The sequence below is a fragment of the Streptomyces sp. WMMB 322 genome (genome assembly GCF_900090145.1).
Taxonomy (GTDB): domain Bacteria; phylum Actinomycetota; class Actinomycetes; order Streptomycetales; family Streptomycetaceae; genus Streptomyces.
Genome location: NZ_FMHI01000021.1, coordinates 1,213 through 58,883, shown reverse-complemented (window position 1 = coordinate 58,883; position 57,671 = coordinate 1,213). Strand labels below are relative to the sequence as shown.

33 protein-coding genes and 1 pseudogene (1 of these 34 running past the window's edge) are annotated in these 57,671 nt (G+C 71.5%); 20 read left to right on the top strand and 14 right to left on the bottom strand.

Annotated elements, in window-relative coordinates; all coding sequences use genetic code 11:
• On the bottom strand, window positions 1–2,860 hold the 5' portion of the coding sequence (locus H180DRAFT_RS25665; protein ID WP_055488532.1) for a non-ribosomal peptide synthetase. 3,407 nt of this gene lie to the left of the window's left edge; 2,860 of the gene's 6,267 nt are visible here — the first part of the coding sequence; it begins with the start codon at window positions 2,858–2,860; the stop codon falls past the left edge of the window.
• A gap of 613 nt (window positions 2,861–3,473) precedes the next feature.
• Here H180DRAFT_RS25665 and H180DRAFT_RS25660 point away from each other — a divergent pair.
• Window positions 3,474–4,100 carry a class I SAM-dependent methyltransferase gene (locus tag H180DRAFT_RS25660; protein ID WP_175437828.1) on the top strand — a complete coding sequence of 209 codons (627 nt, stop codon included), beginning with the start codon at window positions 3,474–3,476 and terminating at the stop codon, window positions 4,098–4,100.
• Window positions 4,101–4,298: 198 nt separating this feature from the next.
• Here the strand turns inward: H180DRAFT_RS25660 and H180DRAFT_RS25655 are convergent, their stop codons facing one another.
• Complete coding sequence (locus tag H180DRAFT_RS25655; RefSeq protein WP_055488530.1) at window positions 4,299–5,099, bottom strand: tryptophan 2,3-dioxygenase; 801 nt, start codon at window positions 5,097–5,099, stop codon at window positions 4,299–4,301.
• Window positions 5,100–5,516: 417 nt separating this feature from the next.
• Between H180DRAFT_RS25655 and panD the strand changes: the two genes are divergently transcribed.
• The 8 genes from panD to H180DRAFT_RS25615 all read left to right on the top strand — a co-directional run bounded on the left by panD (window position 5,517) and on the right by H180DRAFT_RS25615 (window position 29,442).
• Window positions 5,517–5,933, top strand: coding sequence for an aspartate 1-decarboxylase (gene panD / locus H180DRAFT_RS25650; RefSeq protein ID WP_055488529.1), 417 nt, complete (start codon window positions 5,517–5,519; stop codon window positions 5,931–5,933).
• Window positions 5,934–6,060: 127 nt separating this feature from the next.
• Complete coding sequence (locus tag H180DRAFT_RS25645; protein ID WP_055488528.1) at window positions 6,061–13,911, top strand: hybrid non-ribosomal peptide synthetase/type I polyketide synthase; 7,851 nt, start codon at window positions 6,061–6,063, stop codon at window positions 13,909–13,911.
• On the top strand, window positions 13,908–17,243 hold the full coding sequence (locus H180DRAFT_RS25640; protein WP_055488527.1) for a non-ribosomal peptide synthetase: 3,336 nt from the start codon (window positions 13,908–13,910) through the stop codon (window positions 17,241–17,243). Before H180DRAFT_RS25645 ends, H180DRAFT_RS25640 begins: the two co-directional genes overlap by 4 nt.
• A gap of 1 nt (window position 17,244) precedes the next feature.
• Window positions 17,245–25,170 (top strand): non-ribosomal peptide synthetase, encoded by a 7,926-nt coding sequence (locus H180DRAFT_RS25635; protein ID WP_055488526.1) that lies wholly within the window; start codon window positions 17,245–17,247, stop codon window positions 25,168–25,170.
• 81 nt (window positions 25,171–25,251) lie between these two features.
• Entirely contained in the window at window positions 25,252–26,469 is a 1,218-nt protein-coding gene (locus tag H180DRAFT_RS25630) for an FAD-dependent oxidoreductase (RefSeq protein WP_055488525.1), read from the top strand.
• A 67-nt stretch (window positions 26,470–26,536) separates the two neighbouring features.
• Window positions 26,537–27,790, top strand: coding sequence for an acyl-CoA dehydrogenase family protein (locus H180DRAFT_RS25625; RefSeq protein WP_074466997.1), 1,254 nt, complete (start codon window positions 26,537–26,539; stop codon window positions 27,788–27,790).
• Between the two features lie 6 nt (window positions 27,791–27,796).
• Entirely contained in the window at window positions 27,797–28,573 is a 777-nt protein-coding gene (locus H180DRAFT_RS25620; RefSeq protein WP_055488524.1) for a thioesterase II family protein, read from the top strand.
• Between the two features lie 266 nt (window positions 28,574–28,839).
• Window positions 28,840–29,442 carry a hypothetical protein gene (locus H180DRAFT_RS25615; RefSeq protein WP_055488523.1) on the top strand — a complete coding sequence of 201 codons (603 nt, stop codon included), beginning with the start codon at window positions 28,840–28,842 and terminating at the stop codon, window positions 29,440–29,442.
• Window positions 29,443–29,592: 150 nt separating this feature from the next.
• Here H180DRAFT_RS25615 and H180DRAFT_RS25610 read toward each other — a convergent pair whose 3' ends face one another.
• Both H180DRAFT_RS25610 and H180DRAFT_RS25605 read right to left on the bottom strand, forming a co-directional pair.
• Window positions 29,593–31,794 carry a phosphoinositide-specific phospholipase C-related protein gene (locus H180DRAFT_RS25610; protein ID WP_055488522.1) on the bottom strand — a complete coding sequence of 734 codons (2,202 nt, stop codon included), beginning with the start codon at window positions 31,792–31,794 and terminating at the stop codon, window positions 29,593–29,595.
• 342 nt (window positions 31,795–32,136) lie between these two features.
• Window positions 32,137–32,988, bottom strand: coding sequence for an isocitrate lyase/PEP mutase family protein (locus H180DRAFT_RS25605; RefSeq protein WP_055488521.1), 852 nt, complete (start codon window positions 32,986–32,988; stop codon window positions 32,137–32,139).
• A 456-nt stretch (window positions 32,989–33,444) separates the two neighbouring features.
• Between H180DRAFT_RS25605 and H180DRAFT_RS25600 the strand changes: the two genes are divergently transcribed.
• Window positions 33,445–34,617, top strand: a complete 1,173-nt coding sequence (locus H180DRAFT_RS25600) for a right-handed parallel beta-helix repeat-containing protein (RefSeq protein WP_055488520.1) — start codon at window positions 33,445–33,447, stop codon at window positions 34,615–34,617.
• 173 nt (window positions 34,618–34,790) lie between these two features.
• Window positions 34,791–35,867 carry a chitinase gene (locus tag H180DRAFT_RS25595; protein WP_055488519.1) on the top strand — a complete coding sequence of 359 codons (1,077 nt, stop codon included), beginning with the start codon at window positions 34,791–34,793 and terminating at the stop codon, window positions 35,865–35,867.
• Window positions 35,868–35,999: 132 nt separating this feature from the next.
• Here H180DRAFT_RS25595 and dacB read toward each other — a convergent pair whose 3' ends face one another.
• Window positions 36,000–37,697, bottom strand: a complete 1,698-nt coding sequence (dacB, locus tag H180DRAFT_RS25590; protein ID WP_079100406.1) for a D-alanyl-D-alanine carboxypeptidase/D-alanyl-D-alanine endopeptidase — start codon at window positions 37,695–37,697, stop codon at window positions 36,000–36,002.
• Window positions 37,698–37,795: 98 nt separating this feature from the next.
• On the opposite strand from dacB, the gene H180DRAFT_RS25585 reads away from it, so the two are divergent.
• The gene (locus H180DRAFT_RS25585) at window positions 37,796–38,164 is read left to right on the top strand and encodes a VOC family protein (protein ID WP_055488517.1); all 369 of its coding nucleotides are present in this window, start codon (window positions 37,796–37,798) and stop codon (window positions 38,162–38,164) included.
• A 75-nt stretch (window positions 38,165–38,239) separates the two neighbouring features.
• Here the strand turns inward: H180DRAFT_RS25585 and H180DRAFT_RS25580 are convergent, their stop codons facing one another.
• The gene (locus tag H180DRAFT_RS25580; RefSeq protein ID WP_055488591.1) at window positions 38,240–38,650 is read right to left on the bottom strand and encodes an ATP-binding protein; all 411 of its coding nucleotides are present in this window, start codon (window positions 38,648–38,650) and stop codon (window positions 38,240–38,242) included.
• Between the two features lie 258 nt (window positions 38,651–38,908).
• Here H180DRAFT_RS25580 and H180DRAFT_RS25575 point away from each other — a divergent pair, with 258 nt between their 5' ends.
• From H180DRAFT_RS25575 to add, 4 genes are all read left to right on the top strand, one after another.
• Entirely contained in the window at window positions 38,909–39,823 is a 915-nt protein-coding gene (locus tag H180DRAFT_RS25575) for a helix-turn-helix domain-containing protein (protein WP_055488590.1), read from the top strand.
• On the top strand, window positions 39,780–39,914 hold the full coding sequence (locus tag H180DRAFT_RS29985) for a DUF397 domain-containing protein (RefSeq protein ID WP_074466995.1): 135 nt from the start codon (window positions 39,780–39,782) through the stop codon (window positions 39,912–39,914). Before H180DRAFT_RS25575 ends, H180DRAFT_RS29985 begins: the two co-directional genes overlap by 44 nt.
• A gap of 37 nt (window positions 39,915–39,951) precedes the next feature.
• Window positions 39,952–40,167, top strand: a complete 216-nt coding sequence (locus H180DRAFT_RS25565; protein WP_055488516.1) for a DUF397 domain-containing protein — start codon at window positions 39,952–39,954, stop codon at window positions 40,165–40,167.
• A 154-nt stretch (window positions 40,168–40,321) separates the two neighbouring features.
• Window positions 40,322–41,317, top strand: coding sequence for an adenosine deaminase (gene add / locus H180DRAFT_RS25560; protein ID WP_055488515.1), 996 nt, complete (start codon window positions 40,322–40,324; stop codon window positions 41,315–41,317).
• Between the two features lie 188 nt (window positions 41,318–41,505).
• On the opposite strand, the gene H180DRAFT_RS25555 is transcribed toward add, so the two are convergent.
• From H180DRAFT_RS25555 to H180DRAFT_RS25545, 3 genes and pseudogenes are all read right to left on the bottom strand, one after another.
• Window positions 41,506–42,393, bottom strand: a complete 888-nt coding sequence (locus H180DRAFT_RS25555; RefSeq protein ID WP_055488514.1) for a hypothetical protein — start codon at window positions 42,391–42,393, stop codon at window positions 41,506–41,508.
• A 319-nt stretch (window positions 42,394–42,712) separates the two neighbouring features.
• Window positions 42,713–43,918, bottom strand: coding sequence for a cysteine desulfurase-like protein (locus H180DRAFT_RS25550; RefSeq protein ID WP_055488513.1), 1,206 nt, complete (start codon window positions 43,916–43,918; stop codon window positions 42,713–42,715).
• Between the two features lie 218 nt (window positions 43,919–44,136).
• A pseudogene (locus H180DRAFT_RS25545) lies at window positions 44,137–44,310 on the bottom strand (type II toxin-antitoxin system Phd/YefM family antitoxin); the annotation flags it as partial.
• 207 nt (window positions 44,311–44,517) lie between these two features.
• Here H180DRAFT_RS25545 and H180DRAFT_RS25540 point away from each other — a divergent pair.
• Together H180DRAFT_RS25540 and H180DRAFT_RS25535 are read left to right on the top strand one after the other, a co-directional pair.
• Entirely contained in the window at window positions 44,518–46,737 is a 2,220-nt protein-coding gene (locus tag H180DRAFT_RS25540; protein ID WP_055488512.1) for an NADP-dependent isocitrate dehydrogenase, read from the top strand.
• A gap of 286 nt (window positions 46,738–47,023) precedes the next feature.
• Window positions 47,024–47,770 (top strand): class I SAM-dependent methyltransferase, encoded by a 747-nt coding sequence (locus H180DRAFT_RS25535; protein WP_079100404.1) that lies wholly within the window; start codon window positions 47,024–47,026, stop codon window positions 47,768–47,770.
• 39 nt (window positions 47,771–47,809) lie between these two features.
• Here H180DRAFT_RS25535 and H180DRAFT_RS25530 read toward each other — a convergent pair whose 3' ends face one another.
• Window positions 47,810–49,003 (bottom strand): acyl-CoA dehydrogenase family protein, encoded by a 1,194-nt coding sequence (locus H180DRAFT_RS25530; protein WP_199822518.1) that lies wholly within the window; start codon window positions 49,001–49,003, stop codon window positions 47,810–47,812.
• 82 nt (window positions 49,004–49,085) lie between these two features.
• Between H180DRAFT_RS25530 and H180DRAFT_RS25525 the strand changes: the two genes are divergently transcribed.
• Window positions 49,086–49,730 (top strand): TetR/AcrR family transcriptional regulator, encoded by a 645-nt coding sequence (locus tag H180DRAFT_RS25525; protein ID WP_055488510.1) that lies wholly within the window; start codon window positions 49,086–49,088, stop codon window positions 49,728–49,730.
• 70 nt (window positions 49,731–49,800) lie between these two features.
• Here H180DRAFT_RS25525 and H180DRAFT_RS25520 read toward each other — a convergent pair whose 3' ends face one another.
• The 4 genes from H180DRAFT_RS25520 to H180DRAFT_RS25505 all read right to left on the bottom strand — a co-directional run bounded on the left by H180DRAFT_RS25520 (window position 49,801) and on the right by H180DRAFT_RS25505 (window position 55,548).
• Window positions 49,801–51,633 (bottom strand): choline/carnitine O-acyltransferase, encoded by a 1,833-nt coding sequence (locus tag H180DRAFT_RS25520; RefSeq protein WP_055488509.1) that lies wholly within the window; start codon window positions 51,631–51,633, stop codon window positions 49,801–49,803.
• Window positions 51,634–51,641: 8 nt separating this feature from the next.
• Window positions 51,642–52,598, bottom strand: a complete 957-nt coding sequence (locus tag H180DRAFT_RS25515) for a hypothetical protein (RefSeq protein WP_055488508.1) — start codon at window positions 52,596–52,598, stop codon at window positions 51,642–51,644.
• 108 nt (window positions 52,599–52,706) lie between these two features.
• A complete protein-coding gene (locus H180DRAFT_RS25510; protein ID WP_055488507.1) occupies window positions 52,707–53,576 on the bottom strand; it encodes a HalD/BesD family halogenase in 870 nt (289 codons plus the stop codon).
• A 610-nt stretch (window positions 53,577–54,186) separates the two neighbouring features.
• Complete coding sequence (locus H180DRAFT_RS25505) at window positions 54,187–55,548, bottom strand: ABC transporter substrate-binding protein (RefSeq protein ID WP_055488506.1); 1,362 nt, start codon at window positions 55,546–55,548, stop codon at window positions 54,187–54,189.
• A 1,040-nt stretch (window positions 55,549–56,588) separates the two neighbouring features.
• On the opposite strand from H180DRAFT_RS25505, the gene H180DRAFT_RS29980 reads away from it, so the two are divergent.
• On the top strand, window positions 56,589–57,671 hold a 1,083-nt coding region (locus H180DRAFT_RS29980), incomplete at its 3' end, for an Ig-like domain repeat protein (protein WP_055488505.1).

Sequence of the window (57,671 nt, the reverse complement as noted above, 5' to 3'; positions counted from 1 at the left end):
GCTCCTTCACCCGGCTCCAGCGCGGGGCGTCGAGTCTGCTGAGGCGCCGTTTGCGTTCGGGCCGTGCGCCCTCGGGCAGGCCCCCGGATACGAGGGGGAGTTGCGGGTTGGGCGGCAGCGTCTCGATGCGGTCGAGCCAGTACGACTTGGAACGGGCGTAGGCGTCGGTGTCCCGCAGCGTCTGCGCGGCGACGACGTAGTCGCGGAACGACACCTTCAGGGGCGGCAGCTGCGCCTCGGGGTCGGCGTAGAGGTCGCCGAGCTCCAGGAAGAACAGCCGGACGCTCGCCACGTCGGCGACCAGCAGGTCGAGGCTCACATGCACACGGGCCCGTGTGCTGCCGGGGCCGCCGGTCCGGGTGACCCGGATGTCGAACATCGGCCACTGGTCCAACGGCAGTACCTGATGGCCCAGTTCCTCCCGCACCTGCGTCAAGTGCGCGTCGAGCGCGGCCTCGTCGGAGCCCCGGTGGTCGTAGACCGTGACGGGTACCTCGCCCACGTCGGGCAGGATGCGCTGACGGCCGTCCGCCGAGATCACCGCGCGGAGCATCTCCTGCCGCTGCACCAGGGCGTCGAGTGCCCGGCGCAGCCGCTCCAGGTCCAGATCGGCGCAGTCGTACTCCGTGTAGAGGTGGATGGACGAGCCGCCCAGGTCGTATGCGCTGCTTCGGCCCACGAGATAGCCGTGCTGGATCTCCGTGAGGGGGAACGGCTCGTGCCGGTTCTCCGGGTCGGGGGTCACCTCGGGCCAGGCGATGCCCTGGGGGCTGTCGCCCTGGAGTCCCCGCAGCAGGCGCGTCACCGCGTCCGCGACGCCGCCCCGCACGAAGTCGGCCATGGGCAGCGACACATCGAAGTCCCTGCCGAGTGCGTAGCGCAACTCCACGATGCGCAGCGACTCCAGCCCGAGCTCGATGAGCGGGGTGTCCACGGGCAGTTGGTCCTGCGGCGTGTCCAGGGCCGCGGCGATGCGGCGGCGCACCTCCGCGGTCACCACCTGGCCGCGCAGCTCGTCGGGCAGGGCGAGCGCCATGTCCCGCAGCGGAGTGGCCGCGGTGTCCTCCGCGGCGGGCCCGGGCGCCGCGGTGCGTGCGCGGCTGATGTCGGTGTGCAGCGCGTCGATCTCACCGTCGAGGTACGACTGGCGGCAGGTGGTGCGGCGGATCTTGCCGCTGCCCGTCATCGGGATCCCGTCGGGCTTGACGAACACCACGGCGTACGGCTCGACTTCCTCGTCTGCGGCGACGGCCGTCCGGATGCGGGCGCCGAGGGCCGGCAGGTCCAGATCGCCGCCCGGGTCCTCAACGGCCTGTACGAGTACGAGGCGTTCGCCTTCCTCGGCGTCCACGGAGAACGCGGCCGCCGGGGCCGTCGCCAGCGACGGGTGCGCCCGGCGGGCGGCGGCCTCCACGTCCTGCGGGTGGATGTTGCGTCCCCGCACGATGATGAGTTCCTTCAGCCGCCCGCAGACCACGATCTCGTCGTCGTGCCGGAAGGCGAGGTCGCCGGTGCGCAGGAACGGCCCCGAACCGTTCTCGAGCCGGCCGGCGAAGGTCTCCTCCGTCTGTTCGGGGCGCTGCCAGTAGCCCTGGTTGACGACGTCGCCGCTGACCCACACCTCCCCGACCTCGCCCGGGGGGCACTCGCTGCGGGTCGCGGGGTCGACGATGAGCATGCTCACCCGGGGGTGGGCGGGGCCGCAGCCGACGAGTTCGGCGGTACGGGCCCCGGAGCCGTCCTCCGCGGGGCGTACCCGGCCCTTCTCCAGCTCGGCGGCGTCGAGGGAGAGGGCCAGCGGGTCGGCGCTGCGCCTGCCGCTGATGCCGAGGGTCACCTCGGTGAGCCCGTAGCCGGGGAACCACGCCTCGCGGCGGAAACCGTGCGGGGCGAAGGTACGGGTGAACGCCTCGACGGTACGGGCCTGGATGCGTTCGGCGGCGTTGAAGGCGGAGTGCCAGCGGCTCAGGTCGAGTTGCTCGCGCTGCTCGGGCGTCACATGCTCCACGCAGCGGTCGTAGGCGAAGTTGGGGCCGCAGCTGAAGACGGGGGCCTCCGCGTCGGAGATCGCCCTGAGCCAGCGGAACGGCTCGGCGACGAAGTCCTCCGGCGTGAGAAGCGTGCACCGTCCGCCGATGAACTGCGACATCGTCACGGTCCCTGCGATGCCCAGCGCATGGTAGACGGGCATCCAGGTCACGACCTCGGCGCCGTCGGGCAGTTCCGCCAAGTCGCGGAACACCCGCAGCTGTTCGAGGAGGTTGTCGTGGGAGACCATGACGCCCTTGGGTGAGCCGGTGGACCCCGAGGTGTACTGCATCAGCGCCAGATCTCCGCCCGCGACCCTCGGCGCGGTCCACAGATCCGGGTCGGCCAGCTCGCCGTCCACCTCGATCCACGGCACGTCCGCCACGCCCGACTCCCGCCAGGCGGCGTGCAGTTCCCCGCTGCGGCCGGCCTGGCAGACCACGGCGGCGACGTCCGCGTCCAGGCCGATCTGGACGAACCGCTCGCCCTGGACGGTGTCGGGTGCGCCTTTCGGGGGTGCGCAGGCGACGACGCAGGCGCCCGCGTAGTAGCAGCCGAACTGGCCTGCCACGAAGTCCGGTCCGGGCGGGAGCAGCAGCAGGACGCGCCCGCCCCCCGCGCCGCTGTGCTGAAGCGTCGCGGCCACCGCCCGTGCCCTGGCGTCGAGTTGTGCGCGGGTGAGACCGCCCGCGGGCAGCGGACGCCCCGACCGCTCGTCGAATGCGGGGAAACTGAACGCCGGTGCCCCGGGCGCCTGTTCGGTCCGCACGCGGAGGATGTCGAGGAGACTCCCGGCGGGAAGCTCGGTGCCGGACGGGATGCTGACAGTCATGAGCTGTTCCCCAATCTCGACGACGCTGTGGCGGGTGCGCGCCGTGATGCGGCACGTACGCGTCCCGGCAGGATCATGCGGGCAGCGCGTGCACCGCCCAAGCCCCGGGAGAGGTGACCGAACGGGCACGGAAGCCTCACCCCGAATGCCATGCACTTCCAGACGGGCCGGCGGCTCGGGCCCGGGCGGACGGCGCGGGCAGGTGCGTGTTCGTCCCGCACAAGTGCCGTGCGGGCGGGTGCGTGTTCGTCCCGCACAAGTGCCGTGCGGGCGTGGGGAGCCGGCGCGTCGGCGGACGGCAACCGGCACGGGGAGCCGGACGTACGGCCGGACGGGTGGCGGCTGCCCGGGCCGTCCGCACGGCCGTGGGGCGGGTCCGGCGTGCCGCTGCACTGCGGTGCGGACGCGGGCGGCGAGCCGGCGGGACCGGGCCGCCGCGATGCCCGGGATTCACATACCCGTGTGGGCACTGCCCGGCCGAGGGGGGTGAACGGCCACCTGTGACCTTGGTCTTTCTTGCGCGCTCATGGCGGTTGTCCGGTTCGTCGCGCCCTGGCGACCATGCGCCTGCGAACAGCGCTGTGCGCCCGAACGTCACCAGAGGGAGAACTCCGTGACTGTCAAACGCTGGATGTACGACGTGCTGTACCGGGTCGGGGCACCCTGGGAAGGAGGCGTACGGGAGAACCTGGTGGAGCTGGTGAAGGAGAACCGGATCTCGCCCACCGAGCAGAAGCGCGTACTGGATCTGGGCTGCGGCGGCGGCACTTGCTCCGTGTACCTCGCCGAGCAGGGCTTCGAGGACGTGACGGGCGTGGACTTCACCCCCGTCGCCCTGCGCAAGGCTCGCAGGGCCGCCGCCGCAGCGGGAGTCACCGACCGCGTCCGCTTCGTCAAGGGGAACCTCACCCGGCCGTCCATACCGGGCGTCGAGGGCACCTACGATCTGCTGCTCGACTTCGGCACCCTCGACGATCTGACCGGGCAGGACCGGCTGGACATGGCCGCCAACTTCAAGCGGTTCTCACATCCCGGGTCGTTGGTCGTGCTGTGGTGCTTCTACACCGAGAGCGACGACAAGGAAGTGCCCAGGTTCGCCTTCCAGGGCGTCTCCCGGTTCCTCAGCGGGATACGTCCCGGTGAGGAACACGAGCTGTTCGGCGACGACTTCACCATCGAGCGTCTCCCGGAGCCGCCGCTCGACTCGAAGATGGCGTGCTTCCTCATGGTCCGCAAGTGACGTGACCTCGACGGCCCGAAACCGACCGGAGGCGTGACGCGCCTGCTGCGCAGACGGGCCGGCAATCCGGAACGGGAGGAACGCCGGGCCCCCGGCGCGCTCCGGAAACGGGAGGAGCGCCCGGGCCCCCGGCCGGGGCGCCGCCGGAGGGCACACGCGGCCGGTGGTCCGGTGCCGCCGGAGGCGCGGTAGGCAGGGTCAGAGGCGGGTGCGCAGCTCCCAGAGCTCGGGGAAGAAGCGCTCCTCCAGGGTCGAACGCAGATAGTGCACGCCGCTCGATCCGCCCGTGCCGGGCTTCGCACCGATGATCCGTTCCACCATGTGCACGTGCCGGGAACGCCACACGCTGAACTGCTCGTCGTGGTCCGTCAACGCCTCGGCGACGGAGAGCAGTTCGGAGCCGGGGATCTCCTCGCGCAGCAGCTCCAGCAGATCCGGGTCGCCCCGCCTTCGGCGCAGCGCACGGAAGGCGTCGCCCAGAGCAGGTTCCGCCAGGCGCCGCCTCAGCGACTCCCGGTCCGCCGGGCGCAGATCGCCGCGCCCCAGATGACGCTCGTCCTTGAGCCCGGAGAGGAACTCGATCTCCCGGAACTGCACGGACTGTATGCCGCTCGCCTCGTACAGGAACGGCCTGAGCTTGGCGAAGCTCCCCGGGCTGATGGTCTCCAGCACCTCTACCTGCTGGACCATCACCCGCTCGATGGTCGCCACCCGGCGCAGACAGTAGAGGACACGCGGCACGTCGTCGCCGAACATCCCGTCGCGGGCGCACTCCAGCTCGTCGAGGATCACCTTGAACCACAGCTCGTAGACCATGTGCGCGACGTAGAACAAATGCTCGTCGTGGAGCTTGCCGCGTCCGGGAGGGAGAGCGAGCAGCTCGTCAAGGCGGAGAAGGTCGCCGTAGCCGGGTTCTGCGTCGCCGGCACCTGAGGGCTGGTGCGCCACAGGGCAGCCGTTCACGCCCGCGGTCCCGGAACCGGCGCTCAAGCCGTTCATCGGCGCTCCTTAGCTCGCGATTTTCGCCTCGACTACGGGCTCCAGACTGGAAGTCGGCGGAACGCCGTACAAACCGCTTCCTGGGCGGCCGACCTACGTACCCGTATTGCCACCGCACCCGTGTGCGGCAGCCGCCGGGACGCCGGCCGCCCCGGCAGGAGGCCACTTCGGCCGCGGTGGCGCCTGCCGGCGCGGACACCCGGCGTGCCGCACGGAGCCCCGTCGGGGTGCCTGATCGGGCCGGGCGGGCGGGTACGGGCGGAGGGCCGCACCGGCGACTCCGTCAGCCCGCAGTCGGGGCTGTCCGACCGGGCCCCTCCCGGCAGTACGAAGGACCTCTCTGAACGAGGTGCGACGCATCCCGCCCGCCGCTGCATCCTCGCTGTGGCCAGACCTTCTCATCGCTTGGGGCCGACCATGCCGATCAGGACAATGCTCAACTCGAAGATCCACCGCGCCACGGTCACGGACGCGAACCTGCACTACGTGGGGTCGCTGACCGTCGATGCCGACCTGATGCGAGCAGCGGACCTGCTGCCCGGTGAGCTCGTGCACGTCGTGGACATCAACAACGGCGCCCGGCTGGAGACTTACGTCATCGAGGGCGAGCCGGGCTCCGGCGTCATCGGAATCAACGGAGCGGCCGCCAGGCTCGTCCACACCGGCGACCTGGTCATCATCATCAGCTACGCCCAGCTGACGGACAGCGAACTGGAAAAGCACCGGCCACAGGTGGTCTTCGTCGACGACCGCAACCGCCCGCTCGGGACGGGACACGATCCGGGCGACTCCCAGCCGGCGGAGCCCGCCCAGGACACGGTCCGACCCGTCTGAGCACCCGTACGGCGAGGCCGCACCCCGGCGCGGGACCGCGGCCCGAGGGCGGCCTCCGGCACGCCGCGCGAAGGAGCGCGGCGCCCGAAGCGGTGGTCGTTCCGCACACATCAGGAGGAGCCCGGGCATGACCACATCCCACAACAGCACCCCCTCGGAGCCCGCCGCGGACGGGGACGTCGCAGTCATCGGCATGGCCGGGCGGTTCCCCGGCGCGGCCGACGTGGCGAGCTTCTGGCAGAACCTGCGCAGTGGGACGGAGTCGGTCACCTTCTTCGGCGACGCCGAACTGCGGGAGAAAGGGGTCCCCGAGGAACTGGTCGGCGACCCGGCGTTCGTGAAGGCGGGCTCCGTGCTCGACGGTCCCGAACTCTTCGACGCCGCGTTCTTCGGTTACAACGCCCGTGATGCCGCGATGGTGGACCCGCAGCAGCGGCTGCTGCTGGAGACGGCACACGCCGCGCTGGAGGACGCCGGGTGCGTGCCCGCGCTCTTCCCCGGCTCCATCGCCGTGTACGCCGGGAGCAGCCTGTCGACGTACCTCATCTCCAATCTGCTCACCGCCGGGCCGGGGTTCGATGACATCGCCGACGTGACGGAACTCCTCACCACGAACGACAAGGACTATCTCGCCACCAGGATCAGCTACGGCCTCGGCCTCGACGGGCCCGCCGTGTCCGTGCAGACGGCGTGCTCGTCGTCGCTGGTCGCCGTGCACATGGCCGTGCAGGGACTGCTCGGGCACGAGTGCGACGTCGCCCTCGTGGGCGGGGCCTCGCTGCGGCTGCCCCAGGGGCGGGGCTACCTGCACCGCCAGGGGATGATCTTCTCCGCGGACGGCCACACCCGTTCCTTCGACGCCCGGTGCAGCGGCACCATGTTCGGCAGCGGCGTGGGTGCGGTCGTACTCAAGCGGCTGGTGGACGCCGTCGCCGACGGCGACCGGATCGACGCCGTGGTCAAGGGCTCCGCGGTCACCAACGACGGCTCCGCCAAGGTGGGTTACACCGCCCCCGGGGTCGACGGCCAGGCCCGCGCCATCGCCGGCGCCCTCGGCGTCGGCGAGGTCGAACCGGACACCGTCACCGCGCTCGAAGGGCACGGCACGGCGACACCGCTGGGCGACCCGATCGAAGTGACCGCCCTCAGCCGGGTGTTCAGCACCCGCACGGCCGCCTCCGCTTCCTGCGCGCTCAGTTCGGTGAAGTCCAACGTCGGGCACCTGGCGGAGGCCGCCGGCATCACCGGGTTCGTCAAAGCCGTGCTCCAGCTGCGGCACCGGCAGCTCGCCCCCAGCCTCAACTTCGACGAACCCAATCCCGAACTGCGCCTGGACGAGACGCGGTTCAGGGTCGTCACGGAGCTGGAGGACTGGCGGCCCGACGCGATGCCGCGGCGCATCGGTGTCAGCTCCTTCGGCATGGGCGGCACCAACGCCCACGTCGTGCTGGAGGAGGGGCCCGAGCCCGCGACGTCGGTGCCCTTCACCCGGGACCTGTTCCTGCTGCCGCTCTCGGCGCGCACCCCGGCCTCCCTCGAAGCGGCCACCGACGGCCTGGCCGCCGCCCTCGCCGGCACCGAGGACCTCTCGGACACCGCGACCACGCTCCAGCAGGGGCGGGCGGCCCACGGGCACCGCAGGCTCGTCGTGGCCGCGGGCGCCGCGGAGGCCCAGCAGGCCCTGGAGACGAGGGACTCCGCGTCGACCGCCACGTCAGCCGCGTCCCCCGAGCCGCGCATTGCCCTGATGTTCCCGGGCCAGGGAAGCCAGTACCCGGGCATGGCGCGGCTGCTGTACGAGCAGGAGCCCGTTTTCAGCGAGTGCGTGGACACCTGCGCCGACCTGCTCTTCGACGAACTCGGCCACGATCTGCGCGAGGTGATGCACCCGGCCGCCACCACCGATCCGGGGGCCGCGGCCGGGCTGCTGCGCCAGACGTCCCTCGCCCAGCCCGCGCTGTTCGTCGTCGGCTACGCACTCGCCGGGCTGCTGGAGAGCGTCGGCGTCCGCCCGGACGCCATGATCGGGCACAGCGTCGGCGAGATCGTCGCGGCCTGCCGTGCGGGGGTCTTCTCGCTGCCCGACGCGCTGCGGCTGGTGGCCGTACGAGGACGGCTGATGCAGGAGCTGCCGCCCGGCGGCATGCTCTCCGTCGCCCTGCCGGAAGAGGAGGTCCTCGAGCGGCTGCCCGAAGGGCTCTCTCTGGCGGCGGTCAACGCACCCGACGTGTGCGCGGTGTCCGGGCCCGGGGAGCAGCTTCGCTCCTTCGCCCGCCTTCTCGACGAACAGGGCACGCCTGTAAGGGAGTTGCACACCTCGCACGCCTTCCACTCGGCGATGGTCGAGCCGATGATGAGCCGCTTCGCGGACGAGCTGTCGTGCGTCGACTTCCACGAACCGTCCGTCCCCTACGTGGAGAACCGCACGGGCGACTGGATCACCCCTCAGCGGGCCACCGACCCCGACCACTGGGTCCACCACATCCGCGAACCGGTCCGCTTCAGCGACGGCGTACTCAAGCTCACCGAGTCCGGGCCCTGCGTGCTGCTGGAGGCCGGGCCCGGTGCCACGCTCAGCACCCTGGCCCGCTCGACGGTGCGTGCCCGCGGCTCGGTCACCGTTCCTCTGCTGCCGTCGGCCGGCGAGGAGCGGGACGACGTACGGCAGTTCATGCTGGGACTCGGCCGGGTGTGGACCGCGGGCGGCGACATCGACTGGAACCTTGTCCAGGGCGGCAGGGCCAGGCGCACGGGCCTGCCGACGTACCCGTTCGAGCGGCGCCGCTACTGGATCGATGCGGCTCCCGGCGTCCACGGCGCCAAGCCCGGTGGCTATGTGCTCCAGGCCGCCGATGAGGAGCAGGAGAGCGGCGGTGGCGGCGAGCCCGCGCCCCTGGGCGCTTTCGACCCCCGGCCGGCCCTGACCACGGAGTACGCCGAGCCGCGAGACGACCGTGACCGCAGGCTCGTGACGATCTGGCAGGAGCTGCTGGGCGTCGCGCCCGTCGGCGTCCACGACAACTACATGGAACTCGGCGGCCATTCGCTGCTGGCGGCGCGCATGGTCGAACGCGTCAAGGCCGACCTCGGCACCGGCGTGAAGCTCGGCGACCTGCTGGCCGAGCCCACCGTGGCAGGGCTGGCGGCACTCCTCGAAGAGAGCGGAGTGGGCGCGGGGGAGCCCCGCACCTCGGGCGCGACGAGCGGCGGGGCCGTCGGCACCGGGCCGGAGCGCGGCGACGGAGAACTCCCCGTGGCGCAGCCCGATCCGGAGCGCCTCCACGAGCCGTTCCCCCTCTCGGAGATGCAGCAGGCCCAGTGGATCGGGCGCCAGGACAGCTTCGAGGGCGGCAACGTCGCAGCACACGTCTACTGGGAGGTCGAACTCGGCGCCGACGTCGACGTCGCGCGGCTCGAGGAGGCCTGGCAGCGGGTCGTCGAGCGGCACCACATGCTGCGCGCCGTGATCGGTGACGACGGCCGCCAGCGCATACTCGACGACACCGGGCCCTACCGCTTCGGACTGCTCGACCTGCGGGACGCCTCCGCCGAGGAGGGCGAACGGCGGCTCGCCGAGCTGCGCGAGAAGCACTCCCGCGAGGTGCGGCCGGCCGACGAGTGGCCCCTGTTCGACGTGCGCATCACGCTGCTTCCCCAGGGCCGCGCCCGGCTGCACTTCAGCTTCGACCTGCTGATCGCCGACATCGGCAGCATCCGGCTGCTGGTGCGGGACTGGCGCAGGTACTACCAGGGCCGCGACGACGAGATCCGGCCGCTGCGCATCTCCTACCGCGACTACGTGCTCGCTTCCGAGGAGCTGCGCGGCACCGCGCTCTACGAGCGCTCACTGGCGTACTGGCGCGAACGCGTGACCGAGCTGCCGCCCGGCCCGGACCTTCCGCTGGCGCTCAGCCCCGGCTCCCTGAAGGACCCCGAATTCACCGCGCGGAACGCCCAGTTGGGGACCGAGCAGTGGAACGCCTTCAAGGAGCGCGCGGCGGCGGCCGGCGTCACGCCGTCCGCCGCGCTGCTCACCGCCTACGCGGCGGCGCTTGGCACCTGGTCGCGGTCCGCGTCGTTCACGCTGAACGTCACCGTCATCAACCGTCTGCAGGTGCATGAGGACGTGCGCGACCTCGTCGGCGAGTTCGCGTCGTTCGACCTGCTGCCCGTGGACCTGTCGCGGGCGGAGAGCTTCGGCTCACTAGCCTCGGCCGTGCAGCGGCAGAGTTGGGCCGACCTGGAACACCGCTATCTCAACGGGGTGGACATCCTCCGCGAGATGGCCCGCATGCGCGGCGGCACCAGCGGATCGGTGATGCCCGTCGTCTTCACCAGCACCCTCGTGCAGGAGAACGAGGCCGAGGACGCCTCCATGTTCGGCTGGCTCGGCCGCATGGAGCACGAGATCGCCCAGACGCCGCAGGTGTGGCTCGACTTCGCCGTGATGGAGAACGCCGAGGGCGTGCAGCTGAGTTGGCACTGGGTCCGGCAGCTCTTCCCCGAGGGCGTGATCGAGGAGGTCTTCGACGCCTTCCAGCGGCTGGTGACGGACCTGGCGGCCTCGGACGAGACGTGGCACAGCACCGTGCGCTGCCCGCCGCCCCCGGCGCAGCGCCAGATCACCGAGGGCGTCAACGCCACCGAGGGCCCGCTCCACGAGGACTTCCTCTACGCGCCCTTGATGGCCAGGGCGGCGGAGCACCCCGACCGTGTCGCGGTCGTCTCCGCCTCCGGCGCGGAGTTGACGTACGGACGGCTGCGGGCGCACGCCTGCGTGCTGGCGCACCGGCTGCGCGGCCTGGGCGCCGGTCCCGGGCGGCTGATCGCCGTGGCCGTGGAGAAGGGCTGCGAGCAGATCGTCGCGGCGCTCGCCGTGCAGCTCGCGGGCGCGGCCTATCTGCCGGTCGACCCCGCGCTGCCCGCCGAACGCCAGGACCATCTGTGCGAACGCGGCGAGGTGCGGCTCGTCCTCGTGCCCGAGGGCGGCTCCGGGCACACCTGGGCCGAGGGCATCCGCGAGGTCGAGGTCGGCCTGGGCGCGGACCCGGACGGGCCGGGCGCCGACGGCACGCCGCCCGAGCCGGTGCAGTCGCCGGGCGACCTGGCCTACACCATCTTCACCTCGGGCTCCACCGGCGAGCCCAAGGGCGTCATGCTCTCCCACCGGGCTGCGCTGAACACGCTGACGGACATCAACGAGCGCTTCTGCGTCGGGCCCGGCGACGCCGTGCTGGGCCTCTCCTCGCTCAGCTTCGACCTGTCCGTGTACGACGTCTTCGGCGTCCTGGGCGCGGGCGGCAGGCTCGTCCTTCCCCTGCCGGGCACGAGCCGCGACCCGGGCCACTGGGACGAGCTGGTGCGGCGGCACGGGGTCACGTTGTGGAACAGCGTTCCCGCGCTGCTGCGCATGTACGTCGAACACCTCGCCGGGCAGAACGGCGCCGGCGGCGACGGTGACGGCGGCGGTGCCCGGGCCGGCCTGGACGCCGGGCCCGGCAACCCGCTCCGGCTCGCGCTGATGTCGGGCGACTGGATTCCCGTGGAACTCCCCGCGCAGCTACGGGAGTTGATTCCGCAGGTGGAGCCGGTCAGCCTGGGCGGCGCCACCGAGGCCGCCGTGTGGTCCATCTGGCACCCGATCGACCCGGAGGCCGACGGCGCCCGCGACTCCGTCCCGTACGGCACGCCGCTGCGCAACCAGACCTTCCACGTACTCAACGACCGCATGGAGACCTGCCCGGTCTGGGTCACCGGCGAGCTGTACATCGGCGGCGCCGGACTGGCGGAGGGCTACTGGCGGGACGAGGAGCGCACGCGGGCGTCGCTCGTCACCTGGCCGGAGACGGGAGAACGGCTCTACCGCACCGGTGACCTGGGGCGCCGGCTGCCGGACGGGACGCTGGAGTTCCTGGGGCGCGAGGACTTCCAGGTCAAGATCGGCGGCTTCCGCATCGAACTCGGCGAGATCGAGGCCGCGTTGGCGCGCCACGACGGTGTTCGCGCCGCCGTGGCGGCCGCCCCCGGGGACCGGCACAACCGGCGGCTCGTGGCGTACGTGGTGCCGGACGCCGCGGAGCCGGCGCGCACGCCCGAGTGGGACGAGGCGTTCCTCGGCGAGGTGCGGGCCCTGGCGGAAGAGGTGCTGCCCAGCTACATGGTGCCGACCGTCTTCCTCGTGCTGGACCGGCTGCCGCTGAGCGCGAACGGCAAGGTGGACCGCGGGGCCCTGCCCGACCCCGCACGCGCCGGGGGAGGCTCGGTGGCCGCCCAGGGCCCTGTCGCGGCGCGGCTGGTGGAGATCGTCGCGGAGGTCGTCGGGGTGTCCGGGATCGGGCCCCGCGACAACTTCTTCTCGGTGGGCGGAAATTCGATCATGGGCATCCAGATCGTCTCCCGCGCCAACGCGGAGGGCCTGGAGTTCACCGCGGCCGACCTCTTCCGGCACGAGACGCTCGAAGAACTCGCCGCAGAACTGGAGTCGCGCGGCGCCACCGTCGCCGGTGCGGCCTCCACGGAGCCCCTGACGCGGCGCCAGCGGCAGCTCGTCGAGTGGGCGGCCCCCGGGCTGCCCGCAGGAGTGCACCGCGCGGAGCTGCGGGTCGGCCCCGAAGTGGAGTCCGCCTGGCTGGAATCGGCCCTCGCCGCCGTGACGCAACGCCACACGGCACTGCACACACGGCTGGCCGAAGCGGACGGCGGCTGGCGGGCCGTGCGCACGGCTGCGGAGGCCGACGAGCCGGCGGTGCCCGACATCGATCTGACCGCGCTGCCCGAGGGCCGCCGCGAGCGTGCCTTCACCAGCATGGTCGAGGAGATGGGCGGCGAACTGTGCCCGCAGTACGGGCCCGTGGCGAAGGCGGCACTCTTCCGGCTCGGCGAGTCCGAGCAGCGCATGGTGTGGCTCGTCCACGAACTCTGCGTCGACGGCGGCTCCTGGCGGGCGCTCCTCGGTGACCTCCACGTCGCCGTCGAGGCGGCCGCGAACGGGAAGGAGCCGGCGCTGCCGGTCCAGGACCCGCTGCGGGTACGGGCGTTGACGGCGCTGGCGGGCGCGGAGGAGAACGCGGCAGGCGCACCCGGCGCAGACACGACGGAGGATGCAGGCGGGACGCAGGACGCAGGGGGGCCGGACGGATCCCCGCTGCCCGCCCCGCCTCCCGTGGTGGAACTCGACGAGGGCGACACCCGGCACTCCCTCCAGGCACAGCTCACCGAGGAGGAGACGGCGGAGCTGCTGAGGAGCACCTCGGCCACGTACCGGCTCACGCCCTCCGAGACGGTCGCGGCGGCCTTCGCACTGGCCGTCTCCGCGGCCGGCGGCCCGCCCCTGCTGCGCTACGACCTGGAGTACGAACTGCGCGGCAGCGAAGAGGCCGGTGCGGGCGCGGAGTTCACGGCGGGAAGCTTCAACTCCCATGTGACGCTGATGTTCCGTGCGGGCGGCGACGGTACCGCCGCCGGGACCGGCACCGCCGGCAGCGACGACGTCGGTACCCTGCTCCGTTCCGTCAAGGAGCAGTGCCGCACCGGGACGTTGGGCGACGGCGAACCCTCGCCCCCCTCGCCGCAACCCGCGCAGGTGCTGGTCCGCCACCTGGGCGAGCTGGACCTCCCGGCCGGCGCCCATCTGCTGCCCGCGGGACCACCCGCGCTGGACGGAGCGGGCCACCCCGTCACCCTCAGCACCCACGTGGCGCAGGACAGGCTGCTGGCGACGCTCACCTGCCGCGCCGGCGAACCGTCCGGCGCACGGCTGGCCGCCGTCCTCGACGCGCTGCCCGCCGCTTTCCGGCGGATCACCGAGCACTGCCGCGACACCGGGCGAGCAGTGATCAGCCCCGGGGACTTCCCCCTCGCCGGACTGGACCAGAACACCCTCGACACGTTCCTCGGCGCGCTCGCCGGGAACGGCGAACCCTCCGGGACCTCCCCGTCCCAGCCCGGCCCGACCGCACCTGCCGAGGAGGCCCTGTGAAGCCCGAAAACCTCCAGGACGTCTACGAGTTGACGCCCATACAGGAAGGGATGCTCTTCCACAGCCTGTTCGCCCCCGAGTCCGGCGTGTACCTGGAACAGCTCTCCTTCACCCTCAGCGGGCGCATGGAGCGGGCGGCCTTCCGGCAGGCGTGGCAGGACGTCGCCGCGCGCCACCCGATCCTGCGCACCGGCTTCCACTGGGAGGAGGTCGGCAAGTCCCTGCAGGCCGTGCACCGCCGCGTGGACGTACCCGTGGAGGAGCACGACTGGCGGGAGGTGGCCCCCGCCGAACGCGAGGAACACTACGAGGCGTTCCGCGCCCGGCAGCGGGGGGCCGGTTTCGATCTGCGCAGGCCCCCGCTGATGAAGCTCGCCCTGATCCGCTTCGAGGACGACCTGTACCGCTTCTTCTGGAGCTTCCCCCATCTGGTCATGGACGGCTGGTCGTTCGGCCTCGTACTCCAGGAGTTCGCCGCGCTGTACGCGGCCCGCTGCCGCAAGGAGCCCGCCGGTCTGGCGCCCGCCCGCTCCTACCGGGACTACGTGGCGTGGTGGAAGCAGCAGGACATGGCGGGGGCGGAGGAGTTCTGGCGCCGTGAACTGGCCGGGTACGTGCCGCCGCCCGCGCTGGAGATCGGCCCGCCGGACCCCGAGCCCGAGGGCCCCACGCACGGCTTCGTCCCCGACCGCTCCCTGGGCTCACTCGTACGGGACCTCGACGACCTCGCCCGGGACAACCGGCTGACGCTCAACACCCTCGTCCAGGGTGCCTGGCTGATGCTGCTGAGCCGCTACACCGGCCGCGACGACGTCGTCAGCGGCGCCACCTCCACGCACCGGCCGACCGGCCTGCCCGGCGCGGAGACCATCGTCGGCCCGATGATCACGACCACGCCCGTGCGGGCCCGCATCGACCCCGCCGAGCCGCTGCTGCCGTGGCTGCACCGCCTCCAGGACTCGATGACGGCCGCACGCGAACACGCCGACGTGCCGCTGCATCTCTTCCCCCGGTGGGCCGGACTGCCCGGCGGGCAGCCGCTGTTCGAGACCGACCTCGCCTTCGAGAACACCCCGCCGCCCGAAATGGCCCTGCACGGACTGGAGATCACCGGCTTCTCCTACGACGGCCGGCCCCACTACCCGCTGACCATGGTCGTCTTCCCCCAGGAGGAACTGCCGCCCCGGCTGGTGCACGACCGGCGCCGCTTCCCCGGGCCCGTGGCGGAGACGCTGCTGACCCACTTCAACCACCTGCTGGGCGGCATGGCCGCGGCGCCGGGCGGGGCGCTCGGCGAGATCGAGCCCTACACCCCCGAGGAACGCGTCAGGCTGCTGGACGGCGGCCACCGGCCGCAGCCCGTCGAGGAGGACTCCGCGTCCTGCCTCCACGACATCTTCAGCCGCCAGGCCGCCCGCACACCGGACGCCGTGGCCCTCGTCAGCGGCACCGACACCCTCACCTACCGGGAGCTGGAGGAGCGCGCGAACCAACTCGCCCATCACCTGCGCGACTTGGGCGCCAAGCCGGAGGAGCGGGTCGGCCTGTGCCTGGATCGCACCGCCGACATGGTCGTCGGCGTTCTCGGGGTGCTCAAGAGCGGAGCGGCCTACGTACCGCTCGACCTGGGCCAGCCGCAGGAGCGCATGGCCTACGTGCTCGCCGATGCGGGTGCCTCGCTGCTCGTCACGCACGGCGCCGCCGCCGACCGCGCTCCCCGCTTCGAGGGCCGCACCGTGAACCTGGACGAGGACGCGCACGCCATCCGGGCCCGCGAGACGTCGGCGCCGCCCGCGGGCACCGGCCCGTCGGCCCTGGCGTACGTCATCTACACCTCGGGCTCCACGGGCCGCCCGAAGGGCGTGGAGCTGCCGCACTCCAACGTCGTGCGCCTCGTACGCGGCGCGCAGCAGCTCATGGACCTCGACGCCGGGGACGTGTGGAGCCTGTGCCACTCCTACGCCTTCGACGTGTCGGTCTACGAGATGTGGGGCGCCTTCGCGGCAGGCGCACGCCTCGTCGTCGTTCCGCACGAGACGGTGCGCGCCCCCGACGCGCTGCACGCCCTGCTCGCCGAGGAGGGAGTGACGGTCTTCAGCCAGACACCGTCGGCGTTCCGCCCGTACATGCAGCACGCGATCGACAGCGAGGAGAAGCAACCGCCCCTGAAGTACGTGCTGTTCGCGGGCGAGTACCTGGATGTGCCGGCGCTGGCCCCCTGGTTCGGCCACTTCGGCGACGACGAGCCGCAGCTGGTCAACCTGTACGGCATCACCGAGGTCACCGTGCACGCCACGTTCCACCGCGTGACGCGGCAGGAGGCCGGCTCGGGCGTGCGGAGCAACATCGGGCGCCCGCTGCCCGACCTGAGCATCCGCCTCCTCGATCCGCATCTGCGGCCGGTGCCGCAGGGGGTACCGGGAGAGATGTACGTCTCGGGACCGGGCGTCGCCCGCGGCTACCGCAATCTGCCGGAACTGACCGAAGAGCGGTTCCTGCCGGACCCGTTCGCGGGCGGCGGCGAGCGGATGTACCGGTCCGGCGACCTCGCCCGGCTGCTCGGCAACGGCGAGCTGGAGGTGCTGGGCAGGGTCGACGACCAGGTCAAGGTGCGCGGCTTCCGCGTCGAGCCGGGTGAGATCGCCCAGGCGCTGAAGGCGCACGAGGCGGTGACGGACGTCCTCGTCGTGCCGCGCGAGGACCGGCACGGGGACGTACGGCTCGTCGCCTACGCCGTCGTACCGGAGGTGGAGGCCCAGGAGGACGAAGCCCGCGAGGCGCTGGCCGCCGAACTGATCGAGCTGGCCCGCGCGGAAGTGCCCGGGTACATGGTGCCCTCGTCCGCCGTGCTCCTCGACGCGCTGCCGCTGACGGCCAACGGCAAGGTCGACAGGCGGGCCCTCCCCGCGCCCGGCACCGGCCGCACGGCAGCGGCGGGAGAGTACGTGGCACCCCGCGACGAGCTGGAGCAGCGGATCGCCGACGTGTGGGCGGAGCTGCTCGGCGTCGACCGGGTCGGCGCCCACGACGACTTCTTCGAACTCGGCGGCCACTCCCTGCTGGCCACACGCGTGACCGGCAGGCTCAAGGCCGCCCTGCACAGGGACGTACGAGTGCGGACCCTCTTCGAACGGCCGGTGCTGGCCGCCTTCGCGAAAGAGCTGAAGGAGACGGCGGAACCGTCCGGGGGCGCACCGGCCGGCTCCGGGGGACCGGAGCTGGTGGCGGCCGACCGCACGTCACGTCCGCGGCGCAGGAGCGGCGGCAGCACCGGCGGAGACACCGGCAGCACCGGCGGTGCCGCCGACTCCGGGAACAGCAAGGAGAGCTGACGTGACGACCGAACAAGCGGAGCCGGGAACCCTGGCGGCGCAGGAGACGGACCAGCCCTTCGTCCTGCCGATGTCCTCCGGCCAGCAGCGGTTGTGGTTCCTCGCCCAGCTGGACCCCGGAAGCGCCGCCGCCTACCTGGGCTACGGCGCGGCACATCTGCGCGGCACCCTCGACCGCGGGGCCTTGCAGAGCGCCGTGGACGCGCTGGTGGAGCGGCACGAGACGCTGCGTACGAGCTTCGGCGTGCACGACGGCGAACCGGTGCAGTTCGTCCACGACGCCGGACCGCACTGCCGGCTGCTCGTACGCGAACGGGACGTGACGGCCGCCGCCGACCCCGGCGCGTCCCTGAACGAGGCGCTCGCGCAGGAGACCTCCACCCCGTTCGCCGTCGACGAGGCCCCCCTCGCCCGGGTCACGCTCATCAAGCTCGCCGCCGACGACCACGTACTCGTCGTCACCTTCCACCACGGCATCGGCGACATGTGGTCCGGCGCGGTGTTCGTACGTGAACTGGCCGCCTGCTACGAGGCGTTCCTCACCGGAGGACGCCCCGACCTGCCGCAGCTCCCCGTCCAGTACGGCGACTACGCCGAGTGGCAGCGCCGGCGGTTCGACAGCGGCGAGCTGCTGGGCCAGCTCGCATGGTGGCGCATGACGCTGGAGGACCTGCCCGCACTGGACCTGGCCACCGACCGGCAGCGCCCGGCCACACAGTCCTTCCGGGGCGCCACCCGCGTGGCGCACATACCGCCGGACGTCGTCGCCGATCTGCAGCGGCTCGCGGGTGAGCACCGCGCCAGCCTCTTCATGGTGCTGCACGCCGCGTACTGCCTGCTGCTGTCGCGGTACTCCGGGCAGGACGACATCCCCGTCGGCACCTCCGTCGCGGGCCGTGACAGGCCCGAACTGGAGAACCTCATCGGGATGTTCATCAACACGCTCGTCCTCCGCACCGACCTGGGCGGCGACCCGACGTTCGGCGAACTCGTCGACCGCTGCCGCGAGGTGTGCCTGGGTGCCTACGCCCACGCGGACGTGCCGTTCGAGCAGCTCGTGCAGGAACTGCGGCCGGAACGCGACCTGTCGAGGGCACCCCTTGCGCAGGCCATCCTCATGCTGGGCAACACCCCGCCCGACGAGCTGCGCCTGCCGGGACTGACCGTGGAGCCCGTGCCCGTCGATCCCGGCACGGCCAAGGTCGACCTGTTCCTCGCCCTCGTGCCCGACGGCGACGGCCTGCGCGCCGAACTCGAATACGACACGGCCCTGTTCGACTCCGCCACGGCGGACCGCATGCTCGACCACTTCTGCATGCTTCTGCGGGATGCACCGGCCGCCGCCGGTGAACGCCTGTCGAGCCTGCGCCCGCTGCCCGAGGGGGAACTGGAACAGCTGCGGCAGTGGGGCACGGGCGAGACGGACGCCCCGCTGCGCGAACTGCCCGTGCACCGCATGGTGGAGGAGCAGGCCGCCCGCCTCGGCGGAAAGTGCGCCGTCTTCCTCGACGAACAGGCCCTCACCTACGACGAGTTGAACGAGCGCGCCAACCGCCTCGCGCATCTGCTGCGCCGCCGCGGAGTGGCCCCCGGGGTACGCGTCGGAGTGTGCACCGAGCGCACACCCGACCTCGTCGTGGCCCTGCTCGCCGTGCTCAAGTCCGGTGGCGCGTACGTGCCGATCGACCCCGAATACCCGGCCGAACGAGTCCGCTACCTGCTTCAGGACTCCGGCATCTCGCTGCTGCTCAGCCACCGCACGCTCGCCGGACGGCTTCCCCGGCACGACACCGGCACCCTCCACCTCGACGACGACCCGTGGCCCGCGGCCGGCGAGCCGTCCACGAACCCCGAACCTCTCGCCGGACCGGAGGACTTGGCGTACGTCATCTACACCTCCGGCTCCACCGGCAGGCCCAAGGGCGTGATGATCCCCCACGGGCGGCTGCCGAACCTGCTGGACTCCATGCGGAACGAGCCCGGCCTCGACGAGGGCGACACCGTCGCCGCCACGATCACGCACGCCTTCGACATGTCCGTGATCGACCTCTTCCTGCCCCTGACCACCGGCGCGACGGTGGCCCTCTTTCCCCGCGCCGACGTGATCGACGGCGAACGGCTCGCGGCCCGCATGACCGCCACGAAGGCCACGTACTGGCAAGCCACCCCGGCCGCCTGGCAGTTGCTGCTGGAGACCGGCTGGCAGGCGGAACACCCCTTCCGCGGACTGTGCGGCGCCGAGCCCCTCACGCCGGAGATGACCGCCCGCATGGCCGCTGCCGGGGTCGAGGCATGGCAGGTCTACGGGCCCACGGAGACCACCGTGTGGGCGAGTTGCCACCGGGCACGTGAGGGCGAGTCGCCCGTGCCTCTCGGACGGCCCTTGCCGCACACCCGTTTCCGCGTACTGGACGGCGACGGGCGGCCCGTGCCGGTCAGCGTCACCGGTGAGCTGTACATCGGCGGTCCCGGCGTCGCACTCGGCTACCACGGCCGGCCGGAGCTGACCGCACACCACTTCGTGCCGGAGCCGGGAAACCCCGGCGCCCTGATGTACCGGACGGGCGACCTGGTGCGCTACCGCAGCGACGGGCGCCTGGAGTTCGTCGGGCGTGCGGACTCCCAGGTGAAGATCCGCGGGTTCCGCGTCGAACCCGGCGAGGTCGCGGCCGTGCTGCGCGAGCACGAGGCGGTGAGCGAGTCCGTGGTGGTCCTGCGTGAGGACACACCCGGGGACCGCCGGCTCACCGGGTACGTCGTGCCCGGCACGACGACCGGCGACCCGGGCGGGCTCGTGGGGGATCTGCGGGAGTGGGCGCTCGCGCGGCTGCCCGAGTACATGGTGCCCGCCTCCCTCGCCGTACTGGAGGCCATGCCCAGGACCCCCAACGGCAAGGTCGACAAGGCCGCCCTGCCCGTGCCGGACGGTGCCGCGCGTGCCTCGGCGGACGAATTCACCGCGCCCCGCACCGGGACGGAGGAGTACATCGCCGGACTGTGGAAGGAAGTGCTCGGCGTCGAACGGGTGGGCGCCGACGACGACTTCTTCGTCCTCGGGGGGCACTCGCTGCTCGCCGGGCGGGTCGTGGGGAGGCTCAGCAAGCGCTTCGGGCGCCGTATCCCGGTGCGGCTGCTCTTCGACAGGCCCACGGTCGCCTCACTCGCGCAGGAGCTGGACGGCTCCGGGGAGGAGCAGGCGGCGGCTCCCGCCCCGGAGGCGCAGGAGACCGGGCGCGAGACCCCGGACCAGGCTTCCCCGCCCGCCCCGGACGGGGCCGACGCCCCGGCAGGGACCGGGGCGCCCGCCCCGGACGGGGAGGCGAAGCAGCGGGAACAGGCTCCCCGGCCCGGTCCGGACGGCCCCGCACCGCTGCCCCGCCTCGCCGCGCCCGGCGAGGACGCCGTGCTGCTGCCCGCCTCACTCGGGCAGTCGCGGCTGTGGTTCCTCCACGAGCTCGACCCCGGCAGCACACGGGCGTACCTGATGCCCGCCCAGGTCGAACTCGACGGCCCCGTCGACGAGCCGGCGCTGACCGACGCCCTCGGCCGCCTCGCCGAGCGGCACGAGACCCTGCGTACGGCCCTCGTCGAGAGGGACGGGGAGCTGCGGCAGGCGGTGCACCCGCAGGTGACCGTCCCCCTGGAGCGGATCGACCTGCGAGGCGCCGGGGACGGCGAGCGTGATCGGGAGACGGAACGCATCCTGCGGGAGGCCGCCACCCGCCCCTTCGACCTCGCACGGGCGCCCCTGATGCGTGCGACGCTGCTGCGCACCGGGGAGGAGCGCCGTGTCCTCTCGCTGGTCTTCCACCACGCCGTCTGTGACCGGTGGTCCGTGTCCGTTCTCGTGCGCGAACTCGTGACGCTGTACGAGTCCCGGCTCGCCGGAGCCGACCCCGCCCTTCCGGAGCTTCCCGTCCAGTACGGCGACTACGCGGACTGGCAGCGCAAGCACCTCACCGCCCCGGAGACGGAACGCCAACTCGCCTACTGGAAGGAGACGTTGGCAGATCTGATGCCCGTCGAGCTGCCCGCGGACCATCCGCGGCCACCGGTGCAGACCTTCCGCGGCGGCGTCCGCTACCGGCCCGTCCCGGCAGCGGTGATGCGTACGTTGGAGCACCTGGGCGCCCGCTCCGGCGCCACGCTGTTCATGGTGCTGCTCGCCGCGTTCGACGTGCTGATCCAGCACTACAGCGGGCGGCAGGACGTGGCCGTCGGGTCACCGGTCGCGGGCCGCGGACGTCCCGAGTCGGAGAACCTCATCGGCTTCTTCGTCAACAACCTCGTGCTCCGCACCGACCTCTCCGGCGACCCGGCCTTCACCGAGTTGCTGGCCCGGGTACGGGAGACCTGCCTGGGCGCCTACGCACACCCCGACGTCCCCTTCGAACGCCTCGTCGACGAGGTCGGTGCCGCGCGCGATCTGTCACGGACCCCGCTCTTCCAGACGGTCTTCTCCTTCGGCAACGTCGAGGTGCCGCAGGTTCGCATGGGGGACGCGGACGTGCGTCCCTTCGACATCCACTCGGGCACCTCCAAGTTCGACCTCGTACTGGAGATCGTTCCGCGCGGGGACGGCTGGCGGGCCGCGATGGAGTACAACACCGACCTCTTCGAACCGGCCACCGTGGACCGGATGTTCGACCACTACCTCGAACTGCTCCAGGCGGTCGCGCAGACCCCCGAGGCCCCCCTCTCCGGGCTCCCCGGCCTCCCCGCATCGGACCGCGAGCACCTTCGGTCCTGGTCACGGGGCGAGGTGCGGCCGATACCCGGGGTGCCGGCGCATGTGCTCTTCGAGGAGCAGGCCGCGGCCCGTCCCGGCGCGGCGGCGCTCAGCAGCGGCACCACCACCGTCACCTACGGGCAGCTCAACGCCCGCGCCAACCGCCTCGCCCGGCGGCTCCGCGCCCTCGGAGTCGGCCCCGGCACCCTCGTCGCCCTCCTCACGGGCCGCTCGGTCGAGACGTACACGGGGATACTCGCCGTGCTCAAGGCAGGGGGCGCCTACGTCCCCGTCGACCCCGGATACCCGCCCGAGCGGATCCGCTTCATGCTCGCCGACTGCGCGGCGCCGGTCGTACTCACCCGGTCCGGGCTGCTCGACCGCCTCGGGGACCGCCCCGGCGGCGAGCAGCCGGCGACGACCGTGCTCGTCGACGAGGAGCCTGTGGAGGCGGAGGAACGGGAGGAAGGAGCACAGGAGGCAGAAGAACGGGAGGCAGAAGAACGGGACGACGAGCAGAACCCCACACCGCTCGCCGGGCCGGACGACTTGGCGTACGTCATCTACACCTCCGGCTCCACGGGCCGCCCCAAGGGCACGATGATCAGCCATCGTTCGGTCGCCGATCTGCATCTGACCCGCGACCTGATCGGTGTCGGCCCAGGCGACCGGATGCTGGCGTTCGCCTCCACCAGCTTCGACGCCTCCGTGTGGGAGTGGGTCATGGCGCTGCTGGGCGGAGCCTGCCTGGTGGTGCCGGACGACGGCGCGACCCTCGCGGGCGAGGACCTGGCGGCCGAGGTGCGCTCCGGCGCAGCTACGGTGGCGCTCTTCCCGCCGTCGCTGCTGGCCCTGCTCGACCCGGGCGAACTGCCCTCGCTGCGTACGGTCGTCTCCGGCGGGGAGGACTGCCCGGCGGCGGTCGCCGCACGCTGGGCGCCGCACGTCCGGCTTCTCAACGCCTACGGCCCCACCGAGATCACCGTCTACGCCACGCTCGCCGGGCCCCTCGCGGGCGACCGGCACCCGCCCATCGGCCGACCGGTGCCCAACGCCGGGCTCCAGGTCCTCGGCCAGGACGGGCGTCCCGTTCCGGTCGGCGTGCCCGGCGAACTGCATGTGGGAGGCCCCGGCGTCGCCCACGGCTACCTGGGCCGCCCCGAACTGACCGCCGAGCGCTTCCCGCCCGATCCGGACCGGCCCGGTGGCCGTCTCTACCGCACGGGTGACCTCGTGCGCTGGCTGCCCGGCGGCGAGCTGGAGTACCTGGGGCGCGAGGACGACCAGGTCAAGATCCGTGGTTTCCGCATCGAACTCGGCGAGATCGAGGCGGTGCTGCGGACGCACCCGGCGGTGCGGGACGCGGTCGCGGTGGCCCGTGAGGACGTGCCGGGCGACCCCCGTCTCACGGCGTACGTCAGCACGGGTCCGGGCAGCGGCGGCGGCACGGGGACCGGCGGCGCGCAGGGTGAGGAGAACGAGGAGGCCCAGGAGGCCCAGGAGGGCGTGGGCTCCGCTGATCCCGCAGACGCCGAACTCATCGCCGAGCTGTACGAGTTGGCGCGTGGCCGCCTGCCCGAGTACATGGTGCCCGCCCATGTGGCCGTGCTGCGGGAGTTCCCCCGCACCCCGAGCGGCAAGACGGACCGCGCCGCCCTGCCCGCGCCCGGCACGGTACGCACCGCAGCCGCACGCTCCGGCCATGTGACGCCTTCGACGCCCGCCGAGGCGCACATCGCGCAGCTCTTCGCGCAGGTGCTCGGCGTCGAAGAAGCCGGCGCGCACGACGACTTCTTCGAACTCGGCGGCAACTCGCTGTCGGCCACGCGACTGCACGCCGCCGTACGGGACGCCTGGCCGGACGCCGCGCCGCCCCTGCGGCTGCTGTTCGAACGTCCGACCCCGCATGCGCTGGCTCGGGCCGTCGCGGGGGACGAGGCGGGGCACGAGAGCCCGGACCCGGCCGACGACGTGGTCCTGGACCCGGCGATACGGGTGGAGGGGACCTGGGAGTGGAACCCCGACCCGCGGGCGGTGCTGCTGACCGGAGCGACCGGCTTCCTCGGCGCGTTCCTGCTCGACGCGCTGCTGAGGAGCACCCGAGCCGAGATCGTCTGCCTCGTAAGGGCAAAGACTCCGGAAGCGGCCCGGGAGAAGCTCGTCGGCCATCTGCGCGGTCTGAAGCTGTGGGACAGGTGGGACGAGGCGACGCGGGACCGGATGAGGGCGCTCCCCGGCGACCTCGCCGAACCCCACCTGGGGCTCGGGCAGGACGGTTTCCGCGAACTCGCCCACCACGTCGAGGAGATCCACCACAGCGGAGCGGCCGTCAACTTCGCCAAGCCCTATGCGGCCCTGCGGAGCACCAACGTCGGCGGTACGCAGCAGATCCTGCGGCTGGCGTGCACGGGCCCGGTCAAGCCCGTACACCATGTCTCGACCCTCTCGGTGTTCACGCTGCGCCGCGAGGGCGATCCGCCCGCACGCGAGGACGAACTGCCCGAGCATGCTCCCCCTGCCGAGAACGGCTACAACCAGAGCAAGTGGGCGGCCGAGCAGATCGTCGCCCTGGCGCGTGAGCGGGGAGTGCCGGTCTCGGTCTACCGTCCCGGCCGCATCGCCGGAGACAGCACCACGGGGGTGTGGCGCGCCGACGACGTCTTCACCCACATCCTGCGGGCGTGCGCACTGGTCGGCTCCGTCCCGGCGCTGGACTTCAGCACCGACATCGTGCCCGTCGACCACATCGCACACGTCGTCGCACAGGCGGCCCGCGGCCGCGAACACCTCGGCCGGACCTACCAGTTCGGCGGTACGGAGCGGCTGCGCTTCGACGGGGTGCACAGGGCGCTGCGGCTGGCCGGGCACCCGGTGCGCCGGGACGCCTTCGAGGACTGGTACGAGGCGTGCCGCGACTACGCCGACCGGCATCCCGGCAGCGAACTCGGGCCCACGCTCTCGCTGTTCGGCAAGCGGGTCGAGGACGACCGCAGCGGGCTGCGGGAACCGGTCTTCGACACCGCCAACACGCTCCGGGTCACGGGCGGCCGCCGCCCGCCGGCGGTGGACGACGCACTGCTCGGAAGCTACCTGCGCGAACTGACCGCCATCGGCTTCCTGCCGCCGCCACCCCCGGCAGCCCCACCTTCGGCGCGGCCCCCGGGACCGCCCTCGGCCGGACGGGCCGACGGTGCCTGAACCGCCCTGCACACCCGGGCACTTGGGACACCGTCCCGCACCCTTCCCCGGACCCGCCACCCGCCCCGCGAAAGGCATGAGATGACAGCCAAACCCACCGTTCTCGTCGTCGGCGCAGGCATCGGAGGGCTGACGGCGGCACTCGCCCTGGGCCGCCAGGGTTTCCCGGTACGCGTGTACGAGCGGCGCAGCGGCCTCCGCGTCGAGACCAGCGGCACCGGCGTGACGATCTGGAGCAACGCCACCACGGCACTGGCGGCGCTCGGCGTGGAGAAGCAGCTCTTCGAATACGGGATTCCCATCGAGCGCAGCAGGGTGATGACGGAACGCGACGTGTCCGTCATCCGCACGCCCGTGCAGGAGTTCACCGCGCGCGGCAGCACCCCCGGCGTCACCATCGCCCGCGGCGACCTCGCCCGGATCCTGACCGAGGGCTGCGAAAGCCTCGACGTGGAGGTCCACTTCGGCGCGAACATCACGGGCTTCTCGTCCGGGGACAAGCGGGTCGTGGTCGGCTTCGACGACGGATCCCGGGCCGAGGGCGACGTACTGATCGGCGCGGACGGACTGAAGTCCGGGGTGTCCGGCATCGCCGCCGAACTCTTCGGTACCTCCGAGCCCGTCTACACCGGCGTCACCACCTACCGGGGCGTCAGCGACAGCCCCTGCGGCGTCCCGAAGGGCACGGTGCACCTCTTCCAGACGCGTCACGGCGTCAACGGCGGCGCCTGGCACATCGCCGACGGCCGTGTCACATGGACCATCGGGCACCCGGCCCCCGAGGGCGGCGAGGATGCTCCCGGCACCCGCCGGGCCCATGTCATGGAACTCGCCGAACGCTTCGAGGGCCCGCCGCGCTGCCTCGTCGAGAACACCCCCGAGGAGCGGCTGCTGCGCACCGACCTCTTCTACGGCGAGTGGCGCGACCGCTGGAGCAAGGGCCGCGTCACGCTCCTCGGCGACGCCGCGCACGCCGTGACGACCGTCCTCGGACAGGGAGCCTGCCAGGCCATCGAGGACGGCGTGGTCCTCGGCGACGAGATGGCCGCCGCTCCCGGCGACCCCGTGGCGGCACTGCGCGCATACGAACAGGCACGGCTGGAACGCGTCCGCCGGGTCCGGGACACGATCTTCAAGGTCGCCGGCGCCCCGCAGGTCGACAACCGGCTGCTCAGGCCGCTGTTCCTCCGCATGACCACCTTCTTCGCGCACCGCGGCCAGGAGGCCATGTGGCGCGAGCTCCAGCAGCCGCCCCGGCTGCACCACACACCGGCCGTGAACGCCGCGGCCCGCCCGTGACCCCGACCATGACCGCGCCCGCGAAACGCCCCGGCCGCCCGTACCGCCGACCGTGAGAGGACACCGGATGCCGACACCCGAACCGGGGGAATGCCCCCAGGCGCTGACGACGCTGCCGGAACCGGCACGGGCCTGGCGTGAGAAGGTCCGCGACTTCTGCCGGCGGTCCGTCGCCCCGCGCGCCCGTGCGATGGACGTGGCGGGCCGGCTCGACGAGGGCCTCGTCAAGGAGCTGTTCGACGAGGGCCTGATGGGCATCGAGATCCCGGAGGTCTACGGAGGAAGCGGCGGCGACCTCTTCCAAGTGGTGCTCGCCATCGAGGAGATCGCCCGTCACGACCCCGCCGCCGCCGTCTTCGTCGACGTGCAGAACGCCCTGGTCGTCAGCGCTCTGCTGCGGCACGGAAGCGGCGACCAGAAGCGGCGGCACCTGCCGCGGCTCGCCGGCGGCCAAGTGGGCGCGTACGCCATCTCGGAGGAGCACGCGGGCAGCGACGCCTTCGCTCTGGAGACGCGGGCGGAGCAGCGGGACGACGGGTTCGTCATCAACGGCCGCAAGCGCTGGATCACCAGTGCCGCCGAGGCCGGTCTCTTCCTGGTCTTCGCGCGCACCGAGACCGGCCCGCCGGGGGCGGCCCCGGGCCTCGGCGCCTTCCTCGTCGACCGCGACACGAGCGGTCTCAGCATCGGCGAACCGGTGCCGAAGATGGGCATACGTGCGAGTTCCACCTGCGAGGTCACCTTCGACGGCGTCCGCGTCGACCGTGGGAGCCTGATCGGGCGCCCCGGCGACGGCGGCGTACTGATGGTGGAGACCCTGGACATCGGCAAGCTCGGCATCGCCGCCCAACTCGTCGGCCTCGCCGACGGAGCCCTCACCCACGCCCTCCGGCACGCGGAGGAGCGGGAGCAGTTCGGCACCAGGATCATCGACTTCCAGGGGGTGCAGTTCCCTCTCGCCCGCACGGCAGCCGAACTGGAGGCGGCCCGCGTGCTGTTGTACAACACCGCGCGTCTGCTCCAGAACGGGGCGCCGCAGGCCGAGCGGATCAAGGCGACCTCCATGGCGAAGTACATCGCCTCCGCCGTGGCCGAACGTGCCGCGTCGCAGGCGGTGGAGACCCTCGGCGGCGCAGGGTTCGCCGGCGAGCATCCGGTGGAGAAGCTCTACCGCGACGCGAAGATCGGCTCGATCTACGAGGGCACCTCCAACGTCCAGTTCAAGACGATAGCCTCCCTGCTGACGCGGCGGCGGGACGGCACCGGGGCACGTCCGGACCGCGAACACCCCCGCAACGACTCCGAATTCAGGAAGGGCTGAGCGGCGATGGCGCACGACACCGATCCGCGACGGGGTTCGGTGGCCACTTCCCACCCCGCCGCCCCCGCCACACTGCAACTGTTCTGCTTCCCCTACGCGGGAGGCTCCGCACGTCTCTACGCCGACTGGGACAGCGGGCTTCCCCCGCACGTCCGCGTGCGCCCCGTCGAGCCCCCGGGGAGGGGCCGGCGCTTCCGCGAGGCCCCGCACGACAGGATCGAGCCGCTGGTCGCGGATCTGCTGCCCGAACTCGCCTCCGCGGGCAACTCCCCGTACGCGCTGTTCGGTTACAGCCTCGGGGCGCTCGTCGCCTTCGAACTCGCCCGCGCCATGGAGCAGCGCCACGGACGTCCTCCGGTGCACCTGTGCGTGGGCGCCTTCCGCGCACCGCATCTGCGCCGTACGGCCGTTCCCGACTACGACCTGCCCGAGCCGCTCTTCCGCGAACGGCTGCGCTCCTTCAACGGGACGCCGGAGGCGGTGCTCGCCGACGAATCGCTCATGGAGCTGATGATCCCCATCCTGCGCGCCGACCTTGCCGTCGCCGACACCTACCGCTTCAGCGAGGACCGCCCGTTGAGCTGCCCCATCACAGCCTTCGCGGGCAGCGAGGACGGAGAAGTCGACGTCTCGTCGGTGGCCGGATGGCGGCGCCACACCAGTGCGGGATTCAGCCTGAAGGTGATCGAGGGCGACCACTTCTTCCTGCACAACAGGCAGCCGGAGATGCTGCGTCACCTCTCCGAGATCCTCACCGACGACGCGGAGAAGGCACCCGGCTGAAACACGCGCCGGACACGCCGGACGCCGCCGGACACGCCGGGCGCCGCCGAAGACGGCCGGGGGGCTGCCGACGACCGCCGGGTGCCGCGAAGGTGCCGGGTCGGCAGCCTGCTCCTGGCCGGCGTCCAGCACCTGGCCACATCCCACCGCCGGCCGGCCGTTCGCCGACGGCACCCCTCGATCCGCCCGCAGGGATGTGGTTTCGTCGGCACCGTGCAAGGCGCTCCCCCGCACATCGGTCCACGCTTCGATCGGAGACGGCAACCATGTCCTCTGCCACAAGGTCGCCCCGGCGCGCGGGGCTCGCCCTGCGCCGGTGGTCGCCGCGCCGCTGGACCGTGGCCGCCTGTGCGGCCGCCGGCACGGCACTGCTGGTCGGTCTCCCCACCGCCGTCGTGCCGAGCCCGCTGTTCTCACGGGCCGTGCCGGCGCAGTGGTGGAGCTACCCGACGCTGGCGCTGACGGCCGTACTCGGGGGAGTCGTGCTGGCCACGTACGTCCGGGATCCGAAGAACCTCGCGCCCGGTCCAGAGGCGCCCGGTCCACAGGCGCCAGGCTCAGAGTCTCCCGAGCCCGGGGCCCCCGAGCCCGGGGCCCCCGAGCCCGGGGCGGGCCGCCGCCTCGGCTCCGTGGGCGGCGTGCTGTCGTTCGTCGCCGTGGGCTGCCCCGTGTGCAACAAGCTCGTACTGCTCCTGCTCGGCACCTCGGGAGCGCTCAGCTACTGGGCGCCCTTGCAGCCCTTCCTCGCCGTGGCCTCCGTGCTGCTGCTGGCCGAGGCCGCTCTGCGCCGCCTCTCGGCCATGGAGGCGTGCCCGGTCCCGCCGGGGGCCCGGGCGGAGGCCACCGAGGAATCCGTGTCGACGTCCTAGCGGGCGGACCGCTGACGGCGGTATGACGTCCCGCACCAACGCGGTACCGATCGAGGCGAGTCGGGGCGCCGAAGCCGTCCGCCCTGTCGCTGCGGGCCCGGCCCGCGGGCCCCGCGTCCCCGTCCCCCGCGTCCCCCGCGTCCCCGCGGCTCAGCCGGCGCGGGCGGCTGCGCGTGCCGCGTTGAGGGCGGCCACGGCGCCGCCGGCGTCGCCGACGTTGGCGAAGTCGACGGCGACGAAGTTCACGGGACGGCCGCGTTCCGCCCCGCAGCGGCGGGCGCGGTCCATGACGAAGTCCTTCGCGTTGACCTTGCCGGCGTCGAGGCGGCTGCCGCCCGCATCGGTGGTGAAGTGGTTGAGCAGGAACAGCCGTTTGCCGGTGCCTCCGCGGTTGGCTGCGCAGCTCATCTTCGCGGGCTCGGAGAAGTCGTACCGGGTCTCCATTCCGTACTCGTAGAAGCTGCGGTACCAGGGCGCCGGTCCTCCCGACCCCTCCGAGAAGACGACCAGCCGCTTGTTGTCGGCGACCATCTCGCCCAGCGTCGGCCAGGGCGCCTCCGGGTCGCGGTCCGGGGTGAACAGCAGGTCCTGGAGGCCCGCCTTGCGGAAGGCCGAGGCCGTCTGTTCGCCGGAGATGCCGTTCTGGACGATCAGCGTGACCACCTCACCGGGGTGCTGGTCGAGCCAGGTGCGGATCTCGCGCAGCGTGTCGACGAGGGGAAGCGCGCCGGCGCGGCAGACCGCGTGGCACAGCCACGGACCGGGCCGCGAGCGGCCCGTCCGGTCGATGATCTTCGCGACCTTCTCCCGCATGCCGGGCGCGAAGTCGGACAGCTTCAGCCGGTCGGCGACCTGCTCGGAGCGTTCCCACAGGTGGGTGTCGACGAGCAGCGCACGGGCGCCGTCGTCCAGTTGGGTCTTGATGTCGCCGTCCTGGAGCGGACTGATGAACCGGTCGGCCGTCGACGACATCGAGTTGTGCGTGGCCAGATAGGCGGCCTGGTCGTAGCGAAGGTCGCACAGCTCGGCCGACCCGTTGCAGTACGGCTTCTCCGGTCCGCCGGCAGCGGCGGGGGCGAACACGACGCCGAGCACGACCGAGGCGGCGACGGCCGCCGCGGAGATGCCCACCAGACGTGTGCGGGTACGCCGGGTCAGCGCTCTCAGCGTCTTGCGCAGGGCCCGGTGCCGTTCCCGTACGAAGGTGGCGGTCACCAGCAGCGCACCGGCGGCGATGGGAACGGCGGCCGCGGACAGGCCCGCCGCCGTCAGGGTGCTGAGGGCGTTGTGCTGCACGTCCTCGACCAGGCGGGCCAGTGTCGTCGGCCACGTCGCGGGAGGCTGCCAGAGAAGGCCGTCGGCACTCCACCGCACCGCACAGAACGCAGCCGCGGGCACCGCTCCGCCCGCGACGAGGAGCCCGCCGACGGTCCGCAGCCGGCGTGTGTGCCGCGCCGGCGGGCCGGACACCCACAGGAACGCGAGTGCGAGGCTTCCGGCGCCGACGGCGAGCGACTGCGCAGGGCCCTGCGTGAAGCGGGTGACGTCGCGCGCGGACTCCAGTGCGCCCATGTCGAAGTCCGCGTTCCTCAGGTCCCGTACGACGTTCCAGCGGCCGCCGTCGGCCATGCGGAGCAGGTCACGACGGCTCTTCTCCTCGCCGCTGTCGGCCCTGCTGCCGGGAAGATGCGGCCCGGCGGCCGCCAGCGCCGTGCCGGTGTCACCGACCGCGAGCGCCCCCTCGACCTGCGGTCTCAGCGACGCCCGCTCGTCCTCGGGCACCCCGGACAGCAGTGCCGAACTCACCTTCTCCACGGCCCGGTCGCTGAGCTCCACCCTGGGCAGGTCCGCCGGTTTGCGTCCCGCCGCGACGCTGTCGAGGGCCTTGTCGATGCGCGTGAGCGCCGCCGAGACGTCAGCCTCCGGCGCGGCCCGGTTCCCGGAGGTCAGGTCACCCAGGTACACCTGTGCGAGCTTGCCGACGTTCGCCATCACCGGCCGCAGGTTCACCGACACCCCCAGGGTGTCGGAGTCACCGCGGAAGTAGCCGGTCAGCGAGGCGATCTGCTCGTCCGTCAGCTCCCGCACGGTGGCCGGGGGCAGCACCGTCTTCAGGTTGGCCGTCACCACGGGCTCCGGAACGGGCAGCCGGGACAGCAGGCTCCTGGTGACGGGACGCGAGCGCGGGTCGACCAGGACCTCGTCGTACAGCCGCTCGTACGCCCGCTCGTCGTCCAGCACGCCCTGGTAGTAACCGCGCTCCAGCACCGTGGCGCGCAGCGTCGCCGCGCCGACGAGTACCGTCACGCACACGACCGCCATGAGGCACGCCAGCACACGTACGGGCCTCACCCATCGCGCGTGCCGCCACGCCGCGGGGTGAGCACCGTGCAGAAACGTGCTGCGCACAGCGGGACTGCGCACAGCGCCTGGCGCGGCCATCGTCCGCCCTCCAGCTCTCCGGGTCCGGCGAGTGAGAAGCCCCCTGGTGAAAGAGCTCCGGCCGGGCCGTGTGCCCGAAGGCGCCCGGACTCATGCGGCTTGCCCTCCGGCGGCGCAATCGCGCGCGGGGACCGGGCTTCTCCGCGCCCGGCCCCGGCGCCCGGCCCGCGCGCCCCGGCCGGCTTCCGGCGTCCCAGGAGTCACCCGGGACGGGCGGGTGTCACTCTCCGGGGGCCGCGAAGGGCCGGCCCCTCAGCGCCCGGACCGGTCGAACAGCGAATCGACCTCGGCGAACTCCAGCGCGCCCGCGCAGTCTTCGAAGGTTCCCGCGAGGATTCCGGCGGCGGCCCGCCGCAGCGCGCCGTGCGCGACCTGCGCGAGGGTCGCGCCGACGCTGATCCGCCGTACGCCCGCGGCGGCGAGTTCGGCGATGTCCGGGCCACCGGGCACGGCCATCGCGTTGACCGGCATGGGCAGTTCGTGCGCCAGGGCCTTCAGCGAGGCCGCATCGAGCAGGCCCGGCACGAACAGGCAGTCGGCGCCGGCCCCGGCGTATGCCAGACCTCGTCGGAGCACCTCGTCCAGCCGCCCTTCCGGGGCGCCGATCTCGGCGAGGAAGACGTCCGTCCGGGCGTTGACCACGAGGTCGGGCACCGCACCGGCGGCCGCCGCCCGACGGGCGGCAGTGATCCGCCGCGCCTGGGCTCCGGGGTCGAACAGGGGGCCGCCCGGCGCCCGCGAGTCCTCCAGGTTGATGCCGGCGGCGCCGGCTTCGATCACGGCCTCCACCGTTGTCCTTACGTCCCCGGGCGCGGGTCCGTACCCGCCCTCCACGTCGGCCGTCACGGGGACGTCGACCGCGGCGACGATCCGGCGAAGTGCCTCGGCCATCTCCTGGCGCGTCAGGTGCTGGCCGTCCGGGCGGCCCAGCGACCAGGCGATACCGCCACTCGTGGTCGCGACGGCCCGTGCTCCCGCGCCGGCGATCAACGCCGCACCGGCGGCGTCCCAGGCGTTGGGGAGCACGAGCGCCTCGCCGTCCTGCACGTCGTGCAGCGAGCGCAGCAGCCGGGCCTTGTCGTTCAGTGTCCGCCGATCGGGCATCGCGGTTCCTCGTCTTCTCCGGGGGTCTTCAACTGCGGATATCTCAACTGCGAGGCGGGGCAGCGGTGTTGGCGGTGTTGGCGGTAGGTGTTGCCGGTCTCGGTGGACGTCGTCAGACAGCGACGGCACGCCGGTGCACTGCCGGACTGCCGGTGCTGCCGGGCACGGCCTCGCGCTGAGGCACCAGTCTTGAGCCTGAGCCGCCCTCGAACCGGCGGAAAACGGACGCGATGGCCCAGGCTCCACGGGGTACGAGGACGGACCGGCACCGGGGCAGCCCATCACCAGGACGGGGCGGGGCGGGACGGGACGGGACGGCACCGGCCCCGCCTTCAGCAATCCGGAATCCGCAGGGCGGCGCGCCCTCGGGCATTCGGCGCACTCCGCCGTGCTCCGCCCGCCAGGTCTGCTTAGCGTTTCGACGTCAGCACCCGGAGCAGCCGAGCAGGAGGCCCCATGCCGTCCGTCCCCGTGCGCACCCTGGGGGCCTTCGCCCTGGTGTCGGCGCTGACCGTACTGCCCGCCGGTACGGCGCAGGCCGGCGGTGACAGGACCAGGGCCGTGCCCTGCCACGACAACGCCGCCCTGATCGCAGCGGTGCAGGAGGCCAACGCGGCGGGTTCGGGAACCATCAGCCTCGCCAAGGGGTGCACGTACCGGCTGAGCCGGGTCTTCCCGGGAAACTACGGCGACAACGCGCTGCCCGGCATCACCGGCCGCATCACCGTCGAGGGCAACGGCGCGGTGCTCGCACGTGCCGGTTCGGCGCCCGACATGCGCATCGTCGAGGTCGCCGGCGGCGGCTCGCTCACCCTGAAGGACGTCACGCTGCGCAACGGCAGGCTGAGCCCCGGATTCTCCTTCGGGGGAAATGCCTTCGTGGGGGCGCCCAGTGCCCGTCTTGAACTGGTGCGCAGCGAGGTCACCCGCGGCTTCGCACGGTGGGGCGGCGGCATTCTCAACGACGGGCCGCTGACGGTGCGTTCCAGCAGGATCACGCACAACTCGACCAGCAGCGGCGGGGGCGGCATCTGGAACCGGTGGACCCTGAACATGACGGGCAGCAGGGTGGCCGGCAACGCGGGTACGGAGGTCGGCGGCATCGTGACCGGCGGTTCCACCCCGGCACCCACGGCCACGGCCACCGTCCGGCGGAGCACCGTGGCGGGCAACCGCGGGACCGGGGTAGGGGTCGACGTCAACATGACGACCCATCTGATCGACAGCGTGGTGACACGCAACAGAGGGGACGAGGCGCTCGCAGGAGGCGGCGTGTACAACGAGGGTTCGACGACGCTGACGGGAACCCGCGTCTCGCGCAACCACTCCGCGAGCGACGGCGGGGGCATCTTCAACAAGAAGTCTCTGCTGCTCAGAAAGTCCGCGGTGGTGGAGAACGTCGCCGAGCGGTCCGGAGGCGGCATTTTCAACGCGCCGCCCGGGGAGGTCTCGCTGTGGCGCAGCGTCGTCAAGGGCAACCGTCCCGACAACTGCGTCCCGCCGAGCGCGTGTTCCGGGCGGCCGAAGCCGGATCGGCCCGCGGAATCCCAGCCCGCGGAACCCCAGCGGCCCGGGAAGTTGGGGCATGCCGGGCAGCCCAGGCCGTCCGAGCACTTCAAGCAGGGCTGAGGGCAGCCCTTCGTGAGCAGCGGGGCAGTCGTTCCCGCTTCCCGCTTCCTTAAATGTGAGTTAAGCCCTCCCCGTCGCCGCTCCCAACGTGCCGATTGTCCGGTTCCCGCTCGCTAGCTTGTCGGGTGGGCAGGAGACCGGACGTCCGGCAGGCAGAAGGAGGCAGCCCGGCGATGACCGAGCGCGTGGAGGCGCAGGCTTCCCCGAGGACCGGCGCAGGGAAGCATGCGGCAACCGCATTGATCGCGGCGGCAGTTGCCGCGTCGTTGCTCGCCGGCTGTTCGAGCGGGGAGACCACCGACCCCGGACCCACCGGCCCGCCGCCGGCGACGCCTTCGCAGACCGAGGACCCGCTGCCGGACGCCGGTGACTTCGCGCCGTACGTCGACACCTCCCTCAAGCCCTCATACGACCTTCTCGAGAGGGCGGGGAAGACCGGCGTGAAGGAGTACAACCTCGCGTTCGTCTCCCCGGGAGGCGGCTGCGTGCCCAAGTGGGGCGGCAGGCAGCGGCTGGAGGACAACCCCGTGGCCGCGCAGGTGAAACAGTTGCGCGACGAGGGCGGCGACGTTCGGGTCTCCTTCGGTGGTCAGAGCGGCAACGAACTCGCCCGGGTCTGCGGCTCGGTGGACGAACTGACGAGCGCCTACACCGAGGTCATCGACGCATACGGCCTGACGAAGCTCGACTTCGACCTCGAAGGCCCGGCGCTGACTGACAAGAAGGCGAACGAGCTTCGCAGCCGGGCCATCGTGCGTCTCCAGCGGCAGCGTCCGAACCTCAATGTCTCCTTCACCTTGCCCGTGATGCCTTCGGGTCTGAACCGGGACGCCCGTGCCGTGCTGGAGAACGCGCAGAAGAACGGCGCGCGCGTGAACCGCGTGAACATCATGGCCATGGACTACGGCACGTACTACGACGGAGACATGGGCGAATACGCCGTCAAGGCAGCCACCGCCGCCCACAAGCAGATCCGGCCCGCCCTCGGGATCAGGGACGAGGAGGAGGCCTGGGACGCTCTCTCCATCACCCCGATGATCGGTGTGAACGACGTCAAGGGCGAGGTGTTCCGCCCCGAAGACGCCGCGGAACTGAGGAAGTTTGCGGACAGGAAGAAGCTGGGCGGTCTGTCCATGTGGTCCGCCACCCGCGACAAGCCCTGCCCGGGTGGCCCGAACTCCAAGGCACAGGCGACCTGTTCGGGGATCGGGAAGAAGGCGGACGCGTTCATGAGGGCGTTGAAGGACTGAACCCGGGCGACGGTGATGGCGAACGCCGTGGCGTGGCGCCTGCCGCGCAGGGCCGGGGCGCCGCATCCGCGGCACCCCGGCACCAGGGCGCACGCCCCGCGAGGATCCGCCGGACAGGCCCTGGTCCGCACGTCAGCAGCGGGCGGGCTTCTTCCAGGAGCACTCCGGGCCGACGACGAGGGGCCCCGCCGGGCGCCGGTCCTCACCCGTGCCCTCAGCGCCCTTCGGGCGGGCCTTCTTCCCGGCCCCGGCCCCGCTGCCGGTTTCGCGGCCGTCGGAGGCCAGGGCCACCACGATCGCGTCCTCGATGTCCTTCACCGAACCGGCGAGGTAGTTGTTGAGGACGATGCTGTAGGCGAGCTCACGGCCGTCCGCGTCGGTGACGTAGCCCGACAGCGCCGAAGCTCCCGTCAGCGAACCCGTCTTGGCGTGTGCGTTGCCCTCGGCCGGGGTGTCGCACATGCGTGAGCGCAGCGTGCCGCCCGTCATGCGGTCCCCGGCGCAGGCGACGGGCAGGGCGTCGTACCACTGCTTGAACCACGGCTTCTTGCGCACGGAATGGAGAAGGGTGGCGATGTGGCGTGCGGAGACGTTGTTCATACGGGACAGTCCCGAGCCGTCGACCTGCCGCAGCGTGCCCGCGTCCACGTCCTGCTTCTCCAGGAAGTCCCGTACCGCCTTCAGGCCCGCGCTCCACGTGCCCTTGCCCGCCGTCTCGTCGCCCATGGTCTTGGTGAGGACCTCGGCGTGGTTGTTGTTGGAGAGCTTCATGAACGGGACGCTGATCTTCGCCAGGGGCATCGACGTGTGCCTGGCGACGCGCTCGGCGCCGTCCGGTGTGGCCCTGCCCGGTTCCGTCTTCCCCGAGACCCGCACGCCGTGCCGCTTCAGCGCGTCGGCGAAGACGGAGGCCGCGTAGCCGGTGGGCTCCCACACGCTCGTCCACGACTCGTCCGGGTCCGCGCCGGCCGGGATGCCGCCGCTCACGGTGAGGGTGTTGCCGCCGTGTTCGCGCTCGACGGTGATCGTATTCTTTCCGCCCCGGTCGACCGTGGTGGCGGTGACGTCGACGTCGACGTAGCTGTTGGACGGCGTGACCTTCACCTTGGGCTTCTCACCCGTCGACGAGCCCGGCACGATCTCCAGGTGGACGCTGCCGGTGTCGTAGTCGGTGTCGGGCGCGAGGCTCAGCGCGGAGATCTGTGAGGAGTAGTACGCCGACTCGTCGTCGGCCGCCCACGAGCGTCCGAGCCGCTGAGAGTCGAACCGGGTGTCGTCCGCGACGAGTTCGCCCGTCACCGTTTTGATCCCGGCAGCGGCGACGTCGGCCGCGAGCGCGTCGTAGTCCTCGGCGAGCAGCGTCGGGTCTCCGGTGCCGCGCACGTACAGGTCGCCGTCGAGCCGCCCGCCGTGCCGGTCGCCGTGGGCGAGCACGTCGGTGCGGTAGCGGTAGTCCGGGCCCAGGACGTCCATAGCGGCGGCGGAGGTCAGCAGCTTGGTGTTGGAAGCGGGCATCAGCCGCTTGCCGGGGTTGCGTTCGTACAGTGTCCGGCCGCTGTCCGCGTCGCTGATCACGATGCTCGTCGCCGCTCCCTTCAGCCGCTCGGCGGTGAGAATCCGCTCGACGGCCTTCTGCCACGAGGGCTCGGGTGCGGGCGCGGTGGTGCGCGCCCCGGCGGAGCCGCCCGTGCCGAGGGCGAGGGCGACGCCCGCGGTCACGGCGACGACCTTCCTGCGCGTGCGGGACCAGGAGACCGGCCGCGACGGTGTGTCCGTGCCCGGCGCCGGGTGGGGGGAACGGGCACCCCCGTGAAATGTGAGTCGCGTCATGACGTGAGCCTGCCAGTCGGTGGGAGGACTGGCGAGGTCCCGCGCGGACGAGGCCGCGTCCCGCAGACCGGGAAGCTGCCACGTGCCAGGATCGGCACATGCTGAGAATCGGGTCCGTCGTCCTGGGCGTCTCGGACGTACGGCGCGCAGTCACGTTCTGGACGCAGGCCCTCGGGTACGTCCCGCGCGACGAGGTCGAGGAGACATGGGCGGTCCTCGTTCCCGCGCACGGACCGGGGGCACAGCTCTCGCTCGGCCTCAGCGAGACGCCCGTCCAGCAGTATCCGAGGGTCCACCTGGACCTCTACGCGGGGGACAAGGACGACCAGGCAGCAGAGGTCGAGCGACTGGTCTCCCTGGGGGCGCAGCGCGTGGACTGGGACCTGTACCCGGACGACGCCGACTTCGTCGTTCTTGCCGACCCCGACGGCAACCGGTTCTGCGTCATCGACACCGGCGGTCACTGAAGGGGCGGCCGGTCGCGGCAGGCGCCTGTGGCGAGCGGGCCGTCGTGGCGTTTCCACATGCCCGGACGGCGGCTCTCACCACGTGCCCCACGTCCACGGCTCCCGCTCGATCTCCGCCCAGACGGTCTTCCCCACGGGGTGACGGGGCGACGTGCCCCAGCGGGTGGCCAGGATGTCAACGAGGAGCAGTCCGCGGCCGGATTCGTCGTCCGGCCCGGGGTGGACGGGACGGGCGGGCGGAGGCTCCGGATCGGCGTCCGAGACCTCGATGCGGACGGCGCCCGTCTCCGGGTCGAGAGCGAGGCGGAGCGCGAAGTCGCGCCCCGGGACGCGGCCGTGACGGACGGCGTTGGCGGTGAGCTCACCGACCAGCAGCGCCACGCTGCACGAGATGTCGGACGCGGGCGGGCAGCCCCACTGGTCCATCCGCTTCACGGCGAGCCGCCGCGCGAGACGCGCTCCCCGGGGCGAGGACGCGAACTGCATGGCGAACGTGCTCAGTTGAGCCGAGTCCGGTTCCGGGGCGGGGTGAGGGGCGGGCCGGGGTTCCCGTTCGGGGTCCGGCTGTTCGTTGGTCGTCGCGTGGAGCACGGTGCGTCATCCCGATTCGGTTCATGATTCGTGACTTTCCGTACTCAAGCATCGTCGGGCGGGACTATCCTCAAAAGGTGCCGAAGGCTTACAACGGTGGTCGTAAGGAACGGAAGTAAGGCCGTGGCCAACGAAATCGATCCCTCCTCGTCCATGGCCGCGCTCTTCGGCTCGCGGGTGCGCAAGCTGCGTATGGCCGCGGGCATGACGCAGGCGGAACTGGGCCGCAGAACGCACGTGGTCAGCACGCGCATCACGCAGATCGAGCGCGCCTCCGGTGCGAAGCCGACGCTGGAACTGGCCCGCGCGCTCGACAACGCCCTCAATGCGGACGGGTTGTTGGTCGACCTGTGGCCGTATGTCCACCGTGAGACGTTCCCGGACTGGTCCCGCGCCTTCATGGCGTACTCGGCCCGGGCGGTGAACATCGGCCAGTACGCGGCGCATGTGGTGCCGGGTCTGCTGCAGACGCGGGAGTACGCGCGGGCCGTGCTGAGCGTCGGCCGGTCGCTGCGCGGCGAGGAGCACTTGGAGGAACGGCTCTCCGCGCGAATGGAGCGTCAGGAGCGGCTCGACTCGTCCGACCGCCCCGAGGTCTGGGCAGTCCTCGACGAGGCGGTACTGAGGCGCCCGGTCGGCGGACGGGCAGTCATGGGAGCCCAGTTGGACAGGCTGCTGGAGGTCGCCGAGAGCCCTTGGGTGACGGTTCAGGTGCTGCCGTTCGACCATGGCGAGCACGACTCGATGGGCGGATCGATGACGGTTCTGACCCTGCCGGAGGAGGCGGAGGCCGTCTATCTCGAGGGCTCCGACTACGGCCAACTCATCGAGGAATCGGCCGGGGTCAAACGGTACTCGGCGATTTATGACCGCTTGCGGGCCATGGCCCTGCCCCCCAAGATGTCGCTCGACACCATTCGCTGCGTGATGGAGGGCTACCACCGTGGAGTCAGTGTCCCGTCCGGGGTTCGGCGGCGCCGTGTGGCGCAGGAGCAGTTACAGCAATCAGGAGGGTGGCGACTGCGTGGAGGTGGCGGACGGCCTTCCCGGCGTGGTGCCCGTCCGTGACAGCAAGGTTCCCGGCGGCCCGACCGTCGTCGTTCCGGCGGTGTCCTGGAGGGTCTTCGTCGACGGCGTGAAGGCGGACCGCCGCTTCTGAGGCGGCGGCGTTCGCTGCGTGATGGAGGGCTACCACCGTGGAGTCTGTGTCCCGTCCGGGGTTCGGCGGCGCCGTGTGGCGCAGGAGCAGTTACAGCAATCAGGAGGGTGGCAACTGCGTGGAGGTGGCGGACGGCCTTCCCGGCGTGGTGGCCGTCCGTGACAGCAAGGTTTCCGGCAGCCCGGTGGTCGTCGTTCCGGCGGGTTCCTGGAGGGTCTTCGTCGGCGGCGTGAGAGTGGATCGCCGCTTCTGAGGCGGCGCAACTCCCGACGCGAGAAGGGAGCCGCACGCGCACTCGTCCAGGAGTTGGCACCTGCGGCGCAACTTCCGTGCACCGTCGTGCCGAGGGGCGGCCCGTGGCGCCGAAGCGCCGGTGGGCGGGGCGTCCTTGTGGAAAGCTCAAGGTCGTGACCTCCGCGAAGATCGAGATGCACGTACATCTGGAAGGTTCGGTCCGCCCGGCGACGCTGCTGGAGATCGCCCGCCGCAACGGCGAGTCACTGCCGGCCGACACGGTCGGCGGTCTGGAGGAGCTCTACCGCTTCACCGACTTCCGCCATTTCATCGACGTGTGGATCATGACGACCAACTGCCTGCGGACGGCTGACGACTTCCGGCAGGTGGTCGTCGACTACGCGCAGCAGGCCCGGAGCCACGGCGCGGTCTACCTTGAGGCGATCTTCTCTCCGGCCGAGCGCGTGGAGGCTCACGGCATCGGCTGGGACGAGATCTACACGGGCTACTGCGAAGGAGCCGTCGAGGCGCAGGAGCGGTTCGGGCTGACGGTGCGGTTCACGCCGGACCTCTACCGGGGCTGTCCGGTGGAGCTGGCGGAGAAGTGCGCCAGTGTGTCGGTGCGTTACCGGGACCGGGGCGTGGTGGGCCTGGGAATCGGAGGCTATGAGCTGCAAGGCCCTCTGGAGCCGTATCGGAGGGCTGTGAGGATCGCACAGGACGGCGGACTCGCCTTCGTGCCGCACGCGGGAGAAGCAGCCGGCGTGGAGTCGGTCCGGGAAGCCCTCGGACTCGGCGCCGTAAGACTGCGTCACGGCATCCGCGCCGCCGACGACTCCGCGCTGGTCGCCGAGTTGGCGGACCGGGCCGTGGTGCTCGATGTCTGTCCGACGTCGAACCTGCGCACCGGAGTCGTCGAACGGCTCTCCGCGCACCCGCTGCCCCGGCTGCGGGAGGCGGGGGTTCTGTGCTCGGTCGGCACCGACGATCCGGCCATGTTCGGCACCGACCTGAACCGCGAGTACGAGTTGGCGGAGCGGCTGGGGCTCCCGGCCGGGGACGCGTACGCCGCCGGTCTTGCGGGCGCCCTGTGTGAGGAGGAAGTCCTCAAGCGCCTCGCGGACATTGCGGATCGCGGCGCCGGCCAGTACCGGAGCGGCCCCGGCTAGGGCCTGTCCGGCGGATCTTCGCGGGCTCGCGACTCCCGGCACCGCACCTCGCTGCGTTGTCGGGATCGCCCGAATACGCCCAGTATGAGGACGACCCTCCGCCTTGCGATGCGTCCCCTCGCTCTCGCGGGGGAGGCCCCATGCGCCGGACGCCGCTCGCTGATCCACGAAGATCCGCCGGACAGCCCCTAGTGCCGGCCGCCGCCTCCGTGGGGCCCTCCACCGTGGGGTCCGCCGCCGCCCTTGTGGCCCCCGCCTCCGTGGGGAGCTCCGCCCTTGGGGCCGCTGCCGCTGTCTTTGCCGCCTCCGTGGTCGGCGGCCTCACGCTGGTCCTTGCCGTCGTCGCCGTCGTCCTGGCCGCCTCCGAAGAGGAAGCCCAGCAGGCCGCCCAACAGGCCGCCGTCGTCGTCCTCGTCCTGGCCGCCGCCTCCCTGCGAGCCCCCGGCGTCCGACGCGCCGCCGTCCCCGGTGTCGCCGCCCGCGTCGCCGTCGTCACCGCCGCCCGGGTCGCCGGTGGAGCCGCCCTGCGCGGCGCCGCCCGCGTCGTCCCCCGAAGGCGAGGGCGCCGGCTCCCCGTCGTCCGACGGGGGAGGCTGCGAGCCGGGGTGCTCCTCCTGCTCCTCGCCCGCGGGCCGCATGCCCTCGTCGTCCATGGCCGGTGGGGGGTTGCCCGCCTGCGGCTGCTCGGGGGCGCCTTGCCCGTCGGAGCGTTCCGCCGCCTCCCGCGCGACGATGTCGGGGTCGGGTGAGACCGAAACGGCGGGCCTGCCGCCTCCCTGTACCGACGAGCCCGAATTCATCGCGTCCACGCTGAAAGCGACCGTCCCGAGCGCGACGGCCGCGGCCACACCCACGGCGACACCCGTGCCGCGCCGGTCCAGGGACCTGCGGGCGCGCTCGAAGGACCGTCCTGCGGCGCCCCGTTCGAGCTGTCGGGACGAGGCCTTCAGGCGGGGCCGGAACGCCTGGAAGGCCGAGACGTCGTTGCGGCCCGTGGCCGCGGGCGGGCACGAACACGACGACGTGCCGTCGAGCTGGATTCTCGCTCCACACTTGGAGCACTTCAGTGCTGCCATCGTCGGCCCCCTCGACGGAATCACGACGCGTTCCCTCGTTTTTTGCCACCCGGACGCCGACTGGGGCGCACAGTTGGCAGGTCATCGTCAAACCTATCCAGGGCTCAGGGACGTATGCGGTAGTTGTCAACTTGCGAGCGGTCTGGTTTCAACCCCGCCCGAGCGGTCCCGGGGCAGATCCCGGACGTCCCGGGGCAGATCCCGGACGGTGCCGGCCCGGCGGGGCGGCGTGCCGGAACCGCCCCCCGGAGCTCGCCTGTGCCTCCTCCGGCGTTCGGTCCGCTGTGCTTCGGCGGCCCTCGGCCCCGCTCAGCTCAGCTCAGCGCAGGAAGTCCGCCAGGCCCTCCAGCAGCCGGTCCACGTCCTCCGTGTCGTTGTACGGGGCCAGGCCCACCCGCAGCCCTCCGGCGTCGCCGAGGCCCAGGTGGCGGGAGGCCTCGATCGCGTAGAAGGAACCGGACGGGGCGTTGATGCCGCGCTCAGCCAAGTGACGTGCTGCGTCAGGGGTGTTGTGGCCGTCGTCGAAGGTCAGCAGCAGCGTGGGCGTGCGCAGGGCGGCACGCGAGTGGCTGCGGACGGCGGGGAGTTCCGCGAGGCCGCTCTCGAGCCGCTGCAGCAGCGCGTCCTCGTGCTTCTCCAGCATCGAGTAGGCGGCGACGAGTTGCTCCCTGCGGTCCCGTTCGGGGTGCGCTCCGGGGTGCGCGAGCACGTCGACGGCGGCGCGCGCTCCCGCGAGGAGTTCGTAGGGCAGAGTGCCGAACTCGAAGCGTTCCGGGACGGCGTCGGTGGAGGGCAGCAGCTTGTCCGGGGCGAGCGTCTCCAGCAGCTCCGGGCGGGCGGCGAGTACCCCCATGTGCGGGCCGAGGAACTTGTAGGGGGAGCAGGCGAAGAAGTCGGCGCCCAGCGCCTCCAGATCGATGAGTGAGTGCGCGGTGAGGTGGACGCCGTCGGCGTAGACCAGGGCGCCCGCGTCGTGGGCCAGCCGGGAGATCTCCGGGACCGGCGGACGCGTCCCGATCAGGTTCGAGGCACTGGTGACGGCGACGAGCCGGGTGCGGCCGGAGAGGACGGCGCCGACGGCGTCCGCCGTCAACTCACCGGTCCCAGGGTCGAATTCGGCCCACCGCACGGTGGCACCCGCCTGCTCGGCGGCCTGTACCCACGGGCGGACGTTGGAGTCGTGATCCAGGCGTGTGACCACCACCTCGTCGCCCGGGGACCAGGACTTCGCGAGCGTGCGCGAGAAGTCGTAGGCGAGCTGCGTGGCGCTGCGGCCGAAGACGACACCGCGCGGGTCCGCCCCGAGCAGGTCGCCCAGCGCCTGCCGGGCCTCGGCGACGAGCGTTTCCGCGTTGCGCTCCGCGGGGTTGCCGCGGCCGCGGTTGGACAGCGGTCCGGCGAGCGCTCCCGCGACGGCCTCTATGACCGCGCGGGGCGTCTGCGTGCCGCCCGGCCCGTCGAAGAACGCCGTTCCGGTCGCGAGGGCGGGGAACTGCGCGCGGAAGAGGTCGATGTCGAAGGGCATGCGGGCTCCGGCAGGGAGAGGCGTTCGGTCGGGCGACGGCAGCCATGATCAGGCGTGACGGCCGGTTTGGCCAGAGCGTGGCTCGCCCATGGCACCGGCCGGTCAGTGTGTCAGCCACCGGCCGCGGAGTCTCAGCCGGTGCGAGGGTCCGTGGTGAGCCGCAGTCCGTGCGGCCCGGTCGTGCCCGCCTCGCCCGCCGACTCTGCCGGTCGTCCTGTGTTCGCGGGCGGGCGCATGGAACGGACCGTCTCCTGCCAGGACGAATAGTCCTCCTCGGAGAGCAGGGCGGCGTTGCCGCTGCGGGAGGTGATGTGCACGGGAGAACGGTCGTCGTTGACCTGCTCGATCAGTCGGAGAAGGCTCTTGCGGGCCTCGCCTGCGGTGATGGACATGGTCACTTCCTTCCTGGTCGTCAGGACAAGCAGCAGTGGCGCCGGGTCCGATATTCCGGTCATGCCGGGTCTCCGGTCCGGCTCCGAGTATGAACACCCGCCGTCGGCCTCCCTTCCCGTGCGGGGGCGGGTGGACGGGGAAGCGACGGGACCGGATATCTTGATGTCGAGACGATGTAGACGTGGAGCACGTGGAGCGGAGTACCGGTGACTGACTCGACCATCATCTATACGGACACCGACGAGGCCCCGGCCCTGGCGACGTATTCGTTCCTGCCTGTGGTCAGGGCGTACGCCTCGACGGCGGGGGTCGGTGTCGAGAGCCGCGACATCTCCCTGGCCGGGCGCATCCTGGCCCAGTTCCCCGAGCGTCTGGAGCCCGGGCAGCGCGTGGAGGACGCCCTCGGCAACCTCGGCGAGCTGGCCAGGACGTCCGAGGCCAACATCATCAAGCTGCCGAACATCTCGGCCTCCATCCCGCAGCTGAAGGCGGCCGTCGCCGAGCTTCAGGAGAAGGGCTTCGCGCTGCCGGACTACCCGGACGAGCCGAAGACCGACGAGGAGCGCGACATCCGCGCCCGCTACGACAAGGTCAAGGGCAGCGCCGTCAACCCGGTGCTCCGCGAGGGCAACTCGGACCGCCGCGCACCGGCGTCGGTGAAGAACTACGCCCGGTCCAACCCGCACCGCATGGGCGCCTGGTCGCCGGATTCGAAGACGAACGTCGCGCACATGGACGGCGACGACTTCCGCTCCACCGAGAAGTCCGTGATCGTCCCCGCCGACGGCTCCCTGCGCATCGAACTGGCCGCCGACGACGGCAGCACCACGGTCCTGCGCGAGTCGATCCCCGTGCTCGCCGGTGAGATCGTCGACGCCTCCGTGATGCGCGTCGCCGCGCTCCGTGAGTTCCTCACGGCACAGGTCGCACGCGCCAAGGCCGAGGGCGTGCTGTTCTCGGTGCACCTGAAGGCCACGATGATGAAGGTCTCGGACCCGATCATCTTCGGCCACGTCGTCCGCGCGTTCTTCCCGAAGACGTTCGCGGAATACGGCAGGACCCTCGCCGGGGCCGGACTGACCCCGAACGACGGACTGGGCGGCATCTTCAAGGGCCTGGAGTCCCTGCCCGACGGCGCGAAGATCAAGGAGTCCTTCGAGGCGGAGCTCGCCGAGGGCCCCGACCTGGCGATGGTCGACTCCCACCGCGGCATCAGCAACCTGCACGTGCCGAGCGACGTCATCGTCGACGCCTCGATGCCGGCCATGATCCGCACCTCGGGCCACATGTGGAACAAGGACGACGAGGAGCAGGACACCCTCGCCGTCATCCCCGACAGCAGCTACGCCGGCATCTACCAGGCCGTGATCGACGACTGCCGCGCCAACGGCCAGTACGACCCGGCCACGATGGGCTCCGTGCCCAACGTCGGGCTGATGGCGCAGAAGGCCGAGGAGTACGGCAGCCACGACAAGACCTTCGAGATCCCCGCCGCCGGCACCGTGCGGGTCCTCGACGGCGACGGCAACGCCGTCATGGAGCAGGCCGTCGGCACCGGCGACATCTTCCGCATGTGCCAGACCAAGGACGTCCCCGTCCAGGACTGGGTCAAGCTCGCCGTCACCCGTGCCCGCGCGACCGGCGACCCCGCGGTGTTCTGGCTGGACAAGGACCGTGCGCACGACGCGAACCTCATCGCGAAGGTCGAGCAGTACCTGCCGCAGCACGACACCGAGGGTCTGCGCATCGAGATCATGAAGCCGGTCGAGGCGATCGCCTTCTCGCTGGAGCGCATCCGCCGCGGCGAGAACACGATCTCGGTCACCGGCAACGTGCTGCGCGACTACCTCACCGACCTGTTCCCCATCCTGGAGCTGGGCACCAGCGCCAAGATGCTGTCGGTCGTGCCGCTCATCAACGGCGGCGGGCTCTTCGAGACCGGCGCCGGCGGCTCGGCACCCAAGCACGTGCAGCAGCTCGTCAAGGAGAACTACCTGCGCTGGGACAGCCTCGGCGAGTTCCTGGCACTCGCGGTCAGCTTCGAGCACCTCGCGCAGAAGACGGGCAACGCGCGCGCCCAGATCCTCGCCGACACCCTCGACCGTGCGACGGCGACCTTCCTGCACGAGAACAAGTCACCGACGCGCAGGCTCGGCGGCCTCGACAACCGCGGCAGCCACTTCTACCTGGCCCTTTACTGGGCGCAGGAGCTGGCCCGGCAGACCGAGGACGCCCAGCTCGCCGAGGCCTTCGCGGACCTCGCGCGCACCCTGGGCGAGCAGGAGCAGGCCATCGTCGACGAACTGATCGCGGTGCAGGGGTCGCCCGCGGACATCGGCGGCTACTACTGGCCGGACGCGGCGAAGGCGTCCGCCGTCATGCGTCCCTCGAAGATCTTCAACGAGGCCCTCGCGTCGCTCGGCTGAGCCATCGCCCGGCTGAGCCGGAGCCCCGCGCCTCGCGGACGCAGAACCTGTGGGCCGTGCCCTCCCGGACCGGGAGGGCACGGCCCACAGGCGTGCGCGGCATGCACCGCGCCGGCCGGAGCCGGACACCGGCCGGTAGCGAACACCGGTGCGCGAGGCGGCGGTTGACGAACGTGGCCGCGGCAGGGGCGGTCGCCTCGCGGTGCGTCGTCCGGCCTTCGTCCGGCCCGGTCACGGAAGGGCCGGATTCCAGCGGCGCGGGGTGCGCCGTCGCTACGCTTCCGGTATGGCCCCTTCCGCCGGTTCAGTTCCTTCCGCCGGTTCAGCCGGTTCCCCGGATTCGGCGAGTTCCGCCGCATCGGGCGGTTCCGCGCGCCCGGCCGTGCACACGTACTGGGAGACCACCGGTGCGACGATGGCGTTCACGCACCCGCTCGACCACGCGCTGCTGGAGCGGTATGTGCCGCGCGACGCCCGGATCCTCGACTACGGCTGCGGCTACGGGCGGCTGACCGCGCAGCTGGAGGAACTCGGCTACCGCGACGTGCAGGGCGTGGACCCTTCCGCGGCGATGATCGAGCGCGGAGCACGCGAACATCCGGGCCTGACGCTGACCCGGCAGACCGCGCTGCCGCTGCCGTTCGCCGCCGGCTCCTTCGACGCGGCCCTGCTGTTCGTGGTGCTCGGCGTCGTCCCGGGCGACGCCGACCAGAACGCGCTCGTCTGCGAACTCGCCCGGCTGATCAGGCCGGGCGGCGTGCTCTACCTCAGCGATGTGCCGCTCCAGGACGACGAACGCCATTCGCGGCGCTACGAGGAGGCCGTCGCCGCGGCCCCGTACCGCGCCTACGGCACGTTCTCCACGCCCGACGGAGGACTCTTCCGGCACCACCGCCCCGAGCAACTGCGGGCGCTGCTTGCCGGCAACGGCTTCACCGTCGAGGAGGAGCGCACGGGGACGACGGCCACGCTCCACGGGCACACCACGCGCAACGTCCAGCTCGTCGCCCGGCGGGACGCCCCCGCCGGGTAGGCCGAACGGCCGACGTTCCGTGGGCCGTTGGGCGTCGGATCAGCGGAACGCCGCCTCGCCGGTGAGCGCCTGGCCGATCACCAGCTGGTGCACCTCGGAGGTGCCCTCGTAAGTGAGCACGGACTCCAGGTTGTTGGCGTGCCGCATGACCGGGTACTCCAGGGTGATCCCGGCGGCGCCCAGCATCGTGCGGCACTCGCGTGCGATGCCGATCGCCTCGCGGACGTTGTTGAGCTTGCCGAGGCTGACCTGTTCCGGGCGGAGTGTGCCGGCGTCCTTGAGGCTGCCCAGATGCAGCGCCAGCAGCATTCCCTTGCCCAACTCCAGTGACATGTCGGCGAGTTTGGCCTGTGAGAGCTGGTAGGCGGCCAGCGGCTTGTCGAAGATCTCCCGCTGGCGGGCGTAGCCGAGGGCGGTCTCCAGACAGTCGCGCGCGGCGCCGAGTGCGCCGAAGACGATGCCGTAGCGCGCCTCGTTGAGGCAGGAGAGTGGACCGGAGAGGCCGACGGCGTCGGGCAGCACCGCCGATTCCGGCAACCGGACGCCGTCCAGGACGAGTTCGGACGTCACCGACGCGCGCAGCGACATCTTCTTCTTGATCTCGGGCGCCGAGAATCCGGGAGTGTCCGCCGGCACGACGAATCCGCGGACCTTGTTCCCGGGGTCGTCCGTCTTCGCCCACACCACGGCGACGTCGGCGACGGAACCGTTCGTGATCCACATCTTGGTGCCGTCCAGCACCCAGTCGGAACCGTCGCGCACCGCGCGGGTGCGCATCCCGGCGGGGTTGGAGCCGAAGTCCGGCTCGGTCAGGCCGAAGCAGCCGATGGCGTCGCCGGCCGCCATCGGCGGCAGCCACCGCTGCTTCTGCTCCTCGCTGCCGTACTTCCAGATCGCGAACATGGCGAGGGATCCCTGCACGGAGACCAGGGACCGCAGCCCGGAGTCGCCGGCCTCCAGTTCCATGCACGCCAGCCCGTAGGCGGTGGCGCTGGTGCCCGCGCAGCCGTAGCCGTCCAGATGCATGCCGAGCACGCCCAACGAGCCCAGTTCCTTGGCCAGTTCGCGCACGGGGACGGAGCCGGTCTCGTACCAGTCGGCGAGCCGGGGCCTGACCTTCTCTTCGACGTACTGCCGCACGGTGTCCCGGATCGCGCGGTCCTCCTCGCCGATCAGGGCCTCGGTGCCGAAGAGTCCGAGCGGGGTCTGGGGTGTCACGGGCGGCACGGCGATCTCCTCATCTGTTTCTAACAGCGTTAGGTTTCTGTCTCCGGGTACGTTAACCTTACGGCGTTAGTTTTCACAAGGAGTCCCGATGCCACGCCCGAAAACGCCGCTGCTCAGCCGGGAGCGGATCCGTGACACCGCGCTGGAACTGATCGACGCCGAGGGCATCGGCGCACTCTCCATGCGCAACCTCGCCCTGAAGCTCGATGTGAAGGCCGCATCGCTCTACAGCCACTACCCCAACAAGGACGCCGTGCTGGACGCAGTGGCCAACCTGCTCACCCGCCAGGTCGACACCTCCGGCTTCGAACGCGGCTGGCGGGAGGGCCTGGAGACGTGGGGCAGGTCGTACCACGCGGCGCTGCGCGGACACCCCAACGCCGCCCCGGTCGTGGCCGCCGGCACCGGCAGGCGCGAGGACTTCCTGGCCATGGCCGACGCCGTGCACGGCGGGCTCGTCAAAGCCGGCTGGCCCCCGCGGCAAGCGACGATGATCGCCGCGTCCGTGAAGTACCTCGTGATCGGGGCCGCCACCACTCCCTTCGCGAGCGGCTTCGCCGATGACACACGGGTCTACTTCGAGCGCTATCCCAACCTCGTGCAGGCACACCTGATCCCGGCCCACGCCGAGGAGATCGACACCGACAGCTTCGAACTCGCCCTGCACAGCCTGCTGGCGGGACTCGAACCGCTGCACGCCTCGCTGACGTCGGCACGCGCCGCGCGGGAGTGACGACCCGACAGCAGGCGGGCGGGCCGTCCCGCGACGGCCCGCCCGCTCCTCGCTTCCCGCCGGACAGTCCTTAGTCGGCCAGCAGCTCCCGCAGTTCACCGACGGCCTCGCGCAGCCTGTCCGCGAAGGTGTGCATCTGGTCCGCCACCGCGAGCGGCGTGCTCAGGTAGAGATTGAAGCGCTCCGGAAGCAGCACATAGGCGACGCCGATGCAGCGGCTGCTCGTCGAACCGAACCCGAAGAACTGGATGTTGGTGGACGGCGCGGAGCTGGTGCTCAGATAGTCCTCCCGCATCCTCAGCCAGCCCGCGCTGCGGTACAGCGAGGGCTGCTCGTGCACACCGAGCTCCGCACCGCGGCGGCGCTGGATCAACTCCAGTTCCCACAGGTGCTGTTCGGGAGCCTCGACGGCCTGGCACTCCTTCGCCCGCGCCACGTGCGCGCTCGCGGCGGCCCGGAAGGCGAGGCGCCGGGTCTCCCTGTCCGCCTCCGGGTCCTCCATCGTGTCGACGAACGCGTACATCTCCGGAGTCACCACGCGCATCGCCTCCGTGCGGCCGTGCTTGTACTGCCGCGTGGCGATCGACTCGTACGTGGCGCCGAGGCGGCCCTTGGCGCGCTTGTGGGCGAGCTGGTAAGCGACCTGCACGAAGGCGTCGGGGGAGACCCCGAGCGACTTGGCGTGGTTGCTTCCGAAGTCACCGAAGGAGACGGTGCGCGTCGCGGTGCTCTGCCCGTACTCCGCGAACTCCGCCGCTGCGGCACGCACTTGCTCCCGCAACGCGTCGTCGGTACGGAACTCCACGGGCCGCACGTCCGGCGCTCCCCGGGTGCGCGCACCGGACTGCTCGGAGTGCACCACCGCCGGAACGGGCAGCAGCGCGTCGACGAAACTCAGGATCGTGGTGCCGTCCAGCTGGCAGTGCTCCACGTTCAGCCCGGCACGGCCGTCCTCGAAGACGACGAACGACACGGCCTTGTCGAACCAGCGGTTGCCGCGGTCCCCGTACAGCAGCTCGTCGCACGCCTCCTGGACCCCGGAGGGCGCGAAGTCCTCCAGGCACACGCAGAACAAGGCGTCCTCGACGGTACGCAGGGACTGCGCGTTGCCCGGATCGCAGTCCAGCAGAGACGCCCGGGCCCTCGCCCACTCCGCACGGGCCATGGTGGTGAGGTGACCCACCGGGGTTCCCCCGGCCGCCCGCTCGGCACCCGCCTTCATCACCTCGCGCAGCCCCGCTTGCAGATCCTCCAGGCTGTGCGGGGCGCCGTCCTCACCGATGACGTCCATCCGGAAGATGTTGCCGCGGAAGAACACCAGGATGTGCCGCTCCCGCGAGGGGCCGGGCCGCTCCGGTGAATAGGGCGTGCGCGAGGTGTCCTGCTCCACGCCCGGGATACGGGTGCTGGAGAAGAGGTACTTCAGCTGCTCCATCGACTGCGGCTTCCCCCGCTGCACCACGGGCGGGATCAGCTCCTCGTCGATCTGCCGCTTGAAGTCGAGCGCACCGGCGACGAGTCCGGCCGCCCGCTCCACCTGCGTCTCGTCCGAATCCCTGAAGAGGAAGAAGAAGTTGGCGTTCAGGGCGATGCGGTCCCGCCGCCCCAGGTAGCGGTAGGGCCAGAAGGTGTCCAGCCAACTGTGCACGCCCTCCGCGGAGTTGTACTCCTCCAGAGCGGCCTGGAGCACCCGCCCCGGCCCCTCCGGGTCGAGAAAGGCCCTCACCTCCGCCTCGGACGCGGCGAGTTCACCCGGCGAGAGCAGCGGCGCGCACCAGGCGAGGAACCTCTCGCAGCTGGCCTCCAGCGTGGGCAGCGGCACGCGCGGCAGGGAGTCCTCCTGCGCGAAGGTGGGGTTGGTCGTCGCGCTTTTGTGACTCGCGCTTCCCTGACTGGTGTTCACTTGCGCTCTCACTCCGGTTCGTCGGTGGGTGTTGTGGGTCCGGCCGGTGCGGCGGGTGCGGCTGGTTCCCGGGGCGGCCCGGCAGCGGTCTCCCGCGCGAGACGCTCCGGGGACCAGGGCCATCCCGCGGTTCCGGACGGACGGGAAAGATACAGCCGCGCGTACAGCCAGCCGTCGGCCTCCAGGCCGTCCGCGTCGACTCCGGCTTCCTTCATCGTCTCCAGCACCTGCGTCTGCTCCTGCGGCGAGGCGAACCGGCGCTGCCGGAAGACGTCGTCGACGCGGACAGTGCTGTATCCCAGCTCCTCCAGCGCCCGCTCGACGGGATCGAACGGGAACATGCGCAGCACGAAGTGCGCCATCCAGGGCCGCCGTTCGCCCGTGGAGCGGACGATACGCGCAAGAGTGCGCTCGGTGACATAGCCGATGCAGCCGGTGGAGATGACCAGATCCGTGCCGGCGAACTGCGCGCGAGCCCGCGGCGACGGATCGTCCTGTTCCAGGTCGGCATGGACGGCGTCGTCGAGGAAACCCGCTTCGAGCGCGTACCCGAGTGCACTGCCGGAGGTGTCCAGGCCCACGAAGCGGACCGGACGCGCCGGTGTGTGCGCACGTGCCAGCTTGCGGTCGCGTGCCAGCAGCGCCTCGGAGGTCTCCTCGGCACGGGCACCGGCGCCGGACCCGGCGGCGAGGTGCTCGTCGCAGTACCGGGCGTAGAGCGCGTCCATCGTCACGTCGTACTTGAGCAGTGCGGCGTTGATGCCGTACGAGCAGCCGATGTCGAGCACCTTCGGCACGGCGACCTGCCGCACGTCGCGGTACTCCTCGATGAGTTTCGCGAAGTAGGGCTTGGCCTGCTGGGGGACGCAGTAGTCGAGTTCGCGCAGCTCCCTGAAGTAGGCGCGGGGATCGGGCCCGTTGTAGATGTGGTCGAGCGTGACTTTCCCGGTGGCGTCGAAGCGCACGGACGGCTCCTGTGGGGGTGGCAGGGGGGCGAGGGTCGCAACGGTGTACGGGCGGCAGGCGGGCGGGGCAGGCCGTCGGCGGGGCGGTCGGCCTCGCGTCCGCCCGGCCTAGTCGAGCAGCCGGTCGCCGCGCACGGCGCGGCCCTCGGCCTCCAGATGTTCCGGCAGCACACGCCCGAAGAGCTGCCTGGTGCGCGAGACGCTGCCCACGACGCCGGGGCGCTCGCTGTAGGCGAAGATCGCCGAGTGGCGGGCCGCGCCGCCCCGCACGGGACTGACTCGGTGCAGGGAGAAACGTCCCTTGAACAGCTGGAGGTCACCGGGGCGCAGCAGCAGGCGCCGCGTCAACTCCTCGCCCCTGCCCTGCAGTACGTCCCGCACCCGGCCGAAGTTCTCGTCCTGCGCGGACCTGATGTTGGGGCAGTACTCGAAGACGCCGCCCACCTGCGCCTCCTGGGTGAGCATGCTGACGGTGAACTCGTTGGTGTCGAAGTGCCAGGGGTGCTCCATCCCCGGCTCGACGACGTTGAGCACCAGCCCGGACAACGGGTCGGCCAGCTCGTGCAGTTCGCCGAGTTCGAAGCATCCCGCGATGAAGCGCTTGAAGGTCTCGTCGGAGTAGAGGCGGCTGATGAGGGCCCCGGAGGGAATCCGGTCGCGGGGGACGAAGGCGTTGCCACGCTCGAAGGCCATGCGTCCCGGATGGTCCTCGGGGAGGTCCGGGCCGGCGGCCATGTTGTAGACGTTGACCGTGGCGACGTCGAAGTACGCCCGGGGCGCCATCTGCACGCACTCCTTCCGCAGCGTCTCCTGGAGGGAGGGGCGGATGAAGTCCGGCAGCACGGTGCAGCCGTCGGCCAGGAGATCCTCCTTGGCCCGGGAGAGCACGTCGCGTGCTCCGGCGCTGTCGAGGTCCGTGAGGGGATACCGGTCCGTGTCGACCAGCTCCTCCAGTGTGGTGGCTTGCGAAGTGCTCATCCGATCCTCTCCCGCCCGCGGGCCGGCCGCCCCGAGCCGTACGCCCCGAGCCGTACGCCCGGCCGGGTCCGCCGGGGGGCCTCCCAGCGAAGCCGGGGAGCCACCTCCTGGCGAATCCTGAAAGCCACCCGGCGCGCGCCCGCGGACAGGACGACGGAGCCGGTGCGGCCCGCTTCACGGACGGGACTTCGCACTCGGAATCGCAGCAACTCTACTGATGAGTAAGGGAGTTGAAGTTCCCACATCCTCGCCCGCCTGTCTGTGACACGTCACACGGTCGTCACATCGGATACGGCCGACGAGGCCGGACCGGGAGGTCCCCGGGCAGGAAGGACGGGCAGGCACCGGGGGAGGGGAGGCGTGGCCGGGCAGAACGGCACGGCTTCGCAAGGCCGGCTTCGGGAACGAGGTCTGCAAGGACGCGGGGGGAAGGCCGGCCTCGCAACGGGCGGTCGGGCGACGTGAGGGGGGGGAGCGGCCCGGCGCAGCCGGGAACGGACCTCGGCTTCGCCCAGGGGCGATCCTCGTCGTCTCCTGAGGCGGGGCGCGCAAGGTCCGTTCCCGGTCGGGGCGGCCGGACCGGGCGTCACGGCGTTGGTGGTGCGAGGGCTCAGCCCGTGGTGCCCGTGGCCGACGCGTCCAAGTACGCCTTCGCTGCTGCCTGGTCGAGCTTCTCGGCCGTCTTCTCCGGGTTCGAGGGATCGCGGACGAACTCCTGGAGCAGCTGCCATTCACCCTGTCCGGGTGTGCCGCCGAAGGCGCCCGGCGCCTGGTCGGACATGTCGAACTGCACGGCCTCACCCGCGTCCACGAGGGACTTGGCGACCTTGCGGGTCGTCTCGTCCGGGTAGGCGTTGAGGTTCAAGTTGATGTTGGGCGAGAGGAATCCGCCCTCCTTCGCCCAGATCTCGGCCGCCTTCGGGCTGGCCAGGTACTCGATGAAGGACATGGCCAGGTCCTTGTTCTTGCCCGACTTCATGGCGACCGCGGCGTCGCCGCCGCTGATCACCGGAGCCTGCTTGTCCTTGGCCACCGGTGGGAACTCGAAGAAGTCGGCGTCCTCGTCGACGTTCCTGTTGAACTCCCCGGATATGATCCCCGCCACGAAGTCGCCCTCGTAGACCATCGCCGCCTTGGGGTCCTTGCCGTAGACGGCGCCGACGGACTCGTTGAGGTCGGTGCGCAGAGCCTCCGTACCGCCGCCGGCCACCAGCCGGTCGCCCTCGAACAGCTTGCCGAAGGTCTTCAGTGCCTTGATGACGGTGGGGTCCGTCCAGCCGATCTCGTTCGTGGCCAGCTTGGCGTAGTTGGAGGGCCCGGCCTGCGCCAGGTAGATGTTCTCGAACCAGTCGGTGAGCGGCCAGGCGTCCTTCCCGGCCACGGAGAAGGCGGGGGTGCCGGCTCTGGCCAGCTTCTCGCCGTTCTCGATCATCTCCGAGTAGTCCTCCGGCGGAGTCACGTCGGCCTTCTCGAACGCCTTGGGGTTGTACCAGACCGTCGACTTGTGCGACGCCTTGAAGTAGAGGCCGTAGAAGATCCGCCGGACGCTGCCGTAGTTCTGCCACACGAGGGCGAAGTTCCGGGCGGCCTCGAGCTCGACCCTCGGTGGAAGCGGCTCCAGCCAGCCCTTCTGCGCGAACTGCTGCAGCACACCCACCTGCGGCACCATTGCCACATCCGGGGCCTTTCCGCTCTTGAGCAGATCACGGATGAAAAGGGCGAAGTCGTCGCGTCCTTGTGCACGGCTGGAAGCGAACTTCACCTTGGCGCCCGTCTTCTTGGAGAAGCCGTCGAGCACCTTTCTGAAGTTCTTTCCCTCGCCGCCGGTCCAGGAGCCGGCGACCGTGAGGGTCTGGCCGCTGAACTCCTGTTCACCGGAAGCGCTGTTCAGGCCGCTGCACGCAGTCGCCGTAATGGTGAGAGCGGCTGCGGCGGCCGCAAGGCGTGTTACCGCAATGCGAGGTCTTTTCATGATTTCTCTTTCGGGGCAGCTTGCGCGGGTGCTGAAGTCGCCGATCCACCAATTCGCAGTGGAGCCGGAAGTGCTGTCGCGGAGAGCAGCCGCCGGCGGTACAGGAGCGGTGAAGCATCGGGCGCCTGGTCCGGGCGGTGCTTGAGCTCGCTGTTCAACTGTCCGTCGCCACGCGAAGTTGGAGCCTTTCGGGCGGGCTTCCCCCAGTGAGCGCTGGCTGCCGCGGCACGGGGCATCGCTCACGGCGCAGATCTGACCCGTAAACGGGAGAACCGTCAGACGGGCTGGTCTGACCCGACCGGTTCGCGGGGTGTACGCGCCTGACAACGTAGTGCAGTCAGTAGCCCTGGAAAACGGTTGTGGCGCAACGCGACGGAAAAATCTACTCGTCAGTCGCCACCGGCGAGCGACCGCTTACCACGTTCAGCACGAAAAGTGGCAATGGGAAACCGGCGACTCGCATACGAAGAACACGATGAAGACATGCGGGACATGGCTCTGAAGATGGGCATACGTCAGTGAACACGGCCACGCCGGGCCCCGTGAACCGCCAGGCGCGGATTTTTTCAGGGAATGCCTGCCGTGAGTGCTCGTGGGGGCCCGCCGAGGAGGGGTGAGGGCGGGGGCGGGAACCCTGCCGGGCGGCTACGGGGTGGCGATGCCCGCCGCAGGGGCTGTCGCCGGGCAGTCCCTGAGGGAGGAGGGGTCACTCTCAGGGCGGATGCCGTCCGGGACGTGGTCCGTGGGTGCCCGGCATGGCTCCCTGGAGGGGCGTACTCCGGCGCGAACGGGCGCAGTTGATGCCTTCATGGGATTGTCCTATTCACTCCGTATGCATCTTCTGCCAGATTTCACTCCTTTCGGGGCATCCATCCTGTTCGGTTCCATTGCCCTTGAGAGGCAACGGGCTTCACCTCCGTCAGTCGACCGGACGGCGGCCCACTCTGCCGTACCCCCGGGCGGGGACGGGGAGTTGACGAGGGCGCCGTCCCTGCGAGTGAGGCCTCCGCCCTGGAATCTCCTTCAGGAGGAGCTGCATCATGCCCGCACCAACGATCAGTGTCGTTTCACCAACAAGGGCCTCTGCCGGCAACACCGTAGCCATCACGGGTTCCGGTTTCACGGGTGCGACCGCCGTCAAGTTCGGCAGCACCAACGCCGCCTTCACGGTGGTCAGCGATGTACGCATCAACGCCACCGTTCCCGCAGGAAGCGGCACGTTGCTGATCACCGTGGACAACCCCAGCGGCACCAGCAACGGCAAGGCCTTCACCTACAGCGGGACACCCGGCGCGAGGATCTCAGCAATCAGCCCGGCGTCCGGACCGAGCAGCGGCGGCAACGTGGTCACCATCGTCGGCAGCGGTTTCACCGGTGTGACGGCCGTGAAGTTCGGCAACGTCAACGCAACCAGCTACAACGTGGTCGGTCCCACGGTGATCAACAACGTCGTGGTGCCCCCCGGAGTCCCCGGCACGGCGCTGGTCACTGTGGTGACCGCAGCCGGCCCGGGCGGCGGCTACGCCTACGACTACGTCGGCGCACCGACATCGACGACGACGCTGACGGATGTGCCGGATCCGTCGGTGGTGGGCGAGTCGGTGACGTTCACCGCGACGGTCGCGCCCGTCCCTCCCAACGTGGGCACTCCTACGGGGACCGTCACGTTCAACTTCGGTGACGGCAGCCCATCGGTGGTGGTGCCGTTGTCCGGCGGTGTGGCTTCGACGACGCACGCCTACTCCACGACGTCCGGTTCGCCGTTCACGGTCACAGCGGTATACAGCGGTGACTCCAACTTCAGCGCATCGGTCGGCAGTGGCACGCATGCAGTGAATGCTGCTGCGACGTCGACGGCGTTGGTGGATTCTCCGGATCCGTCGGTGGTGGGTCAGTCGGTGTCGTTCACTGCGACGGTGTCGGCGGTGTCTCCGGGTTCGGGTACGCCGACGGGGTCGGTGGTGTTCGACTTCGGTGACGGGAACGTCTCGGCGGCGGTGCCGCTGTCCGGCGGTGTCGCCAACATCTCGCATACGTATACGACGACGTCGGGTTCGCCGTTCACGGTGACGGCGACGTATGGCGGCAGTGCCGGCTTCTCGGGTTCGGTGGGGACTGGCACG

Bases quoted from the DNA above. Each gene is read 5' to 3' on its own strand.
- H180DRAFT_RS25655 (WP_055488530.1), bottom strand. From the start codon at position 5,099: ATGAACGGCTTGAGCGCCGGTTCCGGGACCGCGGGCGTGAACGGCTGC.
- panD (WP_055488529.1), top strand. From the start codon at position 5,517: ATGCCGATCAGGACAATGCTCAACTCGAAGATCCACCGCGCCACGGTC.
- H180DRAFT_RS25645 (WP_055488528.1), top strand. From the start codon at position 6,061: ATGACCACATCCCACAACAGCACCCCCTCGGAGCCCGCCGCGGACGGG.
- H180DRAFT_RS25630 (WP_055488525.1), top strand. From the start codon at position 25,252: ATGACAGCCAAACCCACCGTTCTCGTCGTCGGCGCAGGCATCGGAGGG.
- H180DRAFT_RS25625 (WP_074466997.1), top strand. From the start codon at position 26,537: ATGCCGACACCCGAACCGGGGGAATGCCCCCAGGCGCTGACGACGCTG.
- H180DRAFT_RS25620 (WP_055488524.1), top strand. From the start codon at position 27,797: ATGGCGCACGACACCGATCCGCGACGGGGTTCGGTGGCCACTTCCCAC.
- H180DRAFT_RS25615 (WP_055488523.1), top strand. From the start codon at position 28,840: ATGTCCTCTGCCACAAGGTCGCCCCGGCGCGCGGGGCTCGCCCTGCGC.
- H180DRAFT_RS25605 (WP_055488521.1), bottom strand. From the start codon at position 32,988: ATGCCCGATCGGCGGACACTGAACGACAAGGCCCGGCTGCTGCGCTCG.
- H180DRAFT_RS25600 (WP_055488520.1), top strand. From the start codon at position 33,445: ATGCCGTCCGTCCCCGTGCGCACCCTGGGGGCCTTCGCCCTGGTGTCG.
- H180DRAFT_RS25595 (WP_055488519.1), top strand. From the start codon at position 34,791: ATGACCGAGCGCGTGGAGGCGCAGGCTTCCCCGAGGACCGGCGCAGGG.
- dacB (WP_079100406.1), bottom strand. From the start codon at position 37,697: ATGACGCGACTCACATTTCACGGGGGTGCCCGTTCCCCCCACCCGGCG.
- H180DRAFT_RS25585 (WP_055488517.1), top strand. From the start codon at position 37,796: ATGCTGAGAATCGGGTCCGTCGTCCTGGGCGTCTCGGACGTACGGCGC.
- H180DRAFT_RS25580 (WP_055488591.1), bottom strand. From the start codon at position 38,650: ATGCAGTTCGCGTCCTCGCCCCGGGGAGCGCGTCTCGCGCGGCGGCTC.
- H180DRAFT_RS25575 (WP_055488590.1), top strand. From the start codon at position 38,909: ATGGCCGCGCTCTTCGGCTCGCGGGTGCGCAAGCTGCGTATGGCCGCG.
- H180DRAFT_RS25555 (WP_055488514.1), bottom strand. From the start codon at position 42,393: ATGGCAGCACTGAAGTGCTCCAAGTGTGGAGCGAGAATCCAGCTCGAC.
- H180DRAFT_RS25550 (WP_055488513.1), bottom strand. From the start codon at position 43,918: ATGCCCTTCGACATCGACCTCTTCCGCGCGCAGTTCCCCGCCCTCGCG.
- H180DRAFT_RS25535 (WP_079100404.1), top strand. From the start codon at position 47,024: ATGGCCCCTTCCGCCGGTTCAGTTCCTTCCGCCGGTTCAGCCGGTTCC.
- H180DRAFT_RS25525 (WP_055488510.1), top strand. From the start codon at position 49,086: ATGCCACGCCCGAAAACGCCGCTGCTCAGCCGGGAGCGGATCCGTGAC.
- H180DRAFT_RS25510 (WP_055488507.1), bottom strand. From the start codon at position 53,576: ATGAGCACTTCGCAAGCCACCACACTGGAGGAGCTGGTCGACACGGAC.
- H180DRAFT_RS25505 (WP_055488506.1), bottom strand. From the start codon at position 55,548: ATGAAAAGACCTCGCATTGCGGTAACACGCCTTGCGGCCGCCGCAGCC.